This window comes from Shewanella sp. YLB-07 (assembly GCF_009377275.1).
The window spans coordinates 173015-230685 of sequence record NZ_VOQB01000008.1 but is presented as its reverse complement, the minus strand read 5'-3'; the positions used below and the strand labels follow the sequence as shown (position 1 = coordinate 230685).

General features: G+C 46.2%; 49 protein-coding genes and 3 pseudogenes (2 of these 52 running past the window's edge). 32 read left to right on the top strand and 20 right to left on the bottom strand.

The window, feature by feature from the left end; translation table 11 throughout:
• The 5 genes from FS373_RS18575 to FS373_RS18555 all read left to right on the top strand — a co-directional run.
• Positions 1–592 carry the 3' portion of an HBL/NHE enterotoxin family protein gene (locus FS373_RS18575; RefSeq protein WP_152830198.1) on the top strand. It extends 311 nt beyond the left edge of the window, so the window shows 592 of its 903 coding nt (coding positions 312–903); its start codon lies beyond the left edge, outside the window; the stop codon is at positions 590–592.
• Positions 593–748: 156 nt separating this feature from the next.
• On the top strand, positions 749–1936 hold the full coding sequence (locus tag FS373_RS18570; protein WP_144044842.1) for an HBL/NHE enterotoxin family protein: 1188 nt from the start codon (positions 749–751) through the stop codon (positions 1934–1936).
• 110 nt (positions 1937–2046) lie between these two features.
• On the top strand, positions 2047–3156 hold the full coding sequence (locus tag FS373_RS18565) for an HBL/NHE enterotoxin family protein (RefSeq protein WP_144044841.1): 1110 nt from the start codon (positions 2047–2049) through the stop codon (positions 3154–3156).
• A 91-nt stretch (positions 3157–3247) separates the two neighbouring features.
• On the top strand, positions 3248–5506 hold the full coding sequence (locus FS373_RS18560; protein ID WP_152830196.1) for a hypothetical protein: 2259 nt from the start codon (positions 3248–3250) through the stop codon (positions 5504–5506).
• A 35-nt stretch (positions 5507–5541) separates the two neighbouring features.
• On the top strand, positions 5542–6654 hold the full coding sequence (locus tag FS373_RS18555) for a hypothetical protein (protein ID WP_152830195.1): 1113 nt from the start codon (positions 5542–5544) through the stop codon (positions 6652–6654).
• Positions 6655–6906: 252 nt separating this feature from the next.
• On the opposite strand, the gene FS373_RS18550 is transcribed toward FS373_RS18555, so the two are convergent.
• The 11 genes from FS373_RS18550 to FS373_RS18500 all read right to left on the bottom strand — a co-directional run bounded on the left by FS373_RS18550 (position 6907) and on the right by FS373_RS18500 (position 15970).
• Positions 6907–7833: a HipA domain-containing protein gene (locus FS373_RS18550; protein WP_221937461.1), complete on the bottom strand. Its 927-nt coding sequence runs from the start codon at positions 7831–7833 to the stop codon at positions 6907–6909.
• A 197-nt stretch (positions 7834–8030) separates the two neighbouring features.
• Positions 8031–8528 (bottom strand): hypothetical protein, encoded by a 498-nt coding sequence (locus FS373_RS18545; RefSeq protein ID WP_144044838.1) that lies wholly within the window; start codon positions 8526–8528, stop codon positions 8031–8033.
• Between the two features lie 5 nt (positions 8529–8533).
• Complete coding sequence (locus FS373_RS18540) at positions 8534–9292, bottom strand: Imm49 family immunity protein (protein ID WP_152830193.1); 759 nt, start codon at positions 9290–9292, stop codon at positions 8534–8536.
• Between the two features lie 2 nt (positions 9293–9294).
• Positions 9295–11343 carry a hypothetical protein gene (locus FS373_RS32145; RefSeq protein ID WP_227992983.1) on the bottom strand — a complete coding sequence of 683 codons (2049 nt, stop codon included), beginning with the start codon at positions 11341–11343 and terminating at the stop codon, positions 9295–9297.
• A 365-nt stretch (positions 11344–11708) separates the two neighbouring features.
• On the bottom strand, positions 11709–11873 hold the full coding sequence (locus FS373_RS32140) for a recombinase family protein (RefSeq protein WP_227992981.1): 165 nt from the start codon (positions 11871–11873) through the stop codon (positions 11709–11711).
• Positions 11874–12073: 200 nt separating this feature from the next.
• On the bottom strand, positions 12074–12940 hold the full coding sequence (locus FS373_RS18525; RefSeq protein ID WP_152830191.1) for a HEPN domain-containing protein: 867 nt from the start codon (positions 12938–12940) through the stop codon (positions 12074–12076).
• 68 nt (positions 12941–13008) lie between these two features.
• Positions 13009–13203, bottom strand: a complete 195-nt coding sequence (locus tag FS373_RS18520) for a hypothetical protein (protein ID WP_152830189.1) — start codon at positions 13201–13203, stop codon at positions 13009–13011.
• A gap of 279 nt (positions 13204–13482) precedes the next feature.
• Entirely contained in the window at positions 13483–14532 is a 1050-nt protein-coding gene (locus tag FS373_RS18515; protein ID WP_152830187.1) for a PDDEXK nuclease domain-containing protein, read from the bottom strand.
• A gap of 293 nt (positions 14533–14825) precedes the next feature.
• Positions 14826–15110 (bottom strand): hypothetical protein, encoded by a 285-nt coding sequence (locus FS373_RS18510; RefSeq protein ID WP_152830185.1) that lies wholly within the window; start codon positions 15108–15110, stop codon positions 14826–14828.
• 57 nt (positions 15111–15167) lie between these two features.
• Positions 15168–15494: a restriction endonuclease subunit S gene (locus FS373_RS18505; protein ID WP_322619531.1), complete on the bottom strand. Its 327-nt coding sequence runs from the start codon at positions 15492–15494 to the stop codon at positions 15168–15170.
• Positions 15495–15508: 14 nt separating this feature from the next.
• A complete protein-coding gene (locus FS373_RS18500; protein WP_152830182.1) occupies positions 15509–15970 on the bottom strand; it encodes a helix-turn-helix domain-containing protein in 462 nt (153 codons plus the stop codon).
• A 431-nt stretch (positions 15971–16401) separates the two neighbouring features.
• Here FS373_RS18500 and FS373_RS18495 point away from each other — a divergent pair, with 431 nt between their 5' ends.
• The 22 genes from FS373_RS18495 (at position 16402) to FS373_RS18390 (ending at position 37716) form a co-directional block, all read left to right on the top strand.
• Entirely contained in the window at positions 16402–16794 is a 393-nt protein-coding gene (locus tag FS373_RS18495) for a hypothetical protein (protein WP_144044834.1), read from the top strand.
• Positions 16794–17096 carry a type IV conjugative transfer system protein TraL gene (gene traL, locus FS373_RS18490; protein WP_152830180.1) on the top strand — a complete coding sequence of 101 codons (303 nt, stop codon included), beginning with the start codon at positions 16794–16796 and terminating at the stop codon, positions 17094–17096. The genes FS373_RS18495 and traL overlap by 1 nt, the downstream gene beginning before the upstream one ends.
• Before the next feature lie 45 nt (positions 17097–17141).
• Complete coding sequence (gene traE, locus FS373_RS18485) at positions 17142–17708, top strand: type IV conjugative transfer system protein TraE (RefSeq protein ID WP_144048799.1); 567 nt, start codon at positions 17142–17144, stop codon at positions 17706–17708.
• Positions 17709–17773: 65 nt separating this feature from the next.
• Positions 17774–18583, top strand: a complete 810-nt coding sequence (gene traK, locus FS373_RS18480; RefSeq protein WP_152830318.1) for a type-F conjugative transfer system secretin TraK — start codon at positions 17774–17776, stop codon at positions 18581–18583.
• On the top strand, positions 18580–20160 hold the full coding sequence (locus FS373_RS18475) for a TrbI/VirB10 family protein (protein WP_152830178.1): 1581 nt from the start codon (positions 18580–18582) through the stop codon (positions 20158–20160). Before traK ends, FS373_RS18475 begins: the two co-directional genes overlap by 4 nt.
• Before the next feature lie 93 nt (positions 20161–20253).
• Positions 20254–20703: a type IV conjugative transfer system lipoprotein TraV gene (traV, locus tag FS373_RS18470; RefSeq protein WP_194165902.1), complete on the top strand. Its 450-nt coding sequence runs from the start codon at positions 20254–20256 to the stop codon at positions 20701–20703.
• A gap of 2 nt (positions 20704–20705) precedes the next feature.
• Positions 20706–23342, top strand: coding sequence for a type IV secretion system protein TraC (gene traC / locus FS373_RS18465; protein ID WP_152830174.1), 2637 nt, complete (start codon positions 20706–20708; stop codon positions 23340–23342).
• Entirely contained in the window at positions 23342–23752 is a 411-nt protein-coding gene (locus FS373_RS18460; protein WP_144044828.1) for a TrbI F-type domain-containing protein, read from the top strand. The genes traC and FS373_RS18460 overlap by 1 nt, the downstream gene beginning before the upstream one ends.
• The gene (gene traW / locus FS373_RS18455; RefSeq protein ID WP_152830172.1) at positions 23749–24480 is read left to right on the top strand and encodes a type-F conjugative transfer system protein TraW; all 732 of its coding nucleotides are present in this window, start codon (positions 23749–23751) and stop codon (positions 24478–24480) included. The genes FS373_RS18460 and traW overlap by 4 nt, the downstream gene beginning before the upstream one ends.
• Positions 24473–25489: a conjugal transfer pilus assembly protein TraU gene (gene traU / locus FS373_RS18450; RefSeq protein WP_144044826.1), complete on the top strand. Its 1017-nt coding sequence runs from the start codon at positions 24473–24475 to the stop codon at positions 25487–25489. Before traW ends, traU begins: the two co-directional genes overlap by 8 nt.
• A 22-nt stretch (positions 25490–25511) precedes the next feature.
• Positions 25512–26327: a type-F conjugative transfer system pilin assembly protein TrbC gene (gene trbC, locus FS373_RS18445; RefSeq protein ID WP_227992977.1), complete on the top strand. Its 816-nt coding sequence runs from the start codon at positions 25512–25514 to the stop codon at positions 26325–26327.
• Complete coding sequence (gene traN, locus FS373_RS18440) at positions 26324–28087, top strand: type-F conjugative transfer system mating-pair stabilization protein TraN (protein ID WP_152830170.1); 1764 nt, start codon at positions 26324–26326, stop codon at positions 28085–28087. Before trbC ends, traN begins: the two co-directional genes overlap by 4 nt.
• The gene (gene traF, locus FS373_RS18435) at positions 28084–28959 is read left to right on the top strand and encodes a type-F conjugative transfer system pilin assembly protein TraF (RefSeq protein WP_152830161.1); all 876 of its coding nucleotides are present in this window, start codon (positions 28084–28086) and stop codon (positions 28957–28959) included. The genes traN and traF overlap by 4 nt, the downstream gene beginning before the upstream one ends.
• 50 nt (positions 28960–29009) lie before the next feature.
• Positions 29010–29513, top strand: coding sequence for a type-F conjugative transfer system pilin assembly thiol-disulfide isomerase TrbB (gene trbB, locus FS373_RS18430; protein WP_227992975.1), 504 nt, complete (start codon positions 29010–29012; stop codon positions 29511–29513).
• Between the two features lie 9 nt (positions 29514–29522).
• Positions 29523–29768 carry a hypothetical protein gene (locus FS373_RS18425; RefSeq protein ID WP_152830154.1) on the top strand — a complete coding sequence of 82 codons (246 nt, stop codon included), beginning with the start codon at positions 29523–29525 and terminating at the stop codon, positions 29766–29768.
• On the top strand, positions 29765–31162 hold the full coding sequence (locus tag FS373_RS18420; RefSeq protein ID WP_227992972.1) for a conjugal transfer protein TraH: 1398 nt from the start codon (positions 29765–29767) through the stop codon (positions 31160–31162). Before FS373_RS18425 ends, FS373_RS18420 begins: the two co-directional genes overlap by 4 nt.
• Before the next feature lie 2 nt (positions 31163–31164).
• Complete coding sequence (traG, locus tag FS373_RS18415) at positions 31165–34032, top strand: conjugal transfer mating-pair stabilization protein TraG (RefSeq protein WP_152830152.1); 2868 nt, start codon at positions 31165–31167, stop codon at positions 34030–34032.
• A 4-nt stretch (positions 34033–34036) separates the two neighbouring features.
• Complete coding sequence (locus FS373_RS18410) at positions 34037–34585, top strand: hypothetical protein (RefSeq protein WP_152830150.1); 549 nt, start codon at positions 34037–34039, stop codon at positions 34583–34585.
• Entirely contained in the window at positions 34569–34781 is a 213-nt protein-coding gene (locus FS373_RS18405) for a hypothetical protein (protein ID WP_194165892.1), read from the top strand. The genes FS373_RS18410 and FS373_RS18405 overlap by 17 nt, the downstream gene beginning before the upstream one ends.
• A 70-nt stretch (positions 34782–34851) precedes the next feature.
• Positions 34852–35370: a hypothetical protein gene (locus FS373_RS18400; RefSeq protein ID WP_152830148.1), complete on the top strand. Its 519-nt coding sequence runs from the start codon at positions 34852–34854 to the stop codon at positions 35368–35370.
• Positions 35371–35379: 9 nt separating this feature from the next.
• On the top strand, positions 35380–37494 hold the full coding sequence (gene traD, locus FS373_RS18395; protein ID WP_152830146.1) for a type IV conjugative transfer system coupling protein TraD: 2115 nt from the start codon (positions 35380–35382) through the stop codon (positions 37492–37494).
• Between the two features lie 30 nt (positions 37495–37524).
• Positions 37525–37716 carry a hypothetical protein gene (locus FS373_RS18390; protein ID WP_152830144.1) on the top strand — a complete coding sequence of 64 codons (192 nt, stop codon included), beginning with the start codon at positions 37525–37527 and terminating at the stop codon, positions 37714–37716.
• Between the two features lie 105 nt (positions 37717–37821).
• Here the strand turns inward: FS373_RS18390 and FS373_RS32135 are convergent, their stop codons facing one another.
• Positions 37822–37983 carry a hypothetical protein gene (locus FS373_RS32135; RefSeq protein WP_227992971.1) on the bottom strand — a complete coding sequence of 54 codons (162 nt, stop codon included), beginning with the start codon at positions 37981–37983 and terminating at the stop codon, positions 37822–37824.
• Positions 37984–38090: 107 nt separating this feature from the next.
• Here FS373_RS32135 and traI point away from each other — a divergent pair, with 107 nt between their 5' ends.
• Together traI and FS373_RS18375 are read left to right on the top strand one after the other, a co-directional pair.
• The gene (traI, locus tag FS373_RS18380; RefSeq protein WP_152830142.1) at positions 38091–44153 is read left to right on the top strand and encodes a conjugative transfer relaxase/helicase TraI; all 6063 of its coding nucleotides are present in this window, start codon (positions 38091–38093) and stop codon (positions 44151–44153) included.
• A 357-nt stretch (positions 44154–44510) separates the two neighbouring features.
• The gene (locus tag FS373_RS18375; RefSeq protein ID WP_152830140.1) at positions 44511–44747 is read left to right on the top strand and encodes a hypothetical protein; all 237 of its coding nucleotides are present in this window, start codon (positions 44511–44513) and stop codon (positions 44745–44747) included.
• Positions 44748–45129: 382 nt separating this feature from the next.
• On the opposite strand, the gene FS373_RS18370 is transcribed toward FS373_RS18375, so the two are convergent.
• Positions 45130–45450, bottom strand: a complete 321-nt coding sequence (locus FS373_RS18370; protein WP_227992968.1) for a hypothetical protein — start codon at positions 45448–45450, stop codon at positions 45130–45132.
• A 68-nt stretch (positions 45451–45518) separates the two neighbouring features.
• Positions 45519–45872 (bottom strand): hypothetical protein, encoded by a 354-nt coding sequence (locus FS373_RS18365; RefSeq protein ID WP_152830138.1) that lies wholly within the window; start codon positions 45870–45872, stop codon positions 45519–45521.
• 1012 nt (positions 45873–46884) lie between these two features.
• Here FS373_RS18365 and FS373_RS18360 point away from each other — a divergent pair.
• A pseudogene (locus tag FS373_RS18360) lies at positions 46885–47199 on the top strand (IS5/IS1182 family transposase); the annotation flags it as partial.
• 226 nt (positions 47200–47425) lie between these two features.
• Here FS373_RS18360 and FS373_RS18355 read toward each other — a convergent pair.
• The 6 genes and pseudogenes from FS373_RS18355 to FS373_RS18330 all read right to left on the bottom strand — a co-directional run bounded on the left by FS373_RS18355 (position 47426) and on the right by FS373_RS18330 (position 55284).
• A complete protein-coding gene (locus FS373_RS18355; protein ID WP_152830136.1) occupies positions 47426–49147 on the bottom strand; it encodes a hypothetical protein in 1722 nt (573 codons plus the stop codon).
• Between the two features lie 121 nt (positions 49148–49268).
• On the bottom strand, positions 49269–50387 hold the full coding sequence (locus FS373_RS32130) for a hypothetical protein (protein ID WP_227992966.1): 1119 nt from the start codon (positions 50385–50387) through the stop codon (positions 49269–49271).
• 241 nt (positions 50388–50628) lie between these two features.
• Positions 50629–51741, bottom strand: a complete 1113-nt coding sequence (locus FS373_RS18345) for an aminotransferase class I/II-fold pyridoxal phosphate-dependent enzyme (protein WP_152830134.1) — start codon at positions 51739–51741, stop codon at positions 50629–50631.
• A 32-nt stretch (positions 51742–51773) separates the two neighbouring features.
• Entirely contained in the window at positions 51774–52364 is a 591-nt protein-coding gene (locus tag FS373_RS18340; RefSeq protein ID WP_152830132.1) for a PAS domain-containing protein, read from the bottom strand.
• 506 nt (positions 52365–52870) lie between these two features.
• Positions 52871–53988: pseudogene (locus FS373_RS18335) on the bottom strand (IS3 family transposase).
• 267 nt (positions 53989–54255) lie between these two features.
• Positions 54256–55284 carry an L-dopachrome tautomerase-related protein gene (locus FS373_RS18330; RefSeq protein ID WP_152830130.1) on the bottom strand — a complete coding sequence of 343 codons (1029 nt, stop codon included), beginning with the start codon at positions 55282–55284 and terminating at the stop codon, positions 54256–54258.
• Positions 55285–55418: 134 nt separating this feature from the next.
• On the opposite strand from FS373_RS18330, the gene FS373_RS18325 reads away from it, so the two are divergent.
• Both FS373_RS18325 and FS373_RS18320 read left to right on the top strand, forming a co-directional pair.
• Positions 55419–56324, top strand: coding sequence for a LysR family transcriptional regulator (locus FS373_RS18325; RefSeq protein WP_152830128.1), 906 nt, complete (start codon positions 55419–55421; stop codon positions 56322–56324).
• 639 nt (positions 56325–56963) lie between these two features.
• Positions 56964–57671: pseudogene (locus FS373_RS18320) on the top strand (IS630 family transposase); it runs 253 nt beyond the window's last position.

Below are 57671 nucleotides of genomic sequence, written 5' to 3'. Positions count from 1 at the left end.
CCAAGGCAGTGGTGGTAAAGCAAACCAACAGCAACGAAACAGTATCAAGGCGTTGTTTAATCAGCTAGGTGCTCACATTCAAAGCCAGCACAAACTACTGACTGCCTTGCAAAACAAAATTAAAAGCTACTCGAACAATATCAAGTCTGATCAAGACGTGTTAGCGGCCGATTTGGGTAATGTTTCTGAAAAATTTGCCGGCGCCAATGAATGGATCCAAAACATCAAAACAGATATGGGCGAAAATTTTCTGCAATCAACCGTATTAGGCCCCTGTATTGCCATTGTTGAGATCAACACCAATATTTCTATCAAAGTACAAGGCAGTGGCGCTAACCCGGCCATTATCACCTTAGTGTTTGCCAAAGCCATTCTAGAAAACCAAACCAACAATGCCGCACCTGCCGAGCAAGCCGTGCAAGCCGTGTTAGACAGCTGGGCCACACTCAATGTCAAAAATGAAGCGGTGATCGCTGATTTACAAAGCGCCAGTGATGATGACTATTGCAATATTTTAGAGCAGGTCGATTTGCTAACCGCCCAAAATCAATGGCAGCAATTGGCGGATTACGCGCAAAGCCTTTTGAACTAGCCATGCGCTGACATAAGGCCAAGGTTGGAAAAGCAAAGGTTGAAAAATCGTACTTAACCGTAAACCCGCAATATTCCGGTAATAAAAGATCCCTAGTTTGGTTTTGCACTATCCGGTAATTGCTAATTTAACTCGTTATATTTAAAGGAAATAAAAATGACTACCACATCAAACCCGAAAAAAAACTTTCAAACTGACGTCACTAAAGAAAAACTAGCTGGTTATGTTAACGCCAAAGCCAATGTCGCCAGATACGTTACCGCCTTACAAAATACCAATATTTCTGGGGTAAACTTTAAAGTTCTTCCTAAGGATATCCAAGATAAGCTACCTGAAAATCCGGCCACCTTGCTCAAAACGGTAAATACTAATCTTGCCACAGCAAAAAACCATGGCCTTTATTGGAGCAATGAAATACAACCAAACTTAACCTTTATCCCGCAAACCATCATCAATTACAGCACTCAGTTCAAAATAGAAGTCGGTATTATTAACCCTTTATTGGTTGCATTATCGGCCAAAGACGACCCTGCCAAACGAGCAGAAGTGAAAGAGTTACTACAAGGCTTGCTAGCTAAAATTGAAGCACAACAAACTTCAATCACCACTGAAATGACCAAATTGAAAAAATTCAATACCGACGTGACTGACGATCATAACAATTTCAGTAAAGCCAATGGTACTTTTGCCGCCATTCAAACATTCGAGAAAGCCAATATCAAGTCATTGAACACAGCGATAACAGGCCTTGATAGCGCTATTTCTTCTTTGAATACCGCCATTACCGCTGAAGCTATTGCCGTGGGCGCATCAGTTGGCTTAATTGCCGGTGGTGGTCTGTTGATGGCAAACGTTGAAGCCACACCAGCGGCTGAAATTGCTGGTGCCTGTATTATGGTTGTCGGTATGATTGGTTTAGGTGTTTCTATTGGCGAACTGGTTTCATCAATCGATAAAAAACAAGCCGCCGAGCAAAAGAAAGCCTTTGATCAACTAGAAGTGACTGAACTTACCGTACAGGTTCAGGCATTGAATACCGTAGAAACTGCCTTAAAAACCCTAGTCACTCAGTCGAAACTGGCCATGAGCAGCGTGCAAGTCATTTTAGATACTTGGGCCACTCTATCTGCCAAAATTTCAGCGGTTATTGCTGATTTAGAAAATACCGAGAAGAAAATCGGCGACATCATGAGCATAGTAGATTTAGATACCGCAGTAGAGCAGTGGGGCCAACTGCAAACATTTGCCAACCAAATGCAAGCGATGGACAGCGCTGTGCTAGCCAAGCCAGCGACAACAATGAAGCTAAACAACGTTGGCGTTAAAGTCAAAAAAGTAGCTTAACACTACTTATTGTTAACCCCCCGCTCAAAAAACAAAAATACATCGGTAATGTGAGTTTTTTAAACCGATTGCCGATGTAAATCATCTTAACTACACAATGGATTTAAACTATGCATACGCTTACTTTTGATGTAGAAGCCGAAAAAAGCCAACTTACACAGATATTTATCGACCGAATTGCCACCCAAGGTTCAATTTTTAACGTACTAAATGTCAATATTAATGATGTTTTGTTTGATGATGTGACCAAAAAAATTCACAATCAAGACAAGTTACTCAGCGACATGAAGAACGATCTGATTATCGCAAAAAAAGATGGTGAGAACTGGTTCAATGAAACACAACCACAATTAACCTTTGTACCACAGGCTGCTATCAACTTTGCTAGTCAGTGGAATGCCAGCATTTCAACAATATTGTCTATTGTCAGACAATCAAGCCCCAATAGAAGCGAATTAGCCGCAATTTTTGGCGGATTTAAAGACAAAATTGACGAACAACTGTTAACCCTAACCAGCTTAATGTCGCACTTGGTTGCTGCCAAAACCGATTTGTCAGCCGATGCCAATAACTTCTCAAACAAGCATCTAAGCTTCAAACAGCTAGAAGAAATCGACAAAGAAAACCTCGCCGCGGTACGTATTAAGCTAAACCAAGTTAAAGCCATGGTGGCGCAATATAATTGTCGTATCGATGTCGATACCATCAAAGCCAATAAAGAATTAGCCATTGCTTCAAATGCAATGAAATACGGCAAGAAATTAGGCAATCCCGGCAAAGTGGTTGGTCTAACTATCGGACTGATTTTTATCGTCAGTGCCGTTGAAACCATTGACGATTTACTGGCAACCGTTGATAACCGTTTTAATGAAGAACAAAAAGAAGGCAAGTATGAGATGGATATGTCATTTTTATCCGCTCAGCTACTGGCGTTAGAAACCGCATCGTCTGCCTTGGCTGGTTTTGTTACCCAAGTTGAAGACATGATCAGTTCTTTGCAAAAAACCATTGACGGCTGGCAACGCGAATCAGCGGTTATGGTCGCCATTATCGCCGATTTAAACGGCGTAACACCCGTTAATGAAATTATCAACGAGTTTGACCTAGGTAAAACCGCCCAGCAGTGGGATGAAATCAGCATATTCGCTGCTAAGTGGCAACATGCCGAAGTATCGCCTGCGGGTCATAACGACTTAGTACTGGGTGGCAGCACCAGTTAACACCTAGCGACAATATATCTGCAACAAGGCTGGATTAACCGTCAGCCTCAGCTCTTATTCACAAAACTCACAAATTTCTTAAAGGTTAATTATGTTAAATTTCCAACTAAAAGGCTCTTACCAAGATAGCACCGGTTATACTTGGGATTATTACGGCGATGATACTAAAGCAGACAGTTTTTATATTGTACCTCGACCGCAATTTGTTACCTTAGCTTCAGGCAAACCGTCATTTCAAATCACCAGTTACCAGCTAGATCAACAAAAAACTGGCGCGCAAAACGGCTCAGGCTTTTGTCGTTTTGATATCGAATTGTCGGTACCGAGCGACATTGAAGCGGCAATCACCAAACAAATCCCGACCGCCTTTCCACAGGCCAAAGCGCCGTATTTGTTTTTGACTATGGATTATAACCCCGACAGCAGAGCCTATTTCGAGTTTGTCAGCGGTGGTGCCCCTATTACCTTCTCAACACCGGTATCAAATTTTGGCAGTAATGTTGCCAGCTTTAATTTACCGATGACCAAAGAGCAGCTTGATACGATTGAAGGCGCCTTTGCCACCAGCGGTGGTGCCTATCAGGTAGATTATCACCTTTCGGTCAAAGCCCGCTTGCCTGCGGTTACCGCACATTTGTCTTTTGATTCGACCATTGCTTATCAGTATCAGGTTAGCCAACCAAGATACAATAGCTGGGGCAATCAAATCAGCCCACGCTCGGTCACCAAACTGCTCAATGAGTCTTCATCTTCTAAGGTTGAGATCACTTGGGGCACCACCAATCCTTCTACGGCTTTACGCGAAGCCGTGGCTAACTGGGCTAACAACACCCTCTCTGATCTAATAACCACTGAGGTGCAAAAAACCATTCAGTTGCAGGGACTCAATAGTGATAATAGCTTTAATATCAATGACGTCAGCAGCTTTAACAGTACTTATAGCGAAAATACCGTTATTAATTGGCTTATCGCCCCAACAGCTGCCTTGCCATCATTTAATTCTTTAAACTTGAAAATAGCTGACTTTGTTAACACGGTGAATGAGCAACAGCAGCAAATGAGCGTGGCCGTGCACTTACCCTTTAGCAGCGACGGTAGCAGCGGAAACCCAGCACCAGCACCGACCTTACCCGGAGGCAAAGTCGCTCAGGCTTTAGTCAAAGACGTTACCGTAAAAGTGTCTTACCCCGGCATACCCGAAGCCGATGCTACCTACACTTTTACCAAAAATGGCAACCATGTATTTACCACGGCCTACGATGTAAAGGCTGGCCCAAACTGGACCTTAAACTACACAGTAAATTATGAAGACACCGCCATGGAAGCGGTCAGCGGCCGCAAATCAAATATTGAGTCCGCAGCTTATACATTAGAGGTTGAGGCCGCCGGAATTTTAACCGTCGATTTTGAAGCAAGCCAAGCTTTTGCCAGTGAGAGTACGCCGCCAACCGAGATTAATATTGCCTTTAATTATGTCTCTAGTAACAGCGATTCACCCAGCATCAGTCGTGAGCTGACCATTAAAAATACTGATGCGACCAAAGCGGCTTCTATCACTAGCTTCGTGCCCTTCCCCATCAATAGTACTTACAACTATCAAGTTACTTATGTGTATGATAAATCTGCTCAGTATATTGCATCCTTGATTCAAAATGCTAATGGACCTAAGCAAATCATTCCTGCGGCAAATGCCGTGCATGCCTGCCCAGTCATTGTTTATGTACCGGCAGAAAGTGCCGGCACAGATCCAATATTCGATGCGACGGTTAACATGTGGTATCAGGGCACGCCGAAAGTACCACCAGGAGCGAAAACCTTGCCAACAAAAGCCGCTCCGGCAACTTTTGATATTGTGCCAGCCAGTAACGCAACCGGCGCATTATTTGGCCGAGAAACCTTTGTTGGTGTTATTAATGGTGATCAACCTTTGGTTTATACCGCCACCATTAGCTCTGCGCAGGGACAAACCGAAATTCCGGAAACCCTACTAAACAATAGCCAACCTTCACTGATGGTATCGCCAACCCAACGCTATTTCACCCTAGAAATTACCCCAGCCGCCATAAACTGGCCGTCGGCAACGTTTAATAGTGCTGAAGTATTGGTAGATATTACCCTGGCTCAAGGCTCAGCAGCAACCCAAGTAACGACTCAGCCCTCTCAGCAAGTATTTACTTGGAATAAAGGGGAAACGGGTAGCAAGTATCTAACGGTGAGCATACAAGCGGGTAACGAAGTCACTTATAACTGGAAGGTCAATTATATTATTCCAGGTCAAACGGTTCAGCATGAAGCCGATAAACATCAGTCTGACTTAATTCTGAACATTCCGGCTAAACCTAGTGCTTAAAGCAAACTATACAGGCAAAAAATATAGGTAAAATAATGTTGATGGACAACACAGCATCATTGCCAGCAGAGGCAATAGCGTTATTGCAAACGGCAAAATCAATATGTCCGGCAGAGGTTGCCGGGGCTAAGCAGTTTTTGCAACTACTCTATCGCTCTTGGCATTTAGGCTCTAATGCTAATGACGCTGAGTTGTCTTCGTCTGTTTCAACTAATGGTGTGCTGGCTAACAGTGCACCAGCTAACAAAGTACCGGCTAACAGCTTATTAACGCCCAGCGGTTACCCGCTGGAGTTTACCTTTCGTTCGAGCAAATCCGAGCTGGCCTATACCGCCGAACCCGGTTTAGCACAAAGTAAGGTCATAGAAAAATGGGCCTTTGCCCACGAGTTAGAGAGCAGAGCTGACACTCAACTTAACCCTTTATTAGCGCAACTTATCGCACAACCAGCGCAACATTTTGGTTGCTGGTTAGGTGTTTGTCATAAAGGGGCTAAACAAAATTTTAAAATTTATCAGGAAGTCACTTCAGCCATGGCCGAGCCAGTGCGCAATCAGCTTTATGCAAGCTTAATGGCTAATGTAAGCTTAACCACTAATGTGAGATCAGGCGCGCTATTCACGCCTACCTTACTTGGGGTATTACCAGCAGATAAAGACACTACCGAGTACTACGGGCAAGTTGAAAACCCCAGTTTCTCTGTGCTGCATAAGTTGTACCGTGCCTCAGGTAAGGCAGCTATTTTACCTTGTGTACTCAATTATCTGGCCGAACTGGCCGCGCTGCCACGCGATGAAGTATTCACTAAACTCAAAATTGGTTTAAGCTTTAAAATAACGAATAGCCAAGTTAGCTGCATAACGCTGTTTTGTCATGCCAGCCAGTTGTTTTCCAGCAACTTTCAGGCACGCACACGTTGGCTGGCAATGGTTGGTCAGCTATCTGGCGAAGCACAACTTTATCTACAGCTAACCGCAAGTTTGCAAGCCGAAAGCCTGTTAGAACATGACTGCCCGCAGCTAGTGCATGGTTTAGTGGGGTTAGGGGCAGGTGATGGCAATCACATTGAATGCTCTATTGGTTTACGACCCTTTTCTCCTTCGCCTAAAGAACAAACAGCAAAAGCTCAAGGTGCAAAGGATGTGTAATAAAAAAATGCTCACGCAGTGGCGTTTAGGACTACCGTTGCGCTTATCTTTTTAATGAAAAGAATAATTTGGGCTGGTTCTTAAAATAGTGCTTATACCATAAATCACTGTAGCCCCATGAATCGCGCAATGAAAACTTAAACATAGAAATTAAAACGCTCAGTTACAAGCTACAATACAACAAAGCTTCCAATATGCAGGTGTAGTGGGAGAGGTGACTAGGTTTCCATATGCCTAAATCAGTGCTATTGATTACAACTCTATCTTCGGGATCTCCTGTGCCTGCTCGGTAAAGTGCTGACAACGAGCCTCAACCAGCTGGTGGTATTTAGCCATATAAGCTTGTTGATCAGCACTTAATTCGCCTAGCAACTCAATCACGTTATTTAGCTGAGCAGTGATTGCCTTCGCTGTTTTATCTAACTGGCGCATAAGCAGCTTACTGTTGATATTGCAGTCATCGGCAAACTCCATGAGCTGATAAGCATTAATTGCATGTGGGTCGAACTCATCCCCTATTGCCATCGCAAGCTCTTGTTCAAACTCTGGGTACATCTGCACATTAACTAAGTCATACAAAGGTGTTGGCTCTAATCCAGCTTTACTGACAAAGAAGCTCATGTTCTTACCGTGGGCGTCATGGTTAAACACACACAAATTGAACAGTACCCAATTCAGCAGGGTTAACTTTGCGGCAATGGGGTTCTGGCACACTTGAGTTAGCTCAAACAGCTTTTTGAGACTGACACCATCACGAATATGAGCAACATCACGCTGCTTACCTAAATTACGCTCGTACTTTCTATCAACTCCCAAGTTACAGGCCTGGCAGGCATCGATAAGATGTTTTCGCTTTACCACGTCATTAATGAGTTTTCGGTCAAATCGCTCAACCACCAGCGCAGGATATTCGTCAAAGTAGTGCAGCTCAACATTGGCTGTCGGCAAGCCTATTAACTGGGCGAGCTTCATTGTTACAAACTCATTAATCACTAAGTGCTGCTGAGTACTCTTTTCAAACTTGATAATATGAGTAGAGCATAAATCACCGCTACCAAAGCCGAACTCACCATTTAGCTGCAAAACGTTAATTTTTGACTGTACACCAGCAACAGAGAGCCTTGGCTTATCATCCCACACCTCCATGGCAAATAAGCTTGGGTCAGTTAAGCGTTGCACTAATTCATGAATACTTGATAAGAAATAGTATCTTAAATAGGCCTAACTCACATTATTAACAAAGAGTCATAATAAGAACCAGCCTAGGCTTTTCCCTTAAGAAGAATGGGAAAGACTATGACATTAATTTGAGAACGCTAAGCCTCAAGTTGCTTCATGGTGTTGCTTTGCTATCTTACAGCGACTCGAATGTATGTTTACTCTTCTATCAATACCACCACGGCTTTGTGTTGGGCAGCAGCATCCCGGAAAGTCACAAAATACTTGTCACGTACCATCTCATAAGCCTGTGGATCCAGCTCACCGGCCTTCGCCTCCACCATATCGACAACCGCTTGTGCATCGGGTGTCGTAATATCAAAATCAATATTCACTGCCATGGCGCTAGATAAATCTTTCACCATGTCGGTAGGGAAAAAGCCAAACTGGCCACTAATATCGGCATCTGGACCGATAAGCTTGTGAGGATAGAAGTTAAAACTGCACATCGGCAATAAATGACTATTTCCCGCTAAAGCATCCCACATTTCAAGGGCGGGCATAAAGCCACGGATATTCAGCTCCAGTGTCTGCCAGCGGATCGCCTCCTCATCGACGATTTCGAGTAAGGTTTGGTATGTCGACTCATCATTCCCTGCGATCTGTGTCGGGAAAGCGGCCTCATCAATCAACAGCAGGTGAATTAAACTACTCATATTGCTTAAGCATCCTTAGCAATTAAAAATAAAGGTAGATACAGTGACTGAGTGGTACAAGACCATCGATGTAAGTCTTGTCCAAGTTTTGCCATGGTAAGGGCATTTAAACACATGAAACCCTGTTCCATCTCTTTTAAGTCACCGAACTTACATTGCTCAGTATGCCAAGCAATGGCCTTATCTATACTGGCTTGCCACTTTACTTGATCGCCATCAACCAGTGCCTGGATAGCTTCAATTAGCGGCAGAATATACTGTAAAACGTCTTTGTCTTTTGCTGTATGGGCTGCAGTTAACGCGACATCTAACAGTGGGGCACTGGGTAATATTCCCGTGCCAATTTTTAGCAATAAGTGGTCGTATAAATAACACGCGTGATTGATGATTTGATTATCGGGTAACGACCACTCACTGTTTTGCAATTGCTGTAATAACTCAGAGGAGCCAAACAAGAGCACAATGTTCATCTCTTGCTGAATGGTCCAATCCACTTTCTGGGTTTTTAATTGAAGATCGAAGCCTCGTAAAAAAGCAAAGGGGGCCGCTTGTTGTAAATACGGTTTTACCTTTTCATACTCTTCGAGCACATAGTGAGCATAAGCTAGTTCTATATATTTCCCTGCAACAACGAAAGTGGCTTGCTGCCTAGAGCCAATATCACGGCTTGTATCTTGTATATGGGGAATTCTTTTTGCTAATACAGTTGGCGCACGCCTAAAAAGACGGTCAAAATCAATTTCTGCTTTATTGAGCTTTAACATAATTATCCTTTCAAAAGAGGTTGTAATTTGCCCGAAGTCACCACACCATCACTCTCAACGGCTTCAATAACCATTTTACTGATCTTGGGATCACCGTCTTCAATTGCATCGATCAAGTCACTGCCTAATTGATTTTTTTGTGGGTATTTTTTTGATTTTCTCATGGAGTTAAAATTAGACTCTACCCATTCATCTGACATTTGCATGCCCTTAGAACTGGTCTTTTGCAGTTTGGCTCCCGGCCCTTTTGCTTCAACCACAAAATATTCCAACACATTGCCATTAGCGTCACGTTTAGACCAAATTTGATCGACACCAGGACCTGGGCTAAAACCTAACTCCATTTGCGCCGGTGGCGGAGGGGTAGCAAAATGCTTTTCCATATACATGGCAGCAGCACGCTCACCTTTCGCTTCGGTTAACTTAGCCTTAAAAGCACCTTGACGACGTTTTGAATCCCCATTAGCGATTGAATTTTCTAGCTTCTTTTTATACGCGGCTTCATAAGCTGCAACATCTTTATAGTGCTGCTCTAATTTTGGATCTTTACGTATTAGTCCAGCAGCTGCAATCTTTTTCTTATCCTTAGTCTGCTTCTCTATATCCACAGCTTCTAGAGGGGTGACGTTCTCTTTCTTATAAGGCTTTGCTTCATGCTGATTATTGATTTTTTTCAGCGATTGAGACATCTCAGTGACGATGTCGATGGTGGCCTGAAGGGCTTTGCCACCTTTTCGTCCAGTCGTGGCTGCGAGCAAGATAGCCGCTGCAACTGGACCTCCAGCGCCTCCGGCTAATGTGCCCACTGCTGTACCACCAGTGACAATGGTAGTATCCATGCCCAACTGAGTTATTTGATATGCCGCCAGTTCCGCGACTTGGTCCTCAGGAAGTGCAGCCAAAATACGCTTAGGCACACTGGCCAGCATTTCACGGCTTGTCGGGTCACTCAGTAACAGAATAAGCGTTTCCATGGACTGATTGGCCGCAGTAAACTTTAGCTCACCTCTCCCCTTCCACTGTTGTAGTTTCGCTTCTAAGGCGTCGATTTCTCCCGTGCTGATGGCCTCTATCAGCATGGTGATATCGATGTCGGCGGCCTCCATCAGTTTGCCAAAATCACCTAAGTCCGGTAGGTATTCGGTGAAACCATTGGTGGCACCCGCTTTTGTTGCTTTGACCAGCTCCCATGATTGAGATAGGTATGAGAGGTTGTCAAACGCTTCACTCTGAGCGTTGAGTTCAGACACTTTATCATCGACTGCCTTTTTGAAAGTTGCAGTGACTTCGGTAATCTTTGACTGCTCGTCAGACAATGTTTGTTTGGCAGACAGTACTTGCTGGGCAACTTGGTTGGCAGTTTCAGTAAGTGCGTTGTCGAGCTGTTGGTATTGGCTCTCAAGGGCTGACTCAGCTTCTGTTTTATCCGTTTCGTCACCAAACATGACGTGAGCGGGATAATTAGGCCCACCTTCGACCATGGCCCAACCTTTATCATTGAGCACACCCTTGATAACCGTATTGCCAGGATCATTAAAAATCACGCGATAGGGCACATTACTGGCATAGGTCTTTTCGCTGTCATCGTAACAAAGCTCAAGTTCTAGCTTAGGCGGTGGCTTAGCAAAGTTATCACTAATGAGCGCAGGCTTAGGTTTACTTTGCGCCTCCCTTATTCGCGATGTGTCAGCGATATAATCCAGAGGCGGAGAAGGATGTAGGTTACCGTTATTATTGGCGGTATAGAGTGAGCTACTGCCTGCTGACTCAAATCGCCGGGTTAGCTGTGTCAGTGTTTGAGCACTGATACCATTGCCGTATGCCGAGTAAGCAAGGGGCTGACCTTGTTCCATGGCAAACACTGGCGAAGTGGGTGTATCACTGAGCACCACACTCTCACCTTGTTCCAACTCGCTTTTTACTCTGTCCAGTGAGCGGCCAGAAGGGGTAATGGCTTGCCAATCACTGTCGCTAAGGCTGGATAAATCTGACTCAATGAGCACCGCATCATGCAGCATTAATGAATCAACTGAAGCTAAACGTATCGACATACTGCGTGACTTCCTGTTACTGCATGGTAAATCGTTCGAGGTAGAATTCTCAGCATGCAGCAAAAAACGCACCAAGATTGTATCTCCAGCGTTTATCTGGCTTTCAGTGTTGAATAGGGTGCAGCTGGGCAAGATATGGCCCAGGATCGAGCAAGAAGTTGCCCAGCGGGCAATAAATGGCCCAGCGATTTTAAGAGGTGAGTCACTGGATTTTACTGATGTTAGGTGTTGTCTCTATGTTCCGATAACTTTCTAATAGGGCGAACTAAGATTATTGTGTTTTGTACGTCAATATTATCTCGGCCTAAACGGTCTAGCTTTAATAATACCACCAGCATATCGCCACGTTCCATGTGGTGATTGATTCACATCTTGAACTTCTCACGCTTCGTCGCTTCAACAGATCCAGAAATCGTTTCACTGATAGTGCGAGCATCATTCACCTCATACCCTTTTTGTCGGATAGCAATAATTTGATTCTCTGTGGTTTGCTCTGTTGTAGAAACACGACAATAGGAAAAAGTACGCATTAGTCACTCACTTTTATAGATGGTATTAAATATAGGAGTATCACAAAATAAAGGCGTCATAAAAGCTACACCCTATAAATGACCTGAGTTTACTGTAAAGCTTGTGGAGTCTAAACTTACCTTGAAAGAGCCGCACGCCATGAATGGCGACAAAGTGGCGATAGCGCACAGCCATGCTTGAAAGAGGCGTGATTTAACGATTATTCCAGGTAACTGGCGATCTTGGCTTTACACAAACGTTCGGTGAGTGCTTGCAGATATTCCACCCGCGCGCCCAGCCATTCGAGTTCCTCTTTGGTGATGACATAGCTAGGCTTATAGCGGGCATCAACATAGCCTTTTCGCAACAATTTAAAGCGCCAGCGCTCCTCTTCAGTGCCCATCGGGAACACGGTGAGAAACTCCGACTCAATACCAGCCACTCGGCCGCCGAGTTTTTTTAAATCATGGCTATTGGGCTTGTAGCGGGTAAAGACCAGTAAGATGGCACTGTAGAGTTTTTCAGTGACTTGATGCAATAGGAAAGCTGCATTGCTGAGAAAATTTTGGCTCACCATGAATGTATATGTGATAAAAAACTCATCAGCATTTTTCATCCAGTAATCATAATTTTCCTGCGCCAGAAGATGACGTTCCAGTGCCGTCAGCTCTTTGGTTTCATCAAGGGTAAAGTTACCCGTGTAATGCAACATAATGCCTTCACGCTTGATATCAATGTAGAAGTACTGACTGTTGCTAATTCGTCTATTGATGAAGGCAATGTCTTCGGCGATCACGCTAACGGGCGTCCGTTGAATGGGTTTCATCAACGCCTGACTGAGGCGGTCATTCTGTTCTACATGACAGGCTTGTTGACGAGTTTCCATGACCACTAACAAGTCAAAGTCGCTTTGGTAGCGAAACTGCAAGGTATCAGGGTCTAGATCTTCGACCCAGTCGCCGCGGGCATAACTGCCGAACAGAATGATCATCTGCGGCTCAACAAACTGACGAATGGTGGCCACAGCACGTTTTAGCTCATGGATTTTCTGCTCAGGCAGATGATCGAGGGAAGTTTTCATTTTCATGTGGCTAATCGTAATGGATAGCGGCTGGGGGAAACAGGACACGGAAAACTCAACTGTGAATAAAAGGCCTAGATTGATAGCTGGTGAGTTTGTTGGATGAAAACCTCACCGGTATTCTGTACAACAAACTGCTTGGTGAACACGAACATTTGTGTGGTCGCCTTAATCGCATCATGGACACTTTCATCAATCACATCCCCGTCACCAACCTGAGTCACTTCCGCAATCAGAATGCCGTAGAACGCATTTTCGGTTAAACCCACATCCTGTGCGGCTTGCTGTTGGACATTACCGATTCTCCAGTGAGCTCGAAAAAGGGATCTAACTGCGAAATGGCCGGGGCTTCGACTTTGTTGAACTCGTCTTAATTCATAACTGCAGGCTCTACAAACTGCAGGCTCTACTGGTGAAATTGAAACAACGTAAGCGCGAAAAACTAGTGCCTACTCAACATTCTTGTGCTGATATTACTGATACTTAGCGATATAATCAGTCCGTAATTTCTCGCTAATCCTGTAAATATTATCAACAACTCACCTGTATTATTGACCGAGTAACTGTTGACGTTCACGCTCAAGCTCAATACGTAGCTCTTCTTCCGTGGGTAAATAGGCAAGATATTTTGAAGCAAAAAGCTGCTTACCATCTGCCAGTACTGAATACTTGGCAACCGCTTCACTTTTTAGGCTACACAAGATCAAACCGATAGTCGGGTTGTCATCAGGCTCTTTCTTAAGCTGATCGTATATCCGTACATAGGTATCCATTTGGCCAACATCTTGATGACTCAGCTTGCCAATTTTTAGATCCACGAGCAGAAAGCATTTCAGTTTGAAGTTGTAGAACACCAAATCGAGGTAGAAATCTTGATCATCGGTACTGATCCGCTGCTGACGCTCAACAAACGCAAAACCCTTACCTAGCTCTAATAAGAAGTGTTGCAGGTTATCAATCAGCCCTTGCTCTACCTCACTTTCAACTAATGAGTGATGCGGTAAGTTTAAGAAATCGAATATATAGGGGTCGCGCAGATAGTCTTTAGCTGTCACGCTGAGTTCGGTGGTTTTTTGCCTGGCTTCTTGCTCTACAGGCGCTTTGTCTTTGCTGCTCAGCAGTCGCTCATAGTATAGCGACCCGATTTGACGTTCTAACGCACGCGCCGACCACGCTTGATTGATGGATTCTTCCAGATACCACTGCCTTGCTTGAGCATTTTCAAGGCGAATTAATGCCCGATAATGACTCCAACTCAATTCGAGACGCACTGTGTCTCGAATTGGAAAGACTTGATAAAACATGCGCATACGGCGTAAATTGGTTAAGTCAAAACCTTTACCGAACTCAGCCGTTAATTCATCAGCAAGCTGTTGTAGCACTTGCTTACCATACTGGGCACGCTCAGCACCTTGCTGCTCATGCTCAACAATTAAATGGCCCACCTGCCAGTACGTTTGTACCATCGTGCTGTTGACCGTTTGCTGTAACTTCTGACGGCTCTGGCTTAATAACTCCCGCAGTGCAACCAGTAACTGTTTTGATTGCACAGCTTCGATAGGCTTAGCTTGCTGATGTTTATCACTGTTATTACTCATCGTGCCTCCGTTAGCCTAACTGCTGGCTGCAAGCTAATCTCGTTGCAAGAGTTGAAAAACTTACGCTCGCCGCAAAAGTCGGGCTTGACTCGTACCCTACCAGTGAGGAGATCTTGCATCAGAGCTTTCTTGGTGTTTTTTAACGAGTCTAGCTTTTTCTCCAAGGCAGTCGATTTAACAACATTGCTTTTTAAGCATTTAGCAATAATTTACTGCTCTTCCAAAGAAGGTAGAGCAATCAAAATGTTCTTAAATGTTGACTGCTTAATACCTGCTACAGTTGACCCTGTAGACTAAAGCTCAAGTTGCTTTACAAAATACTCACCTTGCATGATAGACATTAAATAATCCGTATCAATAACAGCCCTTTTAGGGCATAGCGCCAATACCCTTTGCCCAATCGCAAATTTATATTTAGGCACTTTAGCAACATGACCTAATGGCGCTTCGGTCGTAATAAATACATCACCGTAGGAGGGCAAGCCTCTAACCATCCAGCCATCATACTTTTCAATAGGAATATACTCTCTAGGCTTTTTATTAATAAATCCTTTCCTAATATTTTTAGCTATCAGCAATGGTACACCGCTTTCACTTTTAGGCGGGCTCTTTCCTCTATAACCAATGACCCTTTCTCAAGTCGTGACAATTGAAACAACTTCCCGACTGATAGGTATTCTGCCGACAAGCGGATCTTTAAATGCAATATGAGGTTTCCCATCCACACCAACACCGCGCGTTAATAGCTCTTGCATCATGGCGGTTTTGAGGTCTTTAAAATTGTCTATTTGCGCTTGTGTCTTTTCAATCACCTCATCAACAGAGGTCAAGATCGCAGCAATCTTTTGTTGTTCTGGGAGTGGTGGATTAAGAACCAATGTATCTTCAATACGAAATAAAGCTAACTTCGATACACCACCTCCAGTCCCTTTAGCTTGGTCGGAATACTCTGCCGCTTCGATAAAAGAATGAACGCTTATTTATTTCTGTTATTTAAAAAAGCCAAAAAGTCCAAGGTCATTGTTTGGCTTTTCCCTGACTTATCATTCAAAACAATCACGGTGACATCAGTTAAGTCATTTAAGTTATCCAATAACACGGCGGTACTGGACTCCGTTATCACGTGACTTTCGCTTAATAGCTCAATACCACTTTGCATGCTGATTTTTAACAGTGCTGCATCGATATTCTTATGCTTGCCTAGATTTTCATCCAATAGTTCACTGACTGATATATCAAAACAAGCCGCTAGCGATGCCACCTTTTTTAATGTCGGGTTAGCTGCCCCGCCGTCGCTTTTCAGGTATGAGCCTATTGTTCGCTGATTAACCTCTCCAAATCGAATCGATTCACGTGCTAAATCAGCCATTTTCCACCCCTTTTTAATCAGCAATAACTCAAGATTAATGGCTAAAACCTGTCTTATATTTTCGGGCATTAAAATAAAACCTTAACATCGCATCAAATAATGCTTGCAGAATCCTTAAAAACCATTATATTTTCCATAACACCAATATAATGGTGGAACGGTAATAGGTCCTTATTTTATATAAAGAAATGATAGCACAACACCTTAGTACTCCTATAGGTGCATCTATAACTGGCTATATATCAACTGTATATAGGTGTAACAAGCTAGATGTGTCGATCATCTCAAGCGATGCCTATAACACCGTGTTTCATCATCGACAGCCCCAACCCATCATTTTTGGGGTTTATAGCACACAAAATAGGCTCTACAGGAAGCAGGTTCGATTGATTAATCGCCTTAACGTTTTGAATTGGCTTCATTAGAGAAAAGTAAAACCGGAATGATTTTTTACCTCACTCGATCTCAACACAGGATCAAACAGTAAGGAAGTGATCAAGATGACAAGCATGACGAAAGAAGAGCGCGAAGCCCTCCGCATTAAAGCCGACCAGGAAATTGTCCGCTTAGGTGCCATGATGCCTCAATGTTATACCCCTGAAAATCGTGACTCGATGTATACACTTATCGTCATTTTTTTACTGTGGGTCTTTCTGATGGCCTGCCTTGTCTATCCAGGATTTGTTTATGCTGCCGATCCGTTTGCCCCTGCTAAAAGTGAAATAGTGGATACCGTCGGCACCGGCTCTACTGCTCAATTTGCCCTACTGGTTATTGGTTTGTGTGCGGCGGGGATCACCGGCTTCTTAACCAAAAACTGGGGCGCCGCCATTGGCGGGTTTGTGGTGGGGATGATTTTCCTCAATGTCTCCCTAAGAGTGGTTGGCCTGTAATGGATAACCCCACCCAATTTTTCAGTATTCCGAAAAAACTCAACAACGTGCCGACCTTGATGGGATTTGCCATGGATGAGTTAGCGCCTGCGCTCTGTGTGTTTGGCGTGTTGTTCCTGATGCACCATGCGCTCATTGGCATGGCGCTGGCCACGCTCTGGTTTATCGGACTGCGCCGATTAAAAAGTCAGTACGGCATCCGCATACTGCGCCTTACGGCCTACTGGTATGCCCCGACTGAGTTTAGCCAAACATTCCTCAAGCGTACGCCCTCAGCGTGTCGCCGTTACTGGCTACGTTAACCGTTTTGCTTAGTGTTCGGGGAAGCGCCCCGTAAGGGAGACCCCATGTTACGCAGTAATAAAATAGACCTGCTCAGTATCACCCAATCACTCAACACCCTGCTGGTTGGTGGCTTTATTGCCGCCATGCTGGTTAACATCATTCTTGCCGCGATTGTGTGGCAATCCTATTTCAATAAAAGCCGCACCTTAGTTCCGCCTGTTATCAGCAAGGCCTTTACCGTTTCAGACGGGCAAGTAGATGAACCCTACCTGCGACAGATGGCGGAGTATTTCGCGTTGCTGAAATTAAACGTCACCCCCGCCTCCGTTGACCATCAATACCCACAACTGAGTCAATACCTCTGCGAAGACAGTTGGCATGTGATGCAACCGCTACTGAGCAGTGATGCTGACATGATTAAACGTCAAAACATCAGCAGTCATTTCACCCTTAACCGCACTCAGGTCGCGCTGGATGAACAGTTGATCAAGCTCACCGGCGTATTGAGTAAATATGTCGGCAAGCGGGCACTGGAGCCTGAAACGGTGAGCTACGTCATCGCCACGCGGTACGACCACGGCCAACTGTGTCTGTTAACCATGAAAAAATCCCTCAAGGAGGTCACATGAGACGATTAACCTTCAAGCCCGGCATCGCAGCAAGGGGAATGCGCGCCTGGTGTATGGCATTTCCTATGACACTCTTTTTTACACTCTCGCTTGCGCTCTCGATGACACTATCAGGCCATGCATTGGCACAAAACACGCCACCGACCCAGTACCACTTCAATGACAGTGAGACCGTGCCCGTGGTGCTCTCCAGTGTCGACATCAATCGACTGGTGGTCAAAGATGACAAAATCACCTCGATAGACTGCCCCGAAGGGTTTTGCGTGGTGACGGGCACCAAGACCGATAACTCAGGCGCCGCACGGATGAGCCTCAATCTGGCCGCGCCTTTTACGGCCTATATCTCTACCGCAAAGGGCCGTCACTTTGGGCTATTCATCACCCCTAAAGCCAAACCTGCGGTCACCTCCATCTTTACCGCCAACCCAAACGCCCAGACGCACCCGTCTGCCTTTGATAAAGACAGTCCCTATACCAGCATGATGAGTGAGTTCATCGCGCAGATGATGCATTACCTCGCAACCGGCGCGCAGATTAACGGCTATCAGGTGCATCTCATCGATAACACCCAAGAGGCACTGAAACAAGCGCTGAACCGTCGCAGCCATAAAGGATTTGCGCATCGTTCTGTCAGCACCGAAGATCCGTTGCCCACTCCGACGGGACTCACCACCGAGCCCGCCATGGTGTTCACTGGCAAGCATTTCAACGGCATCATTTACCGGCTCACCAATCATTCACCCCACGTGATGCCCCTCACTACTGCCCAGTTCTATTCAGCCACCGTACGCGCGGCGGCCTTGTCCACTCCCAGCCTGAATTCACAACAGGTAGGTCACCTCTTCGTGGTGTCTGGCGGGGAGGCCATGCAATGAGATCCCTTATCGATTATTTCAAAAAAGACCCGCAAGGCGATTTTGACCAAGGCCAGGCCCTCAATGAAGCCAACGGTCAGCGCAACTGGATAATACTGACGATATTGGTCACCCTGGCGGGAGGCATATATTTTGCCACTGACTATTACATGGGAAGTGATGCCGAGCCCTTGGGTGAACCTGCGGCCATCGATTTTGGTGCTGTCATCGATAATGATTTTACCGAAAAGGACAATCAATCCGCCCTTACCGCGCAGCAGAACGCGCTCGATGCCCAGCAGCGCACCCTTGATAAACTGGTGAAAACCATTGAAAACATAGAGCGCAATAACCACACCGCCACTCTCGACTTGAAGCGCAAGCTTGGGCGTTTTCAGCAGGGAGTGACCGACAAGATTGACCACCAGCTAGACACGGCCACCGCCTCATTGCTCAATGAGTCTGGCAGTTCAGCTGCAAGCAGGAGTGGAGTCAATCATGACGTCGATCCACTGGGACTGGGCAGCCCTCAAGGGCTCCCCCGTAACGGCAACAATCAACACTCCAATGTCTCAGGCCAGTACACCCTCCCCCCAAGACCCGTCGCAGGCCGTTACGATTCAAGTAATGCCGCCTATCAAGGCAGTAGCATCACGCCGCCCGCGACACAAAACGGCATTGATTCTTTCACCCTCAGTTGGCAAAGCCCAGAGCTAAACCTGCCACAAAAACGCACCACCGATAACTATGTGCCTGCGGGGACATTTGTCACCGCAGTCATTACCGGTGGCGCCGATGCCAACGCCGGCGTGAACGGCCAAGGCGATACCGTGCCCATGGTGTTTCAAACGCTTAATGCAGGCATCCTGCCTAACGGTAAACCCTCCAGGCTCACTAACTGCACCATCATCGGCGCCGTGTACGGTGAGATATCCTCCAGTCGTGGCATTGTCAGGACCCAGCGCCTCAGTTGCATTTTTGATGATGACATTATCGATATCCCCGTTGAAGGCACGGTGTTTAACTTTGGCCGCAATGGTATTCGTGGCACCACCATCATGAAAAACGGCAAGATTGTGAAGATGGCGGGGGTGTCAGGCATTTTAACGGGGATCGGTGAAACCGGCAAAGCGCTCAGCGAAACCACCTCAACCTCGCCGCTGGGGTCAACCACCACCCTGAGTGGCGGCGATGCCCTGCTCAACCTGGCAGGCTCTGCAAGTGCCAGTGTCGGCAGCAAACTGGCTGACTATTACATCAAGCTTGCTGAGCAATACCACCCGATTATTGAGCTCAATCCGGGCAACACCGTCAATATCGTGTTCCTCAAAGGCTTTCCGCTGGATCCCGTGGGGATAAGTGAATACGAAGAGGCGCTCGCCAATCAAACCCAAACGCCGCTGTCCAGTACGGCGCAAATTCTCAATACCATCAGCAATCCACTGTTCGAGCGAATGCCCGATGACATTGCGCCACGGGCCGCGAACACACCGAATACACCGAGTTCATCGGCAACTCAGTTACTCACACCACCGCAGCGTTATCACCAGCAAGGGCAACGCATTCCGGTGAATTCACCGTTTGGTCGCACACAGTAGCGGTTGAGCGAAACGCCGCCCCTATTGACGATAGTTAAGGAGTTTATTTTGAATATTGATTTAACAGTCACCTCACGGCGTTCATGGATTGTCATGGCCATTATCACTGCCATTATCACTGCCAGCCTCACGGGCTGCGCAGCGGGGCTCGATGGCGATTACGCCTGCGATAAAGTCGGCGGGATCAACGGCTGTACCGACATGATGGAAGTGAGACACCTCACGGACACGGGGGGGTTCAATCACCCCCAAGCCACCAGCCCAGCGGTGCAGGCGTTCAGCATTGCGCAACGCGCTCAGCCATCGATGGCTGTCAGGTTATCCGGCGGTGCGAGGTTACCCGTCGACGCGATGGATTTTATTCCCCTGCCTCGCCGCGACCGACACGGATTTCCTCTGCGCACCTCAGACTCCGTGCAGAAGATCACCATTTTTCCGTTCATCAATGCACACGGCGATTACGTCGACACCACCGATGTGTACATCGTACTCGATAAAAGCCGCTGGACAGGGCGTCCCGTGCAATACATCAGAGGGGATTAACCATGCGCGATATCAACACCGAACTGTCAGGACTGTTTGCGTCCAGCCAGCACACTCATAATCACCTGCATCACGAATTGCCGTACCGGTGCTTTGATGAGGAAGAGCAGGTATTTGATAATGCTCACTCGCGCGGGTTCGGCTTTTCCCTGTCACTGTTCAGTGGGGCCAATGATGATCTCATCACGGCACTCAATGCCATCGTCTGTACCTTGCCAGAGGGCGACAAGTGGAATTATCAGTTTGTCATGGTCGGTAACAATCAGATCGGTGAGCTCATTGAGCAAAACCAGGCGCTGCTCAGTGGCCGTCATGCCATTTGCGATAAGTTTGCCTTTAACGAGGCGATTTACGCTAAGCACAGTGCCAAGCATGGCTTTGGTACCAAGCTCAGTCGGGCTTATCACTATGATATTAAGCACAGTAAAGCCTGGCTGTTTGTCTCCACCACGCAAGACAGGACGGCCTTGATCGATATGCGCCTGGGACTGGAGTCAGAGCTCGCCCAAACCGGGATGTACATTGAGCGGTTATCGGCTGCGGCGCTCATTGCGCATTGCCGTGAACACCTCAACTTTAATCACCGTCAGGACCGCCCTGTCGCGGCCACCTATAACGAGTATCAGCCACTTAATACGCAAATACTCAGTCCGGACAGTGAGTTCATCGTTAACCGGGACGGGATCAATATCCGTCACACGCCCATCGCAGACAATGAGCCAGATGATGTGCCAGTACTGACGACCTTAGTCAGTTTAGGGCTTAAACGTCTGCCGAATGATTTCAGGCTGTACGCGTTCCCTAATTGCCTTGCCTCCATGACCACCACCATGAACAGCTTGCAGTGCCCGCACCGCATTAGCGTCAGCTTCTTTATCAATAAGACCGGTGAGCAAGTCACCCGCAATGACAGCAAGATAAGCTCACTCACCAAAACGGTGAGTTCACCGATGCGATTGCTTATTCCTGGCGCGGCGGATGAGTTGGCCGAGCGCAAGCAATTACAAACGGGCTTAGGGGATGGCGACTTTACCATCTGCACCATGACGATGAACGTCACCCTTTACACCACAGAAGCCAACCAGCGTAATGACACGGCGAAGGCAATATCGACGTTTCGCAGTGCCGGTCTTGAGCTGATTAAAGCCAACATGCTACAAGGACTGTGCGCCCTGTCGACCTTGCCGTTCTGCATGAGTGAGGGTTTTATGAAGGACAGCACCCACGCCGGGCTGACCTTCATGATGAAGACCTCAAACTTAGTCAACTTTTTGCCCGTGGTAGCTGACTATAAACGCCTGTCAGGTGGATTACTGCTGCCGACAATGCGCCACCAAATCAGTTTCTTCGACCCGTTCCACTGTGGCAGTGACAACTACAACATGGCCATCACCGGCGGCTCAGGCGCGGGGAAATCTTTCTTCACCCAAGCGTTAGTGAAATCCATTTTTGCCCGAGGCGGTAAAGTGTGGATCTTAGATAAAGGTGAGAGCTATAAGAAACTCACCCAGACGCTCGGCGGCGTCTATCTTGACCATACCCAAATCCACCTCAATCCCTTTACCCATCTGGGCAAAATACAACAAGTGCGCGATGCGGGTACCTTCGGCGACATTGTCAATGAACAAGGTGAAACGATCGATCCCATCACCGAAGTGCTGGGCAACATCACCGCCCTGATTGCCACCATGGCCTCCCCCGATGAAAAGCTGAACGGGTTTCAAAGCGCCATCCTCGGCGATGCGATTTTAATTGCCTGGCAACTCAAGGGCAATCTTGCGCTGATTGATGACGTGCAGCAGGCCTTGTATGACATCGCCCACCACAAAAATGATGACAGGCGCATCAGTGATATCGCCGCCCAGCTCAATAAATACTGCATTGAGGGGATCCACGGCGCCATCTTCAATAAGCCGTCACAGCTCGACCCCAATATCGACATTACCACGCTGGAGTTGGATGGATTTAAAGGTGAGCTGCAACGACCAGTGGTGTTTGCGCTCATGGTGGCCATCAATCAACAGATGTTCCTCTCAGGCCAACGCGCCATTCCGAAGGTGTGCATCATCGAGGAAGCCTGGTCATTAATGAGCGGGGCCAATGCGCAAAGCAAAGACTTCATTAACGAAGGCTACCGCACCGCGCGTAAGTTTGGCGGCAGTTTTGCCACCGTCACCCAGGGCATTAACGATTTCTTTGCCAACGCGGAAGCGGAGGCGGCGCTGAACAGCTCAGACATTCAGATCACCCTGCGTCAAGGCGACGGCTTGAGTGACTTTTTAGCCACTCACCCGGATCACTTTACCCCGTTCGAGCAAAAAATGATTAAGTCATTCCCGCGCGCCAATGATGCCGGCCACTCGTGTGTGATGCTCAAAGCCGGTGGCACGGTGTCGTTTCATCGCGTGTTTGCCGATCCCTGGTCGCGCGCCATGCTCTCCACTGAGCCTAACGAATTTGAGTATTGCGAAACTCTCATCAAACGCGGCATGTCCCTGCTGGATGCCATTGAGCACACCGCACTGCATTTCTATCCCAAAGAGATGCAACGCTTTGATGCCATCATCGAGGCGGCAAAACCACAGCGCTGCCATGCTGACGTCGAACCCGATCCAGACTCCGCTCCGGAGGCCGCATAATGTCCACTCCTCTGTTCACGCACACCACATTACCGCTCACGCTCTTCGCCTTGATGATCGGTATTAATGCAGCATTCACCGTCCAGCGATTGCTCGACAAGGAAATTGTCGAGTTCGACATGAACCACACCATCACAACTTTTGAGCAAGACATCGCCAAAAGCCACTTGAGTGATGCAAAGCGTGAGGTTGAGATCCAGCGTTTTACCCGCACGCTGGATAATGTTGTCAAGCAGTACGCTCTGGATAACAAGGTCACCATCTTGGTCAGTCCGGCGATTGTCAGTGGCGCCAGAGATGTGACAGCCAACATACAGCACGCGTTACTCGATGCACTGCACGCACAAAATGAGGCAAAACAAACAAGCCAGATCACCGACATCGATTCGATAGACGGGAGTGATGAATGAACACCTTCCGGGCCGTACTTCTCACCCTGTCATTGGGGTTGATCCCAGGTGCACAGGCTAAAGATTTGGGCGTGGTTGGCCAGGTGTTTCCCATCACTGAGATCGACATGCTGCAATGGATAGCGCAGCGCCTGAAAACCTTGGAGCAGACAGGCGAGCTCGCTAGCATGCAGCAGCAATTTAAAGACACGGTGAAAGCCAGCGTCAGGCGCCCCCGCCCTGTGGGACTTGTCACCACCACCTCCCCGGAGGTGTTCAGCGTGGATCCCACCTTGACCCTCTCCAGTGATATTACCGGCACTGACGGTAAGCTTATTTATCCGAAAGGGATGCAGATCAACCCGTTTGACCCCGCCACCTGGCCTGCCATGGCGCGCGCCGCTAAGGCGCAATTCCAATTCAATAAAATCTTGGTGTTTTTTAATGGTGATGATGTGCAGCAGCGCCTGTGGGCACAGGAGTACCAACGTCAGCACGCGGCTGGCCATGAGACCAATGAGAGTAATAAGACCATCAAATGGATCCTCACTGGCGGTGAGCCTGAAACCACCCACCAGCAGCTCAGCGCGCGCATTTACTTTGACCAGCAAGGCAACCTGAGCCGCAAGCTCACCCTGAAGCGGGTGCCGTCAGTAGTGAAGCAGGTAGGAGTCCAATGGCAAATACAAGAAATCGACGTATCGCACTACCCAAATTTCATCGACGCCGAGGCGCAACCTCATGAGTAGCCCGCAATCCTTAGGGTGTTTACTCGCGGCGGTGTGTCTGTTGAGTGTGCCCTTCAATGCGCGCGCTCAGGGGGCCTCATGTACGGGCACTTTCGTTAATCCCATGACGGATATCTGCTGGTCGTGTATCTTCCCGTTCACCATTGGCCGAGTGCCAATCATTCCCGGCAGCTTGCCCGACACGCGCAACCCGAGCATGCCCATCTCTTACTGCCCGAAGCCACCGCCGGTGTATCTGCAGATTGGGCTCAATATCGGTTACTGGGAGCCCGATACGCTGGTTGATGTGACGAGAGTTCCCTATTGCATGGTGAACATGGGCATGAGTCTGGGCGGCGAGAACCTGCCGCAGATTGGCGGGCGCACCACCCATCGTGACAACGATGCCTCCGATGGCGCGTTTTATCATGGCCACTGGTACAAGTACCCCATCATTTACTGGCTGCAAATCATCCAAAGCGGCGCCTGCATGGCCACCGACAACTTTGATATCGCCTACCTGACTGAAATTGACCCGCTGTGGGATGATGATGAGCTGGCCTTTATTCTCAACCCCGAAGCAATTTTGTTTGGCAATGTCACCTCACAACTGGCCTGCGCCACCGAAGCGATAGCCACTTCCACCAACAACGTGTTGCCGTTTGATGCACTGTTCTGGTGTATGGGCTCGCAAGGCTCCGCCTACCCGCTGACTGGCACCACCAATTATCGCGATACGCCTATTCAGGCGGGCACGCTTATCTTAGAGCGGTTGAACTACAAATTGCACCGCCAAGGCCTGGTGTGGGAGTCCCACGGGGATGATGGCGCGATTTGCTATCAAACCCCGATGCCGATTTTACCCAAATCCCGTTATCGCTATCAGATGACCAATACCATTGCGGATGCCGCGTGGGCGCATCCCTACACCACAACCACGGTGATTTGGGAAAGCGGTCATGACAATCCGGTCTCAGGTGACAACTTCGGCTTTATCAACTTTAAAAAACGCAATTGTGTGTTCCTGTGAGGGTGATGATGAGGGGAAGCCAATGAAACCGAGAGAAATGAAACAGGCTGGGATAAAACAGACTCAAGCCAGGCGAGCCACGATGACTCACCACTTATCCACATTTCCTGTGGATAAGTGGTCAATATTTAAACAAATCAATCCATTAATGGCGATAGGATTGATAGCCTTGAGCTGCTGGCTTTCACCGACCCTCACGGCGCAACCTCAAGCGGCACATGACCAACCTGACACCCTGCAAGCATTGAGTCAGCATGAGCAGCAGGTCCTGCGCCATGCGGCACCGGTAATGGGCATAGACACATTCGGCCTCATGGAAAAAGCCCGCGCCTTTGAAGCCGATACCAAGCGTGCGCTGCACACGGCGCTGTCACCGATATTGGACAAGGCCAGACAAACCAATTCCGCCGCCGATGCGACAGGCATCATGGTGTTTGCCTCCTTGTCGCTTCCCCGCACTTCTCTCACTCAACTGCTGATGCAAAGCGCCGATTTGCAGGTGCCCATCATCATACGTGGCGTACAGCCACAAGGCTTTACCGCCACCCTCAAGCAGATGAATGGCCTGATAAATTACCAGGGCCAAGCCATTAACAGTGGCTTTGCAATAAACCCGCAGTGGTTTAGCCAATTTGGCATTACCCAGGTGCCTGCCTTTGTGGCCATCAAGCCCGGGAGATGTCAGGCCAAACAACCCTGCTTCGCTGATGATTTTGATGTGCTCTACGGCAACGTATCGCTCTATGACGCTCTGACGTTACTCAGCCAGCACGGCAGCGTGGCTGATGTGGCAGCGAATGCATTGGCTCGCCGCGAATTAACCAGGAGGTCTCCATGAGATCCTTACTGTTACTGATGAGCCTGGTGGCGTCATTGCCGCTGATGGCCACGAATACCAATACCGAAACTGACTATCGCAATCAAGTGCAGTGGGCCAAAGACAGCATCAACCACAACCAGCATAAACCGGGTTTCACTGATTTTGATGTGAATGCACTGTGTAAGGACGCCGCCTGTCAACGTGGTGTCGCCAATCCTGAGCAGTCCCGTTACATTAATAATGCATCAGCATTACGTGCGGACGCTCGGGGCGAGGCGAGCAGTAATGCGCACTCTCAAGCGGTAACAGCTTCATTCAATAAAGGACGCCCGACCATTGATGAAAATGATCCGGCCTATCACGCCGCCATCGGTTACCAGAATGATGCTTACAATATCAGTCACGGCATTTCATCCAAGTATCACGATTGTGACAAGGGCTTACGCTGTGATCTCAGCACACAGACTCGCACCTGCACGGTACCCACTCACACACCCGTACCGTGTGAAAGCGTGCTCTACGCCAAACAGGTCCACACCCGCCGACATGACGTCACACTGCCGCCCTTAATAGGCCTGTCGCCTTTAACGGTCCCCTTTTCGAGCCCGAATTCAATCTTCACCACCATCTCCATCACTGGCTCACTGGGGACACAAGGACGCCCAGGCTCACTGCAACTCTTGATAAATGGCGCAGTTTTAGGGCCGATCACACTGACATCAACCGGGCACTGCGCGGGAGGCTATTGTCCCTCTTCCATCAATGCCACTTTCCCTTATCGAGGCGCAGTGGTGCCTTTTGTGCTGTCATTTAACCGACATTATGTCTATGCCAGCCACCTTATCATCACGGTCCACTACACAAAGTCCGTCGTTGAACTCGACTGGAAAAGCCGGTGTGGGACCATCCTGCCTGAGTGTCAGTTATTGACCGAGATCTGCATTGAAGGACCTGACACTCGTGAGATCGGCGGTGTCACCATCACCCGTGATTGCTGGAAAAAACAATACACTTACCAATGTAATACCCCCAACACCTGCGCCGCATTGAGTGAGTGCACGCTCCAATCAACCCGTTGTCACACCCAATTAGGGGGCGTTTGCATCGAAAAACGACAACGACGCCTGTGTGAAACCCGACGTTGCCAGGACGTGGGCTTAGTCTGTGGCGAGGACTCCTTTGCATTAAGTGGCGATTATTACGATCCCTCCGCCACGCAAAGCCCGGATTTTAATCGCGCAGCGGCGGGGTTAGCCGCAATAGGCGAAGCAGGCCAAGACGTTAAAGATAAGGCTAATATCAATGAGAACAGCGCCATTATCTTCAAGGGCGACATCATGCGCTGTTCAATAAAAGCCATCGGGTTAAGCAATTGCTGCCAGGACAGTGGTTGGGGTAATGACATTGGCATCACCACCTGCAGCGAAGAAGAGAAGGCATTAGGCCACGCTAAAGAGGACAAACTCACCATCAGTTTGGGTCAATACTGCGCTGAAAAAGTCTTAGGCCTGTGTATCCGCAAAAAGAAATCCTATTGTGCGTTTAGCAGCAAGCTTGCCCGCATTGTGCAGGAGGAAGGTAAGGCCCAATTAGGGCTCAATTTTGGCAGTGCCAAACATCCTGATTGCCGCGCATTCACCCCCAATCAATTACAACGCATCGACATGAACCAAATGGACTTTTCTGATTTCTATGAGGACTTGCATGACGGCATGGCCCTGCCGAACACCGATGAGATCAAGCGACGACTCCAGCAGACCGTCGGAGGAGACTCATGAGCGTTGGATTGTTCACATTATCCCTTGCGCATTATCGAGCCAGTAAGACCTGTGCAGTTCGCGGCGTGACGTACTCATTCATGGTGGTGGCTACCGCTGTCGTTATTGCAGTCGTGATGGCGGTTGTAATGGTGATGCTGTCTTCGTTGACGCGTGCGGCCTACGCCAGTGATGCCGCGGGCTGGCGCTGGTATAACGAACCCAAGACTGTCATCACACCACCTAAGCAGCAAGAGCTGACAGCGCCCAGTGTAACAGTCACCCGCACCCGCACGCTCAGTCCCACGGAGCAGCTGCGATCGTTTAAAAGATACTTTGATGACACGCTCAATGATGCGGTCATTAACCCGACCAATGCCAACAAGGTAGAGAAATCCATGCGGCTCAATCAATACGTCGCAGAGCAATCTTCCTTGTACGGCATGACATTTAAAAAGGTGCTGCTGGCTAACCCCGCCCTGTCTTACACCAAGAACCATCCGACGGAGCAAGCCGCCAGACGCCCCTATCTATTATTGCAGCGCAGTCAAAAAGTCCGCGCGGTGCGCCGCTTAGCACAGGCTGGTTGGGGATTATTCTTTGTCTATAAAGGCCGTGAGGCCATCGATAAAGCCCTCGCCCCGAGTGTGCAGCAATTCGCCGACCAGCACGGCATTGACCTGCTAGGCGTCACCCTGGATGGGCAAGCGCTGGACAGTATTCACCACACGAGACAAAACCAGCAGCATCTTGCGGTGCCCTTTAGTCCCGCGCTGGTGCTGGTGAATCCCGGCACTGGTGAGATGAAGCCACTGGCTTACGGCTTTATCTCACAAGCTGACTTACTGGGCCGTTTTCTCAATGTGGCGACCGATTTTGCCCCCGACTTTTAACCCGAGTTAACCACCTGGTTCCCTCAATGTTGACGAGCACGAGGAATGACATGATGACACGACGGATGGACACGCGGCGCCGCCGCACCACACTCTTGATGATCACCTTGTTGATGGTCTGGCTGCTACTGCCATTGAGTCGCCCGGCATTGGCGAGTCAAACATTGCCATTCCCCTCGACTGGTGCGCTCTCATCAGCGGCAAACCCGCGTGATTATGCCTTGGTATTCTTCTTTCGCTCAGATTGCCCCTATTGCCACTCGTTTGCCCCAAAACTGCAACAACTGGCAGCGCAGACGGGCAGTTACACCTATGCGTTCTCGCTCGACAATCAAGGTATTCCAGGCTTTGAGGTGCCCATTCCGGTCACGCCTGATATCGCCAGCACCTTCTTTGAACATCCACGCGATGTCACCGTGCCGGCGTCATTTTTGATTAACGTCAACACCCGCAAATTTGTACGCCTGACGGTGGGCGACGTCAGCCAGGCACAGTTGCAGCACAGTTACCTCAACTCACTCAATGACCCAATAGTCATTGCCAGCATGCAATAGGAGACAGAGATGAAAACATTCACGGCGATTTATCACGATTTACCGACGCTGGCTGAGCTTTATCTCGTCATTAACCTATTTCTGATGATGACTGTTTTCAAGTGTGTGCTCACGCCCCTGCTCTGCCTGATAAGCGGCTTACTCTCTCGCCATGTCATGGCCAAAGGTGACGCCCTTAACAGCACTAAAGTCCTGAGTAAAACCACCGTTCAGGCCACAACCAGCGTTAGGCAGTACAAGAGGCACTCAACATGACGCGTTTACCCGAGATGAAGGACGTCCTGCTCTCAGGTGCTATCGCCCTGCCGCTGCTGTTCACGCCCATGGCTCATGCTGCAGGCGTGTCAGGCTCACTCAATGATTTTTTCAACCACTTAGGCTATGGCGCGAATGTCACCCACCCGGCGGCGTTTAAAGGCCAGAGCGCGAACTACTACAGTGGCGGGAACCTATTTGTGCGCAGTCACATTCGGGATGCCCAGCTTGTCAGTGTGCAGATGCCCAGTGTGGCCGCAGGCTGTGGCGGCATCGATATGTTCATGGGCGGGTTCAGTCACATCAACTCCGATGCACTGGTGCAGCAGGGTAAAGCCATTATTGCTAACGCCGTGCCCTTTGCCGTGGACTTAGCTCTGCAAACCTGGGCGCCACAGATAAAACAAATCAAGGACACCTTAACCGCCATTGCGGATAAGTACCTGAATCAATCCATCAACTCCTGCGAAGCGGCGCAAGCGGGTGTATCTGCGCTGGCAGGCTTTGCCGGGGCGGGCAGTCAAAAATACATTTGCGCCACCATGGGCACGCAAAACAATGCGTTTGCCGATTGGGTCGCTGGTCAACAGGCATGCGGCGCCGGGGGCCAGGCCAATAACCAGCTGGCGAATGCCAAAAATGACCCGGCACTGAAAGACATGGTGCGTCACAACGTCAATATCGTCTGGTCGGCGATATTAAAAAACAGCTTTCTTGCCAATGATCCGACCTTGGCCGAGTTTCTCATGTCCATTTCCGGCACGTATATCTATGACGCTAGCGGGAATGCGAGGAGGTACGGCTCACTGCTGACCCATAACAACAACTTAATTAACAGTCTGTTGGCAGGCGGTGAAGCCCAGATATACCGATGCAGCAACCACGCCATAGATCAATGCCTGGCACCGAGCCAAACAACGACCACAATCTCCGCCAATAAAGGCCTGCAATACCGCGTTGAAACCTTGCTCAGGGAGCTGGCCAGTAAGATGCAAAATGATATCTCGCTCACTGATAACGACAAGTCGCTGCTGGAATACACCAGCTTACCGGTGATGACCTTGTTGCGCACCGAGCTTGAAGCTGGACTCGCGCCTCAAACCCACACCTACGCCAAAGTCATCAGCGTGCAGTTTATTACCTTGTACCTGCAAAATATGCTCTCCATTGTCAAAACGTCCATCACTGCCACCAATAATGACCCCAAAGACATCGACCGTATTGAGAGAGACATTATTCATGCGAACCGCTTTTTGGATGGCCTGACCGCCAAAGCGCAAAGCGAAGCCATTGCCGCCCACCAGTTCATCATGCAGAACCAACACATAAGAAAGCAAATCACTGGCGCCATGAGTGCGAAAGCGAAAAGCAACTTAACCTTTGGAGAGCACTAACCATGGCCGTTGAGATCTTTACTTACAGCAACGGGGACGTGGCCGCACAAGTCATGAACGCCATAGCCGTGTTATTTCAGTCTGATAGTTTTGCCAGCATGATGAGTATCTGCGCCTTGTTTGCGATTGTCGCGACCGCCTTTCGATTTTTCATCAAGCGTGATCATAACGACATCATCAAGTGGGCCGCGGTCTTCTTTGCGGTGCCGCTCTTGGCTATTAATACCACCACCGCCGTGCAAATCACCGATTTAGCCGATCCCACCGATCATTATCGTGTCGATAATGTGCCCGCTATCGTGGCCTACCCAGCGTCTTGGTCATCACACTACATGCACGCCGCCACCCAAACCGTGGAAGACATTTTCCATACGCCTAATGATGAGCAGTACAGTAAAACCGGCATGATGTTTGGCGCCAAGCTGTACCGCCTGTCGCGTCAAAGTGAGTTACAACAATCACAGCTCAAAGGGTACTGGCAGCACTACATGAGCAGTTGCATCAGAGGCGACATCTTACTCAATGGCAAATACACCTGGCAGGCGCTGGCCAATGCGCCTGACATTTGGGACTTTTTAGCCTCGCACTCCCCCTCTCCGCTGCGCGCGATACAGATGGGCTATGATGATTATCCCGTCTGTAAAGATGCCTTACCCAGGCTCAAGCGCCTGTTTGAAGCGGATAGCGCCGCCAACCTTAACCTGCTCGGCAGTTGGATTTATGGGCATAAAGCCACCAGCCAGCAGGCATTTTTAAACCGCAGTCTCGCCAACGGCTATCAGCGCTACGCCAACATCAGCAAAAGTGCCGCCCAAATCACCTTACAGAACATGACCATTAACGCCCTGCGTAATGGCCTGGCCGATAACGCCGCCATCAGCAATAACACCGCGGCGGCCTTTAACTATGCGTACACCCAAAACAAGATGCAAACCACCTCCATGTGGGCGGGCATGGCACTGCAAGCCAGAGAGTTTTTGCCCATGTTGCAATCCATTTTGTTTTTACTTTTTAGCTCAGTGGCATTTTTGGTGGCAGCTATCGCGATGATCCCCCAGTTTACCTTTCTGGTACTGGGTAACTACATCAAGGGCTTTATCTATCTCGGCACCTGGCCTGTCATGTTTGCCCTCATCAATTTCATCATGACCACCCGATTGTCACTCAACGCGACCGGTATTGCCGATATCTACCACGGCATTACCTTAAGCAATGTCGATGCGCTGCAAGAGATGCACTCACGTTACGCGGCCATGACCGGCTTTTTGATGATGAGCGTGCCCCTACTCATTGTGCCACTGATCATGAAAGGCGGCGCGGCGGTCATGAGCAGCATGTCCCACCAGTTTGCCGGCATGATGAACAGCGTCAACGCCCGTACCTCAGCCAGTGCCGCCAGCGGCGACATCAACTTAGGTAATGCCCAGGTCGATAACTACAGCTATAACAACACCCACGCCAATAAACTCGATACCGCCGGGCTGAGCCGCACCCATGGGTTTACCCAGCAAGACAGCGACGGTTACAGCACCACCACCTTTGATAGCGGCAAGCAGGTCATTAGCGGCAGTGGCGCGCTCAGTAATGCGCTTCCAGTCAATGTCAGTGGTAATGAGGTGATATCCCACTCACTGTCACAATCGGCCTCGGACAGCACCACTGCCAGCCAGCTATCCGGTGAATCTCTGAGCCAAAGTATGGCAACGGCCAACAGCTCTGCACTCAGCCAGATGAGCGCCACTAACCAGACCAGCAGCTACGGCAGTCAAAGCGCCGTCGGTGACAGTGGCAGCCACAACAAGGGCTTCTCTGACATGAGCAACACAGTGAAAGCCTACGCTGATACCTTCGAAAAATCGGAAGAGGAGGCATTAAGTGAGTTAACCGGCCTCTATGTCGCCAGCGAAGCCGGATTAAAATTAAGCACACCGTTCGGAGGAATGACGGGTTCAAGTGTCTCAGCATCAGCCAGTGCAGGCGCAAAGGGCTCTACCGATGAATCCGATACCACGCGCCTCAGGGAAAGTGAAATGATGAATAAACAAAAAAGTTATCTGGACCAATTCACCAAAAACATCAACACAATTAAGTCCTTTAGTAGCGGTGAGCAAGCCAGTGACACGCACAATAAAACTGACGGGGAAAGTGAGACCTTCCTGCAAAGCATCAGTGATGCCACCACCCATGCCCAAACCCAGCAAGCGCAACTTGCCGAGGCCCAAAGTTACACCGAGGCCGCCAATCGCGTTGAAAGCAGCTCACTTAATATCGGCCATGATCTGACTCAAAATTTTGTGGAGTTTGCAAAGGAAAGTCGTGAAAATGAGGGGTTTGACGATTACGTGGACATCATCAAAGGCACCACCTCTGAGCACGCAGGTATACGCAGTGAACTACTGGAAAGCTTTGGCAACAGCGACGAAGTGAAAGCCATGGCAGAGCAGTACAAAAACGATGCATTGCCGCAAAGCCACGAGGATATCGTCAGAGCCAAACAAGAGCATGCCGATGCAATCGATGAGCGCAAACAGCAAACCCATAATTACCTGCCACCAGAGACTCATCAGGGGGCCAATAACAACGCCGGCCGCACCTCTGAAAGCCTGTATCAGCCAGATGAGAAAACCCGAATTGAAGGCCTTGCATCCCAAGGCGTTCAAGAGATACGAGACGACGTGTTGAAGGAAGAGCGCCAGCACACGCCCTCACACGTACCCACCATCGACAAGGAACAAGCGCGCGCCGACGCAGAGGCTGAACACGCACTCATAAAGCCACAAGCAGGTAAGGATGCAAATGAAGATAAGCAGATGATTGAAACACTTCGAAAATCTCGATCAGCTCATCCAATCAGCACAAAGTGGAAGTAACCTCATGAAAATAACCATCAAACCATTAATATTATTATATTTTATCACTTTAAATGTCTTTGCAGAAAGCACCCTCTTTGGCCTTATTTTAGGTAAATCTACCCTGGAAGACGTCAAACAAACATTGGCTTTACCCGATAGCGAATCACCAAGATCCGGTCCACCTAACTGGATCTATTACACCGTCGAGGGCTCACAGTTTCAAATGGATATATCACCAAAACCAATGAAAATTCACTTGCACTTTGACAATAACCAGATATTAGGTCGCTTGACCCTATGGTGGAAAATAAAAGAATCAGATCAATTGTTTAATGTTTTAGATGAAATGATGAACAATTCTAATTACTCCAAGAAGTCTACCTGCAACTTGAAGCGTGAATGGATTGTGCGCGAAACATGTTATCAAGATGAAGCTACGCAGGTAAACCTTGTCGACACCTCTCTATTTGGGACTAATTTAGATTTTATAAATTTGAAGCATTTGGAGGGGATAAATAAATTCCGCGCCAATCCTCCCAAAAAGGATACGCCCGGTGACCATGACCAATAAACGCGCCAAGCGCAGTCACTACACCCGCGGGGGACAGATATTATTTCATAACCTGCGGATGTTCCTACAAGTTAACGCGGTGCTTATCCGCAGGGCTTGTTATGGGGTGATAGTACTGACTGCGCTGCAGTGTTACGTGTTCATGGACAAAGAGACGCTTTGGAGAGCGACGCATTACTGGTTAACCAGACTGTGAGCTTGATGAAGCCAGACAGCCATGTGGTGCAAACACAATGGCAAACTGTTAATTAACGGGAAACAACATCATGAAAATTATTATCACCACGTTATTGTCACTGTATCTATTAAGCTTTTCTGCTTTCGCGGATACGACGGCGTTTGGCTTAACACTCGGCAAAACTACCGAGACAGAACTGAAAAAAGTATATCGCGCAAAACTCACAGGAGTAAACGAGTACATCAACGGAAACATCTACTCAATACCGGTAAATCAACTTGGCATAGAAGGAGCGAGAAACGCATTTGCCATTTTCGATACTGATTTAACACTGTCTTTTATTAAGATTGAATTTAGAAAATCAAGGTTTGAGGCACTCAACCGGATCCTCAGCAGCAAATACACATTAACAGAGCAAAGCATCCCCATCGTTGGGGATAAATACGCTTTTTACGACCATGAAAATGCAGTCATAGAACTCGTCGCGCCTCACCTTTCAAATACTGCCACTCTTAGCTACATAACCAATGAATACGTTAAGGAGTACCAAACTCTTGAGAATGAAAGACTCAAAAGAAACAAAGCATCTGAATTAGAGAAGCTGTAAGGAGTGCACATGACACCCAAACGTGCCAAGCGCAGTCACTACACCCGCGGGGGACAGATATTATTTCATAACCTGCGGATGTTCATTCAGGTTAACGCGGTGCTTATTCGCTGGACCTGTTATGGAGTGTTATTGCTGACTGCGCTGCAGTGTTACGTGTTCATGGACAAAGAAACCCTTTTGGGCACATATCATTACTGGATTAGCCAGACGGTGAGCCTGATGAAACCGGACAGCCATGTGGTGCAAACACAATGGCAAGGCCGGGTGTACACCAGCACGCTCGGCGAGCAATTGCGTAACCCGACACTGATCGCCGCCAATGCCCGCTTCATGCTGTGGACCCAGATTTACTTCCTCATCAGCGCCTTGATAGGGCTGGGGGGGCTTATCTCAATCATGTGGATATTCAAGAAAAAGGGCGATGAGCAAACCGAAGAGCACTTTATTCGCGGCATGCAAAAAGCCTCCCCCAAAGAATTGGCCAAACAACTCAAAAAGCACGCTAACCAATCGGACTTTGCCCTTGATGGACGGCGTATTTTCAAACTAGGATTTGAAGTGCAGCACCTGCTCATTGATGGCACCACCGGCGCGGGGAAGTCAGTGGCGCTGCGCAAGTTATTAACCTGGATAAGAGCAAGAGGCGATAAAGCGGTTATCTATGATAAAGGCTGTACCTTTGTCAGTAAATTCTATCACCCCGATACCGATGTCCTGCTCAATCCATTTGATGAGCGCTGCGCCTGTTGGGATGTCTGGTGTGATGCCGCCGAGCCATCAGATTTTGAGAATATGGCCAGTGCATTGATCCCGCAGCACGGCGAAGGCGATCCATTTTGGGTGCAATCGGCCCGCACCATCTTCTCCAGCACCGCGTTTAAGATGATGGAAGAAAGCGAGAAAGACCGCACCACAGAGCGCTTACTGGAACTCATGCTCACCTCAGAGCTTGAATCCTTAAGTGAATACCTTAAAGGCACAGAATCAGCCTCCCTGGTGTCAGATAAAATCCAGAAAACCGCCATTTCGATTAAGTCGGTACTGGCCGCGTACATCAAATCCCTGCGTTTCTTAGCCGGGCTGGATGAGAGACACGACAATGGCACGCTCATCAGACCCAAATTTTCAATACGCGACTGGGTAAAAGATGACAATGAAACGGGCTTTCTGTTCTTGTCCAGTAACGCCAAACAACATGCCTCCCTGCGCCCGTTGATCTCGATGTGGCTGTCTATTGCCTCAACCGCCATCTTAGCCCAGGAAGAGAACCCGGACCGCCGTATTTGGGTGATCATGGATGAAGCGCCCAGCCTGCATAAATTACCGGAGCTGGCCGAGACCATTGCCGAAGTGCGCAAATTCGGTGGCTGTTATGTGATAGGCATTCAGTCGTTTGCACAACTGAAAAAAGTCTACGGTCAAAATGCGGCTGCAGAGATGTTCGATCTGCTCAACACCCGCTTGTTTTTCCGCGCCCCGTCGAATGACATGGCCAAAATATCCTCTCAAGATCTGGGCGAGCAGGAAGTGGATATCTCCAAAGAGCAATACAGTTACGGCGCCAATGAGATCAGGGATGGCGTCTCACTGGGACACCAGACCATCACCCGCCCGGTGGTCACCGCCTCTGAGATCATGCAGCTTGAAGATTTACAATTTTGGTTACGCACGCCTGGCAACTACCCGGTAACGCGCATCGATTTAGTCTTCAACAAGATGCGTTCACTGTGCCCGCCTTTCATTAAACGTGAATACACCCCGTCAGACAAAATGACACAACTGGAGTGGCACCTTAACTATCACCAATACAGCGCCGTGCAGTTTTTTGGCGGCAAAACCGATAAAACCACACTGCAAACCCTTCATGACGTGATGTATGAGGGTGATGAACATGATGACGAGCGCAAAGCAGAAGTGATCCGCATGACCGCCCTGGCAGACAAAACCCATGCGGTAGTGAAAGACCTCGCCGATAAAGGTAACGCCACAGGTGATAAGACTAAGGAAAAAGCCGCCGATGCGAAGCAGCAAGCGGCGCTTAACGAGCAACACACTGAGGATGCCCTGCACTTTGAAGAGCAGCAGATCGTCTCAGAAGAAGCTGAAATGAATTTTGAATAAAGCAAAGCACATTCACTGAGGAGATAGTCTATGACCCAATTTAATACGACAATCCATCACACTAAGCGTCGAGTAAACAAAGTGATCGCCAAAGAGGCTAAGAGACGCTGTCAAATTTTACGAGATATTGAATTCAGAAATGAATTAAAGGCGCTCGGGCTGAGCCCGGAGGAGGTTGAGGAACCATTCAACCTCAGCTCTGTTACGCCCAAGCAGAGATAACATGCTATTAGTCACGTTCGATACCTTTGAGCAAGTCTTTAGTCGGTCCCGTAGCTCCACGGCGACCTTGCTCCCAGTTGCGCAATGTCCCCACATTCATCGTGTTCAATGGGGCAGATCTTCCGACGGTAAATGGGGACACTCAGGTATCGCGTTGACTTGTGCAGCAGCGACAACGGTCTCTCTGGATGGCAGGCGCTCGCCCCGCGTGATCTCATCCATTTGCTGCACACTTTCAAGCAGTGCATCAAACCATACATTATTCATATTTTTCCCTCTGACAATAGCCCTTGACTGCCTGCATTGTTCAGGTATTTCAATCATACCCCTCAAAACAAGGCCATTCAATTTCCCGCCACATACAGGAGTCATCCATGCTCTCTATCAGCCCTATTGCCGCAAGTGCAGGTGGCGCCGCCAGTTACTACCTCAGCGAAGAAAAGCACCTGGACTTACCGGACACCTCACTGGAAAAAGCGCCTTCCTCTGGGGAAGGTAAAGACAATTATTACCTCAAAGAACAAAGCCAGCAGCCCAATACCCAATGGTTCGGTCAACTCGCTGAAGAAGCCGGCATGTTAGGTAAACCCGTAGAAGAACGCCAACTCACTGAGGTACTCGCCGGCAGATTGAACCAGCACAGGCTAAAGACCCGAAATGAACATGCCCGTAACGGTTTTGACTTTACCTTCTCCGCCCCTAAATCGGTGAGTTTGCTCGCCTTAGTCGGCGGGGATCAACGCTTGATGATCGCCCATGATGAGGCGGTCAAATTTGCCCTGTCGCACATTGAACAAGACGCGGCCCAGGCCAGACAAACAGACCCAAAAACCCACGCGATATCTTTTGAAAACACCGGCAACTTACTGTTTGCCATGGTGCGCCATAAAACCAGTCGAGAGGACGACCCACAACTGCATACCCATTCCCTCACGGCTAACATGACCCGGGACAGTGAAGGCACACTGCGCGCACTAGCCAGTAGCTTTAAACAGCAAGGCGGGATCATTAATGGCACCGGTGAGCGCGTCTATCACCATCAAAAATATTACACCTCCCTGTATCAAAGCACTTATGCCAGGGCGGTTGAGAACATGGGATACCAGACCCGTTCGATAGGCAATAATTTGTTTGAGATTGAGGGGATCCCGCAGCGCCTGCTGGATACGTTCTCCACCCGCAGTCAGCAAATCAAACAGCAGACTGAAGCCATGGGGTTAGACTCTCAAGCCGCAAAAGATGTAGCAGCCAAAGACACCCGTAAAAGTAAAGCCTACACCGCTGAGGCGACCTTATTTGAGCAGTGGCAGCATAAGGTCAATGACAGCGGCTTTGACTTGAGCCGCTTTGTGGCAGACAGTATGGAAAAAAACACCACGGTGCAACATGTGACGCTCAAGCCTGCGGCCATCGAGGCGGTGAGCCGTGCGGTAGCCCATGCCAGCAATACCCAAAACTGCTTCAATTATGCAAAATTGGTAGAATCTGCCACGCTGGATTTTACCCGTGGAGACAAGCTTGATGCACTGGACATTAAGTTAGCCCTGGATAACCAGATTGAGCAAGGGGGGCTCATTCCACTGGACAAAGCCGGCGCCACCTTTACCACTAAAGCCCAGATAGACGCTGAAATCCAGCTGCTTGAACGTATCAAAGGAAAAACCGCCCACATGCGGCAACTCGTTGATAAGTCCTCTTTGCAAGGCAAAGGGCTCAACCTGGATAACCAGAAAAAAGTCACGGCGCTGTTTGCCAGTACCAAACACATCAATCTGGTTAATGTGTTTGGTAGCAGTAAGCAACTGGCCACGGCGCTGCTACATGTCGGAGAGGCCAGTGGTAAGCGCATTCACATTATTACCCCGGACGTGAAAAGCCAGCAACACAGTAAAGCCGCGGTATGTCGTGATGGCTCCACGGTGGTGAAATGGATTAAGAACCAGTTCAAACCTGAGCACACCCATACACTGAGCCATTTTGTTAAACCAGGAGAGCATCGCCTCAGCAACCGCGACATCCTGGTGGTAGAAAAGGCCAATAAACTCGGTATCGATGAGCTGAGCGCCCTGTTCAATCAAGCCAAAGCGGGCAACAGTAAGGTGATACTGCTCAATCACGCCCAAGCCAGACAAGGCATGAAGGCTGGGAATGCCATCGAGGTACTTAAAAAAGGCAATGTAAATGTCAGTAATTGGGTCTCCACCACACGCTCAGACACTGCCCTTAGCCTGTATGAGCGCTCAGACAGTGAGCGGATCGCCGCCATTACGCAGACTTACGTTAACAGTGAGCATAAAGACACCACCCAAGTGGTCGCCTCGACCCACAAAGAGGTGAAACACCTTAACCGCGCTATCCGGGCTCAGCTGCAAACCACCGGTGAGCTGTCACGTTTAGGGCTGAACATTGCCACGCTTAACCCGGTGTACCTCTCTGACGAACAACGGGAAGTGGTGGGTCAATACACCAAGGGCATGGTGCTGACGCAGTGGACTAAGATGAATGGCCGCAATCAACAGCAGGCCTTCACCATCAGCCAGGTTAATCGCCAGGACAATCGCCTGTGCGTCATCGATAAGGCCGGCGCATCCTCCACGTTCAATCCGCGTAGCCGTACCTTTAAGGCCGCAAACTTTGCCATCGCAGCACCGGATACCCTGCACATTGCCAAAGGAGACCACCTGCGCATGGCAACCCACCATCATGACAGCGGCTTGCAAAAACAACGCTTCACAGTGCTCGCACTGAGTCGTGAAAGCGCCACACTCAAAGATGACGCGGGTAAACACCATACCGTCAACACCGCCGCGCTTAACCACGCACCACTGACTCACGCTTATGCCACGACACCCGGCAATGTCAATCCATGCGCCACCCACCACCTTATCAACATCAAAGCCTACCGCGTATCCAAAGAGTGGCTGTTTGACACCCTCACCCAGGGCCTGAAACAGATCACGGTGTTTACTGACAAGGCGCAACACTTTGATGATCGATTAGCAAAAAGTGACATCAAACCCTCGAGCATTCAGCGGGTGATGCACGCGGCCCAGACTCAGGAGAAGTTCGTCAACAACCAGACTTATGCCCTGCTCACCCAGGATGTGAGCGCGGCACTGAGCACCATCGATACACAACACAGTGACAAAGGGCTGGTGCACGATGCGGTTAACTTTGCCATTAACCACATCAGTGAAAAGCACGCTGGTTTCTCTCAAAAAATGCTTATCACCACCGCGATCCAGTATGCATTTGAAGCCCGGCACAGCAGTATCACTAAGGAGGAAATTGACAACACACTGGCACAAATGACGCTCAAGGAGAGTGGGACTGGCGGTCACCCACTACAAAGTCCTAGAGGTACGCCGCCACTGCTCAGCGCTGAATACCATGACGGTACCCGCTGGACCACGCAAGCGGCCATCGATACCGAAACCCGTATCTTGGCGCGCTTCACTGCCGGGAAAGGCCAGCTTCAGCCCCTCGTCACCCTTGAGTTCGCCACACTCTCACTCAGCCAAAACGCTCGACTCACTGTAGGGCAAAAAGACGCCGCCCTGCTCATTACCACCACCCCCGATCGCTTTGTCGCCGTTCAGGGACTCGCCGGTACCGGTAAATCAACCCTGCTCGAAACAGGCATTACCTTGGTCAAACACAGTGAGATGCTCGTCAACGGATCAAGCGGCAATGAAAAAGACAGTGAACAAAAGGCAAGCGCAGCAGCAGGCAAAAACACCCAATTCATCGGTCTGGCCTCGACCCATGCAGCGGTGAATGAGCTCAAAGACAAACATGTCCAAAGCCAAACAGTACAGTCACTGCTCAGCCATTTCCTGAGCCGGGACGTAAAACCTGACCAATACGCCCACACCGTGTTCCTGCTTGATGAAAGCTCAATGACCAGTAATGCCCAGATGGATAAGTTCACGTGCTTGATAGCCGCCACAGGGGCACGCGCCGTCTTCTTAGGCGACACGCATCAGCTGACCTCAACCGAGGCGGGTAAACCGTTTGAACTGGCGATGAATAAAGGCGCTATTGATCGTGTCACCATGACAGACATTGTTCGCCAACAAAACAACAACCTACTGGGCGCGGTCCACAATATCGTCGACCGTCAGGGCGAAAGTGCGGTGGAAAAAATTCAGCAGCAGTTACCCTTCACTGATTATCAGCTCAACGACCCAGAACAGGCTATCCGTAAACCAGGCCAGCAGGATAACGCCGAGCAACAAACACCAGAGGCCAAGCAGCCCCTTTCCCATAATCTCACCCAAAATCTTATCTCTACCTATGTGTCCGTCACCAAGGATAACAAGAAAAATCAGCAACTGGCTACCGAAGCCCTGCCCGCGACCGTGGCACTGGAATACCTTTGCCGTACTCCCAAGGCCAGAGCAAACACCCTTATCATTGCCTACACCAACAAAGAACGTGATGATATTGCGCATGAGATAAGACAAGGCTTACAGGCACAAGGTGCATTAAGTAAAGATGAAATCACCGTCCCCAGACTGCGCGGCGTTCACGCCAGTCAGGCAGCACTGGCCACTATGCTCCCCTACCAACAGGGACTCATCCTCACCACCAGTAAAGACAACTACTTTGAAATCTCCCACGTCGATAAGCGCCATAACATGCTCACCCTCGCCAACATGCACACCGGCGAAGAGAAACACTTCTTTCCCACCCACCACGGCCACAAGTTCACGAGTCTGTGGGCCAAAACCGACCAGCCTCTCGCGGCAGGCGACACCATCATGCTCAGAAAAAGTGACAGGAGCCGTGAAATGGCCGGCAACAAAACCTATCGCGTCAGTGCCATTAACAACCAGCAGATGACGTTGACGGCCAGTGATAACCACACGCTGACGCTCTCCACCACCCAACTGAAAGATGCACATTGGGATTACGCCTACACCCGAACCGCAGATATGGCCCAGGGCGCCACCTATGAAAATGTCATCACAGCCATCAGAGGCACGGCCAAACTCACCAATGTGCGCCGCGCCTACATCGATATCACCCGCGCCAGTAAGCACGTAAAAATCATTACCGATAATCCCCAGAGAATGATGCTCTCCTGGGTAAACAATGACCCCAACCAAATCTCGGCCATCGAGACGCGCGATAAACACACTCCCGCGCACACGGCTATATTCAACGACACGCCATTGCCACAGGACAATCCCAAGTACCTGGACATCAACGGCAACCTCGACCTCAAACGGTTGGCCGCAGATCTCAACACCACACTCCCGGCTTACAGCGAATCTCTGGCCACTCACCTGCTCGGTGAGTCGGATCTCAATCAACCAGATAAGCACTCGATCGCCTTTAATGACGGCAACCTTACGCTGACCACCACTGGACACTATCGGGGCTATTTCAAAGACGGGCAGACCGGCGATAAGGGCAGTTTACTTAACCTCATCATGGTGACAGAGAAGTGCAATTTCAAAACTGCACTGATAAAAGCCGATAAGATGCTGGCCAACCCTGAGTACTATCACCTCAAAGAAAATCCAGACCACCAACAACGCCAAAACACCCTTTCCATCAAACAAAGCCAATTGGAAGCCAGAGCGAACCAGTATTTCCATGAAGCCAAACCGCTCAATAACACCCTAGCGCAAGCGTATTTACACCAGCAAGGGATCACGATTAATCAGCACGACAATTTGCGTTTTCACCCCGCGGTATTTTCATCTGAAACCCGGAAAACCTATCCGGCGTTGATCGCCAACATCACCAATGAGAAAGATGAAACCAAGGCGGTTGAGATCACTTATCTGGATAAAGACACCGGTAACAAAGCACAGCTTAAAATAAACAAGCGCATACTCGGTTCAAAATCAGGCAATCGCACCATCATCTACCTGGGTAATAACACCGACTACAGCATCGTGGCCGTGGGGATTGAGAACGCCCTGTCTATCCACGCCGACAATAAAAACGGCGCCGACATTATTGCGCTTAACAATAACCATGACGCTAAATCATGCAAAACAAGCACATTAAGGGATAACGTGATCGTGGTGCTGGACACCACCAAAGAGACAGGCAAGCTTGCAGAAGAGATCACCCACAAACTGGCAAGCGACGGCAAGCAGGCCACGGTGATAGAGCCCAACACGATACCGACTGGACTCAACAAAACCGACACCACAAGACAACTGGTCAATGAAACCGTGGATAACATCACCGTCAAAGCACGTTACCTATCGAGTTCCATTAACGCACTGTGCAATGACATGATGAATAACAGCCACAAACACGACCAATCCATGGAGAAATTAGAGGTTAACCAATACCTGAGGCAATCAGATGAACATGACCGACACCTGGCAATGAACAGCCAACAAAACACCATAAAAGGCATCACTTCAGACAAAGAACCACCGGAGTGTAAACTTGGAGAAAAAACTCAATAAGACGAAATAAGGAGAGTCAGCCCTCCTTATCGGTACTCGCTCATGTATTGTCAGGCTCCTTGCTAAAGATGAGGCAATAATCGGACGTCTATTATGAGATACGATGAGCAGTGTGTATTTCAGAAAATTAATGAATTAGATGAGAAGTTCTAACTAGGTGGCCAAATTAACTATGCCACTACATGTTGTATTATTTCAAATGACATGAGTTTGATCCCTATATCAGCAGAATGGCCACAGTTAACCACCGTTGGACTTATCATTTCTTATCAGAAAGAAAAGGTAAATAATCCAATTAGTTAAACTTCAGAGGTAACATAGATTCAGCGGTGCTAACGGCTGAAGAACTGGCGTGTAGTGCGCGAGAGCATTGGGGGGATCGAAAATGGATTACATTGGAAACTTGATGTAGGCATGAAAGAAGATGATTGTCGGATCCGTCGTGATGGTGCGCCGGAAATAATGGCAGGAGTCAGACATGTTACAATGAATCAACTCCAGTCAGAAGATATCTTTAAGAAGGGGAACAGAGCGAAACAAATGAAGGCGAGTCGTAATACTGACTATCTTGAAAGAGTCATATTTGGCAAGTGATGTTTCTTGCTCTTGCTCTTGCCCTGACCAACGTACCGCCAAAATGATAACGCCATAGGAAAATTGTCGCTACTTAAAGAGTATCATGAGCGAGCCAAGTAAAAACAAAAGAGGAGCTTCGCTGAATAGGCGCTCTTTGCAACAGAGCCATAAATATGCTCTAGTGATTATAAATCAAAGAGTTCCTTTAGGGTTGCATTTCATCTGGCGGACGGGGTAATGTCGCCCAGAGAAGTTAGTGTCATGCAGTGGATGCTCCAAATGACTATTTGAACATCTTCAACACTCAACACTTTAGACCGTTTCGTCAACTTTTCGACAGGACCAGCATAAGGGGGCAAGTGAAAACAGGGCAAAGACGGTCGATACTCATCGAGGAGTGCTATATTTTACGATATTCCATTAGTTCAACAGGAGCACCATTAACTTCGATAAATGCTACCGTTAAGCGTTCGCTTGGTGTGTTTGGTTCTATGATAACCTTTTTACCTTCAAGTTCTTTTGTTAAGTTTTCAACTTCAAAGGCAACATGAGGAACTGTTTTTACCAACTCTGGATATGGGGCGTCTTCCCAAAAACGCATCCATTGAATCCCGAATGGATTATTCTCGTGGTCTGATACCGTCATTTTTAGATGAGGTAAGTCTATCTCGCCTTCGAACCATTCATTTGTCGGAATACCTAAATGATTGAACTTCATCATTACTATACCTCTTGAAGGCCGCGGCTGAGCGTCGCATTTCCTTCTCCGTTAAAAGATATCCTTATCAACTAATCCTGAACCAATAAAGAAACTGCGAAGTTCCATAAGTTATCTGGCACTCCGACTTCTAGTGCTGCCTCGCCCCCCTCAGGGTATAAGGTAAAACTAGGTTGAAAAAAAGCATCACCACAAAAAATTTCATTTTCAACAAAAAGTGTGTGATCTGGTTGCGCTGTCACTCGACTTGAATAGGTACAACTATCATTTTTTGTTTGCTCCCAATGCCCTTCAACAAGTTTGAGTTTTGGGCTAGTCAGTATTTTATTATTATGTTTCACAGTGGCAGTTAAATCATATGTTTGACTTGCCATAACATTACCGCTCATCACCAAAAGCAACAAGGCAACCAATTTCATACTCATTTTATAACGTCCTTATATATTTAACGCTTAATAGAACTGGAAAATATAACGGCTTTGACCGCAGCCTTAACTGTGACTTTTCAGTTGATATTATTGTTTATCACCAACCAAATAGATGAACACCCTGCATTAGGGGGGCCAGTATTCAATAAAGTGCTGTTATTAAACATTAAGTCCATACAAGTATCAAGGCTTAATTAGTGAACATTTGGCTGCATATTTTGCATGAAAATAATCTCGGGAGGATGTTGACACATTACTTTGACACATTACTTTGACACAATCGTTATCTGTGGCTATAAAAATGAGAAGCCATTATCACTGCCCATAGCACAAGCCACCGGACTCTCTTTACTCCAGCCATGCCCCTACTTGTCTGTGTTTCACTCCAGATATGAAGTAAGCCTCCTTCATCCCCCCCCCTAAATGCCGAGGCAGATGTAAATCTCAACTCATACACCGATTCAGTTTCAAGGTGAAATAGAGTAACAGTTACTATCGCCCTCGAGCCCGTCGGCATCTGGAGGGATAGCTTTTACCATCGGGGTAATTGACACTCATCTCCTCCCCATACCGCACTAACAAGAAATAATGTTCCTTCATTGAAAGGCGTATCCCAACTATCAAAAATCATATCTACATCCATCTCCGCTCTATTTTCTGTCTGTTGAACTAAGCCGCTGCGCGGAGCCAAATGAGGCTTAAAATGAGGCTTAAAATGAGTGTATAACTCACATTGGATCCGCTAGACTTAAAAAAATGTGAAGGAACACAACGATGACAAAGGAATTTCAATGAAATACGTAGAAACCACGCAAGATTATTTGTTCAAAACAGCTCTACAGCCCAGAGCCAACATCAAAAAAAGCAAATCCCTATAGCATAAAGCATACCAATTAACTTGGACTAGGCATCGGCCAAGTCCAACAAGCGGTTTGTGCCATGCAAACAGCGCAACACACAAATACTAAAACGTTATCCGGCTAGAACTCCAGATCAATTATTTTAGAATCACGAACAACTTAAGCGTAAAGGTTGCAAACCCACTATCCCACCAAGAAGCAGTGCTGGATTTGGGGAGGATGGGCATCCTAGGAATGAGGCCGTGAAAGCCCTCAATAATAATGAATTAGCGCAATGGAAGAAGGATAATGATTACCACTTACGGTCACTATCTGAAACAGCGATGTACCGATATAAGCATCTGATTAGTCCTAAACTTAGCCTACGAGATTATAATGCTCAAGTAGGTGAAGCTCTGGCAGGTGTAAAGGCAATGAACAAAGTCATAGGACTAGGAATGCCAGTTAGGAAACAGACTGCCTAGTTAGCTCACCCCCTTGAAGTCACTGCGTCTATAGCAAGGATTTGATCAACAACGCCACAGAACACTATTAATAATCAGCCAGATCTCCGGAGCAATTTCGCGCTAAGAGTAATCAGAGCAACAGAATCGTTAATAACTCATATAGTTGCTCTGATTGAAAGGTAGTTACACCACATTATTTACAGGATCCTGCATATATTTACTAATAATATGTTATCCAAGAACTCTATGAACGAAGATTGTCATTATCAATATTTAGCACTTGTAGTTTAAACCACTCATTAAAGACATCTGAACTCTCCTTTCCTCGGTCAATCACCTGGCAGCCCCCCTCCTTGCTATATACCATACAAATAAGTACTGCAGCCTCGTCGGCTTCATTCTGATTAGATTTCCCATAAGCATAACCATAAGTACCATTCGATGAAACAGCCCAACTCTTATATTGTTGTCTATCGATATAATCGTGATAGTCAGATGTGAAATTTGTTAGCTTTATTAATAAGTCAACAGCGTACAAATGATACTCTGAATTTAAATCAGCTAATAAATTACGTGTGTACTTATCTGTTTGCTCATCTCCTGTGAGTATTTTCACTTTAACAAGCATTAATTTCAATTGAATATTGGCAGGGTTATAGTAAATAGCTTCTTCAATCATACGAGCTGCTTTTTCTATTTCTATTCCATAAGTAATTTCAATTAGGCCATAGTAATAATAAATGCTCGAATTTCCTTTATCTAACTTCCATGCTTTATCCAAGTTTACTAGCGCCCTTTCAACTAAATTTATCTTCCTACTCTTTGACTTTTCTTGCTTCGCAAGAGCTTGGTTATATAATGCTTTCGTTAAGTAAAATTCTGATTTTTTGCTTTGCCTACTATCTTCAACAAAATTCAACAAAACTTTAGCTTTATCTAACTGATTATCAAAGATATAAGCTTTAGCTTTTCCAACCAAAGCCGTGTCTTTTTGAATGAGGAGGTTAGTTGCTTTTTCAAAGAAAAATAAGGCGTTACTAGTTTCTTTACGCGAAACGGAAAACTCAGCTAGTATTATATTTGTTTCTCCTGGGCTAAGTACACTGCTTTTAATATGTATAGTTTCTAAAATATTTTTTGTATTTATAATCTTCTTGTTAAACTTCCCATGCTCTCTATATGATACAAGAGTGTTATTAACTTGACTTATTTTTAAACCAAAAGCCTCTTCAAAGGCTAAAACATTTCCTTTTCCGTTTTTGAGATGATTAAGGTAAGATTTCAATTGTATAGAATAATCAATTCCATCTGGTAACGGACGATTGTTTAAGTAAAAAACAAGAAACCAAGATTGGGCATAAAACATAGATATATTGTCACCATCAAAATCGCTAAAAAAATCAGGGTTGATAATTTTACTTGCGGGCAACCAGCGATGATCTCTCAACCAATTCCAGCGATTGTGTTGAACTGCACCTAAGGTTAATGTGTTATCGCTAATTTCTACGCCACTTAAGTATTCAGCTGTTCCTTCCTCAAGCCATCGAGGGAGACTTAATTGCATTTCAGCATGCACATTATGTACATACTCATGGAAGATGGTACTCAACATTTTTTCTATTTCGCGATCATACCGGAGATAAATAATATTCTTATTTAATCTATTATCAAAGTACCCACTGATATTTCTTGAAATTCCAAATAGTTTACCCTCTTCTTGGTTCATCATATAAATATCAGTTGGAAATCTATTAAAGCCATAGTGTAAATTGGAGTTATTGATTAGTTGACTAAACATCTCTAATCGCTCTAAAACAAACCTATTCACAACTTCACCCTGCTTACTATATAAAGTAAAGTTGTTTGACTCGGCTTTGGTCCAAGTTTCAGATTGAAGAGTTTGTAAACTAGTACAACCTTGGATTAAAAAAAAAGCCCCCAATGTGAAAAATAATTTAAATAACATAAAGCCCCCATGTATTACATTAATATACTATCGTTAAAATTAAATCTCCCTACCTAAGACTCTTGTAAAATAAATCTCTATAATACGAATAGCTCTACAGTAGATAGTACCAAAATTTTAGTTAATCATCTTTTAACCTGTACTTTCGCATCCTGACTGTCAATACTAATCCTAAAAATCCTAAAAAGCCTAATGAACCACCGCTGCTTTGAGGAGTAACGGGTTCTTCAGGAGTAACGGGTTCTTCAGGAGTAACGGGTTCTTCAGGAGTAACGGGTTCTTCAGGAGTAACGGGTTCTTCAGGAGTAACGGGTTCTTCAGGAGTAACGGGGTCTTCAGGAGTAACAGGGTCTTCAGGGGGAAGGCTAAACTTTCCTTTGTTGAATGTTATTATTTGGTTTTCGCCAAGTATTAATTCACCTTCAAAACCATTCTGACTAGAAACAGTGTATGTACAAACAGCAAACGGTTCTACCAGGCCTATCATGCAAGTACTGTTATTAGTATCAATATTGATATCACCGCTCGATATTGAATTGTCGACAACAGAGTTAACGTGTAATGATTGAACTTCAATAGTCATGTGTTGACCAGCATCTAAAGAGCCTATGGTTTGATGATGCCATGCATTGACTGTTTGTAAAATATGTTCAGCGAAATAGCTAATACGCCAATTAGCTCTAGGGCGAAGTTTGTCTTGAGCCGACATAGCGACAACCTTGTTATCTTTACGATTAACTACTGGTGCTCCATAAGCAACGTCTATAGCTGCACTTGTAGTGGGCTTTAAAGCTAAAACATCATGACTTGATTTACCATCCTCCTCCTTAAGTTCTAGTTTGTTTAACATCATCCCAGTTTGTTCAAACCAAAAACTATCAAATCGTAGGTTTGTATCATTGGAAATAAACTCATCAGATAATAATAAAATTTTGTCTATCTGGGGGGGGGTCTCTAAATGCCACAAGACTATACGGCCAGTTGGTGAACGGACCTCTTGGAGTACATCTATTCTATCTTTATATGTTATACTATTCTCCGACCGAATGATGTCAACATGGCTTCCTGAGCAACCTATTCCAATCATCACCCAATCATTCCCAATGATATTACCCATGCAATGCCCATTAGTGACCAGAGATGGGTACTCCACGAAAGATACAAGTTTGTTACTTTCTATAGAAAGTGCACTATTTGAGAACAATAAAGCGCCAATAGTTGATAAATAATACTTATTCATAAAAACCCTAATGTAGAAGGTGTGAAAAAATTGAAGCTATACTTTAATATCTGTTTTAAAGTTTATTTTAATAGTGTGTAATGATGGATGTTAGCCACATCAAGTATTACAGTATTGCTTAACTAAGGTTATGTTTAAACAGTGCTCTAACTCAATAAGCAAAGTGTTTAATAAGCAAGTATCCCATTAAGTATACATTGCTCATTTAAATAACTTTACATATCAACTGACATGTTTATTTTTATTTATACTTAATTAAAAAATGTTCAAACCTTTCAATCGCCTCTGGAAAGTTATCTCGTCCGAAGCCTACTCTAATATTCTTACCTTTAAACCCAAAAATTTCAGCAGGGACTGTCATAACACCTTCTTGTTCAATTAGTTTTTCACTAAACTCAAGGGATGTCTCGTTGATATTTAATTGTACTACTGCAGTAGATCCGGCTTTAGGCTCTATAAAAGTAAGTATGTCATGATGTCGAGCACAGCAATTTTTAAAAAGAGCAATATTGTTTTTTATTTTGTTAATATTATAAGGAACAAACTTATCAAAGTTATTTAGTGCAATTAAAGCCAGCACCTCACTCGTCGCGCTATTACAAATGCTGAGATAGTCTTTAAATGCCAATATTTTTTCTAATAATATTTTGTCTCGTGAGACAATCCAGCCAATACGTAGTCCCGCTAAAGCAAAAGTTTTCGATGTACCCCACAGGCTAATACCTTTCTCGTAAATATCACTTATAGGTGGCAACTCTTCTACATCGGCAATGATTAGCTTATGATACATTTCATCGGAAAAAATATAGATACCTTGCTCTCTGGCAATGTCAACAATTTTATTCAACTCTCTTCTTGTTAAGTAAGCCCCTGTTGGGTTATGAGGGAAGTTTATTACAATTAATTTCGTGTTGAACTTTATTAATTTCACTAAATCACTGACATCAAAATTACCAGAGTACGAATTAGGGTGCCAATATGAAGTAGCACAACCAATTGATTGTGCTACTTCATATAAAGATTGATAACATGGTGATACAACAATAACGTGGTCATGGGAATCCAGTAATACATTCATAAATGAAAAATTAAGTTCACCAGGGGATGCGACAAGTACATTACCTTCATCAATACCTTTATAATATTGGCAAATAGCTTTTCGTAACAACAGACTTCCCGGTGCCTCTGTATAACCTAAAGTTAAGTTTTCCCATAGGCTTATCTCATCATCAGAAGCTTTATCTAAAACATATTTTAATGAATAACCATCACAATCTGAAATGGAAAGTAAATACTGGGTGTTAAACTCATATTTAGCAAAATACTTTTCTAACTTAAAATCTTCTATTTTCATTTGTTTTACTCTACCTATGAAATGTGCAGTTACTATATGTTTTTAAGCAAGTTATAATAAGTGGCTTTAGAAATGCCTAATGTTTTCATTACATATTCTGGCGCACCTTTATTTTGTAAAAAACCTGAGTTATTGAGCTCGTTAAGAAGGCTTTGCCGATGTCCTTTTTTAGCTGATGTTAAAGAAACACCGATGTCATTTAATTTTTTATAAATAATATTGTTAATTGATTCTCTCCAATCATTTTTAATTAGGGAGTTATTTTTTTCGGCAGGATTAACAATGTTAATCAAGCTTGTAAGCTCTGTCATAGCATTAATAATGGGTTGTACATTCATATTTATACACAGCATAAAGTCGCCATAATTCCTATCTTCAATTAGCACAGATACAGAGGTAATTTTCCCCTTATTGACATCGATTTTTTCATAAGGGCCAACAATATTTCCTTGGTTGCGTATTAAAATGAGTTCATCCTCATTTATTAACGATTCATCTCCAATTTGCCTGTTGGAAAAAGCACCTTCAATATGCACTATACGTCCCTTGGTTAAATCATGTACTATGACTTCCACTTGACCTGGTATTAATTTTGATATGGCTTTGCTAATTAGAGCGATCATTTTTATGTACTTTAAGTCTACTTTTGGACTTAAAGTCTACTTCAGTATTTTATTCCTGTAAAGACTTTACTTGGTGAGCAATCGATTGAACTAAAAAATCCTCTCAGAGTAAGAAGTTGACATAAAACAACCAAAAAAGGATCTGTATCTCAACTCTGTTCTGTTACACTAAACTCATGATTTTTAGTATTTAATATGATTAATTGATGAATTAATTACCTACCATCATTTTCTCAAAACTTAGACGTTATTCAGGTAATGCATTTTAAAGTTTTCTTCCCGGTGATGGTGCTCAATTGCTAATGCTGCATCAGAGTGATTGTCATTGAGTTTCTTTTTAAGTTCTTTATTAACCAAATCAGTGTCTATTCCCTTCATTTTTTTGGGATAACTTTATGTTTTAGCTATTATTTCTGCATGATATTTTTGTGTATATTTTGATTAAACAGAGATTTATGAGTGCATGTTCTCTTTCGCTTAATCTTCTTTAATAACAAGTATTGTGGTCAAGTCCAACCGGACACCTCACTTTGTAATTTCTCATAGCTGATCGGTGTTAAATCCCCGAGCGTAGTATGCAGCCGTTCGTGGTTGTAATACCGGATATATTCTTCAACATCTAGCTTCATCGATTCTCGTGTTAAATGGACCACCTTTAACAGCCATTCATGCTTCAAGCTTCCAAAGAAACGTTCAACAACAGCGTTGTCTAAACAGGCTCCTACACTGCTCATAGAAGCAACTATTCCATGCTTCCTTAACAGCTTTTGAAACTGCTTACTGGTGTATTGTGAGCCTCTGTCACTATGAAACATGACACCTCTTGCTGGCTTTCGCAGCGTTAGTGCCATTTGTAATGCCCGCTCAACTAAGCTTACGATCATGCGTTTTGATATTGCCTAACCCACTATCCGTCTGGAATGTAAGTCCATCACAATAGCTAGGTACATCCAGCCTTGATGCGTCCTTAATAGGTCACATCACCAGCCCAAACCTGATTAGCCTGCGTAGGATTAAATTGCTGATTCAGCTGGTTATCTGCAACGCTATCACTGTGTTTACGCTTCGTCGTTACCTTGTAAGCTTGACGCTGGCTGACCACTAGGCCGAGCTTTCGCATGAGGCTACGAGTGCGGTAACGACCGATACTGAAGCCTTCTAGGCGGAGTTTCTTGGCTAACTGACGAGAACCTAAACTGCTTCGACTACGCTTAAAAACACGTTTTGCCGTTCGGTATAAATCAAGGTCTCGTTCGCTAATAATTTTAGCGGGCCTGGCTAACCAATCATAAAATGCACTGCGACTCACTTGCAGAACATTACAAAGCATTTTTATCGGGAATCGAGGGTAATGCTCTCGAATAAACTGAAACTTTACTTCATTTCTCTCGCGAAGAAGGCACTGGCCTCGGCGTGCCCCTTGGGTATTTTTAAAATTTCTTTCTCCACCCGCAGCAGCTTTACCTCTTTTCGAAGTGCTAATAACTCTGCTTTTTCATCTGGACTAACGGTTGAGGTCTCTAGCTCTTCAGCCTTCTGTTTCCAGGTATAAAGCAGGTTTGACGACTCCTTGCGCATCTGCGGCTTGTGGGACTGTGTAGCCCTGCTCAGTGATTAAGCCGATGGCTTCTTCTTTGAATTCTTTGGTATAAGTTCAATACTGACGTTTTGTATTCATGTTCACCTCGATTGATTATCGTATTATCCACAATCAAGGTGTCCAGAGCCATTAGACTAGATTAAAGTTATTTCAAAGAGCATATTAAGATCAGCCTCTGGAACTCATTATCGTCATATTATTGTTGTATGACTTGAAAGTAGAACATCAATAATAGGGGCGGTATTAATGTTCTGTTTAAACTCGCTATTGTTAGAGACTTAACACTTAAATTTACCTTCCTGTTTTTCCATCAGCTAATGCTTTAACTCGAATAAGATCATAAGTCCCACTACCTTCTTCTTTCCCTCCATTAAGAGCCGAAAATCTATCTAATTGATTAGTCGTAGAATAAACATATCCGTCAGGACCAAATGAGATCCCATCCGGCCATGATTGCCCCATGGGTAATTTAGCTATTGCGTGATAACCACTTAAGTTAGTAACACCAATCGCCATCATTTCAATATCATTAATATAAACATTTCCTGAACCATCAACTGTAATCCCATCTGAAAAGGGCTTTGGAGCATATCGTTCAATCGTATATTCTACTTTCGAGCTAGACCCATCAAAACTCGCTGCAGGTACTCTATACAATGTTTTCCCATGCATAGCGCCAAAATAAACCCACTCATAGTTAGGGTCTATTGTTATAGGGTTAAGTGCAAAACCTCCCTTCATATCTGGCATCATTGAAGCATGATTTTGTGCGATTCTTTTCATTGCACCTGTTTTGAGATCTATTGTTATAAATGCGGGTGTAGGAGAGCTTTTCAAATCACTTTGTGTCATATCCGCAATAATTACTCGATGACGTTTTTGATCTAAAGCGAAATCTTGAAGAAAGCTTTTTGAAGTTAATACTTTATCTGAAATAACAAAATTTTTGACTTCATTGTTTTTTATCGTATCCCAACCAATGAGACGTTTAGAACCTAAATCAAGGATCCAAGCAATACCTGCATCATCAGTGCGAATTGATAAAGGGGCCTTTAACTTAGAGTCGATACCAGAAGCTATCAGTTTTGATGGATAAGGGTGGATCTCTCCAATAGCATCAATTTCAACTAGTTTTGTAGAGGGGTGTCCTAAGGGATGGAAACTCATTATTATACGTCCATCTGGTGTAATTGATAGGTTCCCTGGACGTTCGTCAAAAGATGTGACAATTTTAGCAAAAGGTATATCATCTGCGCTAGACGTTGACATAAAAATAATTACAGTAAGTAATGCAAGTAACGGTTTAAGCATTTTTTTCATTATAATTCCTAGTGTTATCTATTTTTTAATAGTGTAAAAATAAAATGTATCTCAGTCTTTTTTTGTTATTATATACTTTTAGAAAATGAAGATAATCAGTTTTATTTATAAACACTATTTGGGGAGATGGGATAATGGTTATTGATATAAAATCTATTGAATTATTTGTACGCATTGCTTCGACAAGGGCAATTGCTAAGGCCGGAAAAGAGTTTGGTTATTCAGCTACAGCATCTTCACAACGGATACAAGAGCTAGAAAAAGCTCTTGGTACTAAATTGTTGAATAGAACCACACGGACAGTATCACTCTCTACAGATGGAGAGTTATTCCTTATTCATTCAAAGAAAATATTAGAGAGTATCGACGAGGCTATTACTGATTTACAGGCTGCAAAAAGTACGATTAAAGGAGTGATTAGAGTTGCAGCATCTGTTTCTTTTGGTCGTAAATATATTACTCCTTACATCGCGGAATTTTTAAATTCTTACCCCGAAGTCATAATTAACCTCGAGTTAAATGATAGCATATTTGATATTGTTAAAAATGGATTTGATCTTGCTTTTAGAATAGGAGAACTTGAACCATCAACTTTAATGGCTAGAAAAATAGCAAGCAATACTCGTATGCTTGTAGCATCTCCTGAGTATTTAGCTAAATATGGTACGCCATTATGTTCGAATGATCTGAAAAAGCATAATTGCATTATTTTAGAAAGCAACAATGTTTGGGAGTTAGAAAACCCCAATGGAATAAAAGTTGAGACACGAGTTAAAGGTAATTTTTCAACAAACTATGGAGAAGCAATCACGCAGCATGCAATCAATGGTGGAGGAATAGCTTTAAAATCAAAATGGGATCTATTCGAGCATCTATCATCTAACACTTTGGTCTCTATTTTGAATGATCACACGGTAAAACCTGAATGGAATGTATGGGCTGTACGTCCTCCAGGGAGATTGGTTTCAGCTAGAGTGCGTATTTTTACTGAATTCATTGAAAAGAAACTGAAACTCGAAGTAGAAAAGTTTGTTGTATAGTTAATTCTGACATTTATAAGTTAGTATAGGCGTTTCTCCTGAACGAATTTATATCGATAAAGGGCTAACACAATGACAGCTTAGCCATTGCGGAGACGCCATCAGTAATGCTAAAGCAAGATCGTCGTGCGGTAGGTTCCAGAATGTAGTGCCCAATATTACTTGACTACTACCGTCCTTGGTTATCTAGGGTTTTATCTCGGATCTAAACAACCACGGTTTCAACTTAAGGCTTGTTGAACAACTAGCTTTACCCACATGCTATTCGGCACTTTTCCCAAATGGTTTTGTTTTAGCTAAACGAAATTGTTTTTCTAACTGCTCCAGTTTGCTTTGCTGCTGCAAAATGATGTTATTAAGTTGCGCAATATCATTGGCAGATTATCGAGGCGTTGTTGATCAAATCCTCGCTATAGACGTAGCAACTTCAATGCATGTTAGCTAGCCTAGCCAGTTTCCTAACTGGTATCACTAATTTTATGACTTTGTTCATTGCCTTTACACCTGCCAGCGCTTTACCTACTAATACCAATCGGTATAAAGATATGAGCTAATATCTAGCGATAGCTGCCTATGGGAAAGCTTAAAACGACTGATTTTCGATGCCTGGTACGCTGAGAGAAAAATGCACAAAAGCGGATCCGTCTTTAACCTTGGTGGACTTCAGTGAAGGTCATCATCGCTCTGATGATAACCAATATACATAAGGTGAGTCGTACCAGTGTAAATAAGTGGATGAGTGATTTCTTGGAGCAAGGCTTGGTCAACCTCTAGCCTTGAGTGTTGCTCAATCTAGGTAACTTTCAACATTTATTGAAGCACGTTGCCTCTAAGACACAGGAGGGAGGTTATCTGGTTATAATATTAATGAATATATTTTTGAGTATTTTGGCATTTGTTATGAGTTATGAGTTATGAGTTATGAGTTATGAGTTATGAGTTATCAAGCATCTATAGAATATTAAAAAGGCTTGGTAACTCATGGACAACGAGTCGCTCAAAGCACCCAAAACAATCGTTAGTAGCCCAAAATTCCGCTTGGAAACGATCCTTAACATCCCTAGCCATATTGCTCTATCTCAAGTCAATGTCTGGTTTCAGGATGAAGCTTAGATAGCCAATAAAAATACAACGACACGTTTATGGGCAAAAAGGAAGTCGTCCAAGAGTGGTTCGGCAACAACAGTTTGAATATGCCAATGTTTTCGGCGCTGTATGTCCGGCTAATGGTAATGCAGAGGCACTCATCACTTCATAGGTGGACAAAGGGATAATGCAACAACACCTAACTGGTCTCTTAAGGACCCTTCCAGATCGTCGCGCTGTCGTGATCATAGACGGTGCAGG

Coding starts and splice junctions, on each gene's coding strand:
- FS373_RS18330 (WP_152830130.1), bottom strand. CDS start 55,284: ATGAAAAAAATGCTTAAACCGTTACTTGCATTACTTACTGTAATTATT.
- FS373_RS18340 (WP_152830132.1), bottom strand. CDS start 52,364: ATGATCGCTCTAATTAGCAAAGCCATATCAAAATTAATACCAGGTCAA.
- FS373_RS18560 (WP_152830196.1), top strand. CDS start 3,248: ATGTTAAATTTCCAACTAAAAGGCTCTTACCAAGATAGCACCGGTTAT.
- FS373_RS18500 (WP_152830182.1), bottom strand. CDS start 15,970: ATGCCCGAAAATATAAGACAGGTTTTAGCCATTAATCTTGAGTTATTG.
- FS373_RS32130 (WP_227992966.1), bottom strand. CDS start 50,387: ATGAATAAGTATTATTTATCAACTATTGGCGCTTTATTGTTCTCAAAT.
- FS373_RS18460 (WP_144044828.1), top strand. CDS start 23,342: ATGTCCACTCCTCTGTTCACGCACACCACATTACCGCTCACGCTCTTC.
- FS373_RS18570 (WP_144044842.1), top strand. CDS start 749: ATGACTACCACATCAAACCCGAAAAAAAACTTTCAAACTGACGTCACT.
- traC (WP_152830174.1), top strand. CDS start 20,706: ATGCGCGATATCAACACCGAACTGTCAGGACTGTTTGCGTCCAGCCAG.
- traU (WP_144044826.1), top strand. CDS start 24,473: ATGAGTAGCCCGCAATCCTTAGGGTGTTTACTCGCGGCGGTGTGTCTG.
- FS373_RS18370 (WP_227992968.1), bottom strand. CDS start 45,450: ATGATGAAGTTCAATCATTTAGGTATTCCGACAAATGAATGGTTCGAA.
- FS373_RS18495 (WP_144044834.1), top strand. CDS start 16,402: ATGACAAGCATGACGAAAGAAGAGCGCGAAGCCCTCCGCATTAAAGCC.
- traD (WP_152830146.1), top strand. CDS start 35,380: ATGACACCCAAACGTGCCAAGCGCAGTCACTACACCCGCGGGGGACAG.
- FS373_RS18545 (WP_144044838.1), bottom strand. CDS start 8,528: ATGAGTAGTTTAATTCACCTGCTGTTGATTGATGAGGCCGCTTTCCCG.
- traE (WP_144048799.1), top strand. CDS start 17,142: ATGTTACGCAGTAATAAAATAGACCTGCTCAGTATCACCCAATCACTC.
- FS373_RS18345 (WP_152830134.1), bottom strand. CDS start 51,741: ATGAAAATAGAAGATTTTAAGTTAGAAAAGTATTTTGCTAAATATGAG.
- traG (WP_152830152.1), top strand. CDS start 31,165: ATGGCCGTTGAGATCTTTACTTACAGCAACGGGGACGTGGCCGCACAA.
- FS373_RS32135 (WP_227992971.1), bottom strand. CDS start 37,983: ATGAATAATGTATGGTTTGATGCACTGCTTGAAAGTGTGCAGCAAATG.
- traW (WP_152830172.1), top strand. CDS start 23,749: ATGAACACCTTCCGGGCCGTACTTCTCACCCTGTCATTGGGGTTGATC.
- traV (WP_194165902.1), top strand. CDS start 20,254: ATGGCCATTATCACTGCCATTATCACTGCCAGCCTCACGGGCTGCGCA.
- traL (WP_152830180.1), top strand. CDS start 16,794: ATGGATAACCCCACCCAATTTTTCAGTATTCCGAAAAAACTCAACAAC.
- traF (WP_152830161.1), top strand. CDS start 28,084: ATGAGCGTTGGATTGTTCACATTATCCCTTGCGCATTATCGAGCCAGT.
- FS373_RS18365 (WP_152830138.1), bottom strand. CDS start 45,872: ATGAGTATGAAATTGGTTGCCTTGTTGCTTTTGGTGATGAGCGGTAAT.
- FS373_RS32145 (WP_227992983.1), bottom strand. CDS start 11,343: ATGTCGATACGTTTAGCTTCAGTTGATTCATTAATGCTGCATGATGCG.
- FS373_RS18410 (WP_152830150.1), top strand. CDS start 34,037: ATGAAAATAACCATCAAACCATTAATATTATTATATTTTATCACTTTA.
- FS373_RS18420 (WP_227992972.1), top strand. CDS start 29,765: ATGACGCGTTTACCCGAGATGAAGGACGTCCTGCTCTCAGGTGCTATC.
- trbC (WP_227992977.1), top strand. CDS start 25,512: ATGAAACCGAGAGAAATGAAACAGGCTGGGATAAAACAGACTCAAGCC.
- FS373_RS18325 (WP_152830128.1), top strand. CDS start 55,419: ATGGTTATTGATATAAAATCTATTGAATTATTTGTACGCATTGCTTCG.
- FS373_RS18525 (WP_152830191.1), bottom strand. CDS start 12,940: ATGAAAATGAAAACTTCCCTCGATCATCTGCCTGAGCAGAAAATCCAT.
- FS373_RS18475 (WP_152830178.1), top strand. CDS start 18,580: ATGAGATCCCTTATCGATTATTTCAAAAAAGACCCGCAAGGCGATTTT.
- traN (WP_152830170.1), top strand. CDS start 26,324: ATGAGATCCTTACTGTTACTGATGAGCCTGGTGGCGTCATTGCCGCTG.
- FS373_RS18555 (WP_152830195.1), top strand. CDS start 5,542: ATGTTGATGGACAACACAGCATCATTGCCAGCAGAGGCAATAGCGTTA.
- FS373_RS18390 (WP_152830144.1), top strand. CDS start 37,525: ATGACCCAATTTAATACGACAATCCATCACACTAAGCGTCGAGTAAAC.
- FS373_RS18425 (WP_152830154.1), top strand. CDS start 29,523: ATGAAAACATTCACGGCGATTTATCACGATTTACCGACGCTGGCTGAG.
- FS373_RS18355 (WP_152830136.1), bottom strand. CDS start 49,147: ATGTTATTTAAATTATTTTTCACATTGGGGGCTTTTTTTTTAATCCAA.
- FS373_RS18565 (WP_144044841.1), top strand. CDS start 2,047: ATGCATACGCTTACTTTTGATGTAGAAGCCGAAAAAAGCCAACTTACA.
- trbB (WP_227992975.1), top strand. CDS start 29,010: ATGATGACACGACGGATGGACACGCGGCGCCGCCGCACCACACTCTTG.
- FS373_RS18515 (WP_152830187.1), bottom strand. CDS start 14,532: ATGAGTAATAACAGTGATAAACATCAGCAAGCTAAGCCTATCGAAGCT.
- FS373_RS18540 (WP_152830193.1), bottom strand. CDS start 9,292: ATGTTAAAGCTCAATAAAGCAGAAATTGATTTTGACCGTCTTTTTAGG.
- FS373_RS18400 (WP_152830148.1), top strand. CDS start 34,852: ATGAAAATTATTATCACCACGTTATTGTCACTGTATCTATTAAGCTTT.
- traI (WP_152830142.1), top strand. CDS start 38,091: ATGCTCTCTATCAGCCCTATTGCCGCAAGTGCAGGTGGCGCCGCCAGT.
- FS373_RS32140 (WP_227992981.1), bottom strand. CDS start 11,873: ATGCGTACTTTTTCCTATTGTCGTGTTTCTACAACAGAGCAAACCACA.
- traK (WP_152830318.1), top strand. CDS start 17,774: ATGACACTCTTTTTTACACTCTCGCTTGCGCTCTCGATGACACTATCA.